42 protein-coding genes and 1 riboswitch are annotated in these 44870 nt (G+C 71.7%); of the genes, 17 read left to right on the top strand and 25 right to left on the bottom strand.

The genetic code is table 11. The annotated features are described in order from the left end of the window. Nucleotides 1-567: 567 nt before the first annotated feature. The 11 genes from JL106_RS20130 to JL106_RS20080 form a co-directional block, all read right to left on the bottom strand. Nucleotides 568-2127 (bottom strand): MFS transporter, encoded by a 1560-nt coding sequence (locus JL106_RS20130; RefSeq protein ID WP_205262565.1) that lies wholly within the window; start codon nt 2125-2127, stop codon nt 568-570. 6 nt (nt 2128-2133) lie between these two features. Then, nucleotides 2134-3291, bottom strand: a complete 1158-nt coding sequence (locus tag JL106_RS20125) for an ABC transporter substrate-binding protein (protein ID WP_205262564.1) — start codon at nt 3289-3291, stop codon at nt 2134-2136. Nucleotides 3292-3385: 94 nt separating this feature from the next. Next, nucleotides 3386-4675 (bottom strand): NtaA/DmoA family FMN-dependent monooxygenase, encoded by a 1290-nt coding sequence (locus JL106_RS20120; protein WP_205262563.1) that lies wholly within the window; start codon nt 4673-4675, stop codon nt 3386-3388. Then, entirely contained in the window at nt 4662-5060 is a 399-nt protein-coding gene (locus JL106_RS20115; RefSeq protein WP_205262562.1) for a SidA/IucD/PvdA family monooxygenase, read from the bottom strand. Before JL106_RS20115 ends, JL106_RS20120 begins: the two co-directional genes overlap by 14 nt. After that, nucleotides 5057-6067 (bottom strand): LLM class flavin-dependent oxidoreductase, encoded by a 1011-nt coding sequence (locus tag JL106_RS20110; RefSeq protein WP_205262561.1) that lies wholly within the window; start codon nt 6065-6067, stop codon nt 5057-5059. Before JL106_RS20110 ends, JL106_RS20115 begins: the two co-directional genes overlap by 4 nt. Before the next feature lie 27 nt (nt 6068-6094). Beyond that, nucleotides 6095-7156: an LLM class flavin-dependent oxidoreductase gene (locus JL106_RS20105; protein ID WP_205262560.1), complete on the bottom strand. Its 1062-nt coding sequence runs from the start codon at nt 7154-7156 to the stop codon at nt 6095-6097. 3 nt (nt 7157-7159) lie between these two features. Further along, entirely contained in the window at nt 7160-8101 is a 942-nt protein-coding gene (locus JL106_RS20100; RefSeq protein WP_205262559.1) for an ABC transporter permease, read from the bottom strand. Next, nucleotides 8098-8973, bottom strand: a complete 876-nt coding sequence (locus JL106_RS20095) for an ABC transporter ATP-binding protein (protein ID WP_205262558.1) — start codon at nt 8971-8973, stop codon at nt 8098-8100. Before JL106_RS20095 ends, JL106_RS20100 begins: the two co-directional genes overlap by 4 nt. A gap of 31 nt (nt 8974-9004) precedes the next feature. Beyond that, entirely contained in the window at nt 9005-10123 is a 1119-nt protein-coding gene (locus tag JL106_RS20090; RefSeq protein ID WP_205262557.1) for an ABC transporter substrate-binding protein, read from the bottom strand. 77 nt (nt 10124-10200) lie between these two features. After that, nucleotides 10201-11055 carry a sulfurtransferase gene (locus JL106_RS20085; RefSeq protein ID WP_205262556.1) on the bottom strand — a complete coding sequence of 285 codons (855 nt, stop codon included), beginning with the start codon at nt 11053-11055 and terminating at the stop codon, nt 10201-10203. Between the two features lie 791 nt (nt 11056-11846). Beyond that, nucleotides 11847-13586 (bottom strand): NtaA/DmoA family FMN-dependent monooxygenase, encoded by a 1740-nt coding sequence (locus JL106_RS20080; protein WP_205262555.1) that lies wholly within the window; start codon nt 13584-13586, stop codon nt 11847-11849. A 504-nt stretch (nt 13587-14090) separates the two neighbouring features. Between JL106_RS20080 and JL106_RS20075 the strand changes: the two genes are divergently transcribed. Beyond that, on the top strand, nt 14091-14699 hold the full coding sequence (locus JL106_RS20075) for a DsbA family oxidoreductase (protein ID WP_205262554.1): 609 nt from the start codon (nt 14091-14093) through the stop codon (nt 14697-14699). A 46-nt stretch (nt 14700-14745) separates the two neighbouring features. On the opposite strand, the gene thiE is transcribed toward JL106_RS20075, so the two are convergent. Then, nucleotides 14746-15429 carry a thiamine phosphate synthase gene (gene thiE, locus JL106_RS20070; protein ID WP_205262553.1) on the bottom strand — a complete coding sequence of 228 codons (684 nt, stop codon included), beginning with the start codon at nt 15427-15429 and terminating at the stop codon, nt 14746-14748. A 162-nt stretch (nt 15430-15591) separates the two neighbouring features. Next, nucleotides 15592-15701: riboswitch (TPP riboswitch) on the top strand. A gap of 14 nt (nt 15702-15715) precedes the next feature. Between thiE and thiO the strand changes: the two genes are divergently transcribed. The 3 genes from thiO (at nt 15716) to thiG (ending at nt 17890) form a co-directional block, all read left to right on the top strand. Continuing rightward, on the top strand, nt 15716-16834 hold the full coding sequence (thiO, locus tag JL106_RS20065) for a glycine oxidase ThiO (RefSeq protein WP_205262552.1): 1119 nt from the start codon (nt 15716-15718) through the stop codon (nt 16832-16834). Continuing rightward, nucleotides 16831-17031, top strand: a complete 201-nt coding sequence (gene thiS / locus JL106_RS20060) for a sulfur carrier protein ThiS (protein ID WP_205262551.1) — start codon at nt 16831-16833, stop codon at nt 17029-17031. The genes thiO and thiS overlap by 4 nt, the downstream gene beginning before the upstream one ends. 91 nt (nt 17032-17122) lie before the next feature. Beyond that, the gene (gene thiG, locus JL106_RS20055) at nt 17123-17890 is read left to right on the top strand and encodes a thiazole synthase (RefSeq protein ID WP_407940218.1); all 768 of its coding nucleotides are present in this window, start codon (nt 17123-17125) and stop codon (nt 17888-17890) included. A 112-nt stretch (nt 17891-18002) separates the two neighbouring features. Here the strand turns inward: thiG and JL106_RS20050 are convergent, their stop codons facing one another. Beyond that, the gene (locus JL106_RS20050) at nt 18003-18518 is read right to left on the bottom strand and encodes an RrF2 family transcriptional regulator (RefSeq protein ID WP_205262549.1); all 516 of its coding nucleotides are present in this window, start codon (nt 18516-18518) and stop codon (nt 18003-18005) included. 836 nt (nt 18519-19354) lie between these two features. Here JL106_RS20050 and JL106_RS20045 point away from each other — a divergent pair. Beyond that, nucleotides 19355-20293, top strand: coding sequence for an NAD(P)H-binding protein (locus tag JL106_RS20045; RefSeq protein WP_205262548.1), 939 nt, complete (start codon nt 19355-19357; stop codon nt 20291-20293). Nucleotides 20294-20300: 7 nt separating this feature from the next. Continuing rightward, nucleotides 20301-21074 carry a CPBP family intramembrane glutamic endopeptidase gene (locus JL106_RS20040; protein ID WP_205262547.1) on the top strand — a complete coding sequence of 258 codons (774 nt, stop codon included), beginning with the start codon at nt 20301-20303 and terminating at the stop codon, nt 21072-21074. A gap of 12 nt (nt 21075-21086) precedes the next feature. Here JL106_RS20040 and JL106_RS20035 read toward each other — a convergent pair whose 3' ends face one another. Beyond that, the gene (locus JL106_RS20035; RefSeq protein ID WP_205262546.1) at nt 21087-22001 is read right to left on the bottom strand and encodes an NADP-dependent oxidoreductase; all 915 of its coding nucleotides are present in this window, start codon (nt 21999-22001) and stop codon (nt 21087-21089) included. Between the two features lie 126 nt (nt 22002-22127). On the opposite strand from JL106_RS20035, the gene JL106_RS20030 reads away from it, so the two are divergent. Both JL106_RS20030 and JL106_RS20025 read left to right on the top strand, forming a co-directional pair. Next, nucleotides 22128-23378 (top strand): CinA family nicotinamide mononucleotide deamidase-related protein, encoded by a 1251-nt coding sequence (locus tag JL106_RS20030; RefSeq protein WP_205262545.1) that lies wholly within the window; start codon nt 22128-22130, stop codon nt 23376-23378. Continuing rightward, entirely contained in the window at nt 23375-23902 is a 528-nt protein-coding gene (locus JL106_RS20025) for a DinB family protein (protein ID WP_205262544.1), read from the top strand. The genes JL106_RS20030 and JL106_RS20025 overlap by 4 nt, the downstream gene beginning before the upstream one ends. Nucleotides 23903-23924: 22 nt before the next feature. Here JL106_RS20025 and JL106_RS20020 read toward each other — a convergent pair whose 3' ends face one another. From JL106_RS20020 to JL106_RS20000, 5 genes are all read right to left on the bottom strand, one after another. Then, entirely contained in the window at nt 23925-25328 is a 1404-nt protein-coding gene (locus JL106_RS20020; RefSeq protein ID WP_205262543.1) for an NtaA/DmoA family FMN-dependent monooxygenase, read from the bottom strand. 91 nt (nt 25329-25419) lie between these two features. Continuing rightward, nucleotides 25420-26493, bottom strand: coding sequence for an ABC transporter substrate-binding protein (locus JL106_RS20015; protein WP_205262542.1), 1074 nt, complete (start codon nt 26491-26493; stop codon nt 25420-25422). Between the two features lie 70 nt (nt 26494-26563). Beyond that, entirely contained in the window at nt 26564-27436 is an 873-nt protein-coding gene (locus JL106_RS22290; RefSeq protein WP_205262541.1) for an ABC transporter permease, read from the bottom strand. Beyond that, on the bottom strand, nt 27433-28182 hold the full coding sequence (locus JL106_RS20005) for an ABC transporter permease (protein ID WP_205262540.1): 750 nt from the start codon (nt 28180-28182) through the stop codon (nt 27433-27435). The genes JL106_RS22290 and JL106_RS20005 overlap by 4 nt, the downstream gene beginning before the upstream one ends. A 6-nt stretch (nt 28183-28188) precedes the next feature. Beyond that, entirely contained in the window at nt 28189-29007 is an 819-nt protein-coding gene (locus tag JL106_RS20000) for an ABC transporter ATP-binding protein (protein ID WP_205262539.1), read from the bottom strand. 173 nt (nt 29008-29180) lie between these two features. Between JL106_RS20000 and JL106_RS19995 the strand changes: the two genes are divergently transcribed. The 3 genes from JL106_RS19995 (at nt 29181) to JL106_RS19985 (ending at nt 32638) form a co-directional block, all read left to right on the top strand. Next, nucleotides 29181-29762: a TetR/AcrR family transcriptional regulator gene (locus tag JL106_RS19995; RefSeq protein WP_205262538.1), complete on the top strand. Its 582-nt coding sequence runs from the start codon at nt 29181-29183 to the stop codon at nt 29760-29762. Between the two features lie 112 nt (nt 29763-29874). After that, nucleotides 29875-31233: an NtaA/DmoA family FMN-dependent monooxygenase gene (locus JL106_RS19990; protein ID WP_205262537.1), complete on the top strand. Its 1359-nt coding sequence runs from the start codon at nt 29875-29877 to the stop codon at nt 31231-31233. Between the two features lie 40 nt (nt 31234-31273). Further along, entirely contained in the window at nt 31274-32638 is a 1365-nt protein-coding gene (locus JL106_RS19985; RefSeq protein ID WP_205262536.1) for an NtaA/DmoA family FMN-dependent monooxygenase, read from the top strand. Between the two features lie 247 nt (nt 32639-32885). On the opposite strand, the gene JL106_RS19980 is transcribed toward JL106_RS19985, so the two are convergent. Further along, on the bottom strand, nt 32886-33839 hold the full coding sequence (locus JL106_RS19980) for a peptidoglycan-binding protein (protein WP_205262535.1): 954 nt from the start codon (nt 33837-33839) through the stop codon (nt 32886-32888). Between the two features lie 622 nt (nt 33840-34461). On the opposite strand from JL106_RS19980, the gene JL106_RS19975 reads away from it, so the two are divergent. From JL106_RS19975 to JL106_RS19965, 3 genes are read left to right on the top strand one after another with little or no spacing between them, the layout of a single operon-like run. Further along, on the top strand, nt 34462-35529 hold the full coding sequence (locus JL106_RS19975) for a 3-oxoacyl-ACP synthase III (RefSeq protein WP_205262534.1): 1068 nt from the start codon (nt 34462-34464) through the stop codon (nt 35527-35529). After that, entirely contained in the window at nt 35526-38213 is a 2688-nt protein-coding gene (locus JL106_RS19970; RefSeq protein ID WP_328842607.1) for an alpha/beta fold hydrolase, read from the top strand. The genes JL106_RS19975 and JL106_RS19970 overlap by 4 nt, the downstream gene beginning before the upstream one ends. Then, complete coding sequence (locus JL106_RS19965; RefSeq protein ID WP_205262533.1) at nt 38210-39184, top strand: NAD-dependent epimerase/dehydratase family protein; 975 nt, start codon at nt 38210-38212, stop codon at nt 39182-39184. Before JL106_RS19970 ends, JL106_RS19965 begins: the two co-directional genes overlap by 4 nt. Nucleotides 39185-39197: 13 nt before the next feature. On the opposite strand, the gene JL106_RS19960 is transcribed toward JL106_RS19965, so the two are convergent. Together JL106_RS19960 and fbaA are read right to left on the bottom strand one after the other, a co-directional pair. Continuing rightward, nucleotides 39198-40028, bottom strand: coding sequence for an HpcH/HpaI aldolase family protein (locus JL106_RS19960; RefSeq protein ID WP_205262532.1), 831 nt, complete (start codon nt 40026-40028; stop codon nt 39198-39200). Between the two features lie 132 nt (nt 40029-40160). Then, complete coding sequence (gene fbaA / locus JL106_RS19955) at nt 40161-41192, bottom strand: class II fructose-bisphosphate aldolase (protein WP_205262531.1); 1032 nt, start codon at nt 41190-41192, stop codon at nt 40161-40163. Nucleotides 41193-41562: 370 nt separating this feature from the next. On the opposite strand from fbaA, the gene JL106_RS19950 reads away from it, so the two are divergent. From JL106_RS19950 to JL106_RS19940, 3 genes are all read left to right on the top strand, one after another. Next, complete coding sequence (locus JL106_RS19950) at nt 41563-42093, top strand: SigE family RNA polymerase sigma factor (protein ID WP_407940217.1); 531 nt, start codon at nt 41563-41565, stop codon at nt 42091-42093. Next, a complete protein-coding gene (locus JL106_RS19945) occupies nt 42090-42356 on the top strand; it encodes a hypothetical protein (RefSeq protein WP_205262529.1) in 267 nt (88 codons plus the stop codon). Before JL106_RS19950 ends, JL106_RS19945 begins: the two co-directional genes overlap by 4 nt. 86 nt (nt 42357-42442) lie before the next feature. Further along, complete coding sequence (locus JL106_RS19940; protein ID WP_205262528.1) at nt 42443-43156, top strand: DedA family protein; 714 nt, start codon at nt 42443-42445, stop codon at nt 43154-43156. Nucleotides 43157-43162: 6 nt separating this feature from the next. Here the strand turns inward: JL106_RS19940 and JL106_RS19935 are convergent, their stop codons facing one another. The 3 genes from JL106_RS19935 to pyrE are packed head-to-tail and all read right to left on the bottom strand — an operon-like array spanning nt 43163 to nt 44724. Further along, entirely contained in the window at nt 43163-43441 is a 279-nt protein-coding gene (locus JL106_RS19935; protein ID WP_205262527.1) for a hypothetical protein, read from the bottom strand. A gap of 37 nt (nt 43442-43478) precedes the next feature. Then, on the bottom strand, nt 43479-44135 hold the full coding sequence (locus JL106_RS19930) for a TrmH family RNA methyltransferase (RefSeq protein WP_205262566.1): 657 nt from the start codon (nt 44133-44135) through the stop codon (nt 43479-43481). 16 nt (nt 44136-44151) lie between these two features. Then, nucleotides 44152-44724: an orotate phosphoribosyltransferase gene (gene pyrE / locus JL106_RS19925; RefSeq protein WP_205262526.1), complete on the bottom strand. Its 573-nt coding sequence runs from the start codon at nt 44722-44724 to the stop codon at nt 44152-44154. Between the last annotated feature and the right edge of the window lie 146 nt (nt 44725-44870).

Below are 44870 nucleotides of genomic sequence, written 5' to 3'. Positions count from 1 at the left end.
GCACGCCCTCGGCCCGATGCAACCGACGGATCTCCGCCCAGTCCTCCACGTTCAGCACCTCCCCAGCGTCGGGAGGGGGTCAACGTTCCCGGAACCCCAGAGGGTCAGGATTCAAGATCCGGCGACAATGGGTGTGCCAGATCAGGAGCGCACGATCAGCTGAACCATCCGGGCGATGATGTCGGGGTCGACGGCGGCTTTCCCAGATCAGCCAGGGCACGGTTGAGAGCCTGGCGCCAATCGCTCCCGACGATGATCCGCGGCGAGAACGACCGCATGGCGATGAGGGTGACCCTCCGGATCGAGCGAGATCGGCGAGTTCAGCGTCGATCGCGGCGAAGTCGACCCGAATCAGCGTGTTGTGGAGGTCGATGAGGCAACTCTGAGTCTGCATCCCAGTGCTTCCTCCTGTTGACGTCGATCGTTCAGCGAGTGATCAACGGCCGCGCTGGACGCCGGTTCGAAGGTGTGCGCAGTGCGCCCGAGCCGGGAGCGAGGCTGATGCAGTGACCGAAGGCGCAGCGAATTCTTTGAGCGCCGCCAGTCCGCCGGTCGGCCAGCTCGTCGTCAGGTCAAATCATGCCGTGGGCGGCCGAGGTCGGCCTGATTGATCGCCGATTCGGCCTCTTTCCCGCCTGGAGCCGCCACGCGCCGCCAGTCGAGAACTGCTGCAACGATCCCAATGCCGACCAAGGTTACTGCGACGCCGCTGGCAGCGATGAGTGCGCGGTGGTACGTGGCTGGTGAGGCCCCGGTCAGATCGCCGTTGGCACGGTAGATGATCGCGTAGAACACCGCCGAGGTGGCGGCAACACCGACGGCGTTGCCGATCCGTTGGCTGAGATGCCCGATCGAGCTGGCGAAGCTGCCCTTGTCCGCGGGCACCTCCGACAGCATCAGGACGTGGTTCGGCGACAGGGTCATCCCGCTCCCGATGCCGTTGACCAGTTGGATGGCCGCGATCACCCAAGGTGCGACGCCGATCGGCAGGGTCACCGCGGCCAGCACGGTGAGGACGACGGCGACTCCGGAAATGGTGAATCCGCCCACGGTGATCACCCGGCCGAGCGTCAGGATCCGTCGAGCCGCCCAGCGAGCGCTGACGGCCGACCCGAGTGAACTCGGGACCGACACCAGGGCAGCCAGCAGCGGGGACAGATCCAGACCCACCTGGAGGTACACGATGAGGGCCAACTGGATCCCGGGAAGCCAGGCCACACACAGGGTCCCGACGAGCACACCGTAGGCGTAGGACGGCGTCCTCAGCAGCGCGCGGTCGAGCAGCGGCTGGCGGCCGGTCCGGGCGTAGCGCTGCTCCCAGCACCAGAAGCCGACGACCACGACGGCGGCCGGGAGCAGTGTCCACCAACGTCGGGGATCGTCCCCCGGCCGGCCCGTGGTGTACAGCAGCGGGAACAGGATCAGGACGATGGCCGCGCCGAGCAGGACGGTGCCGACCGCGTCCAGTCCGGGCCGCTGCTCGCCGACCGGTTGCGTCCGGGGCAGCCACGCCCGGCCGGCCACGAGCAGGACGAGCCCGGTGGGGACGTACAGCAGGAACACCCACCGCCAACCCTCGATCGGGCCGCCCAGCGTCACCAGCAGTCCGGCGACGGTTGGTGCCAGCGCGAGCGCCACGGCCATCGTCACGCCGTAGGTGCCGAACGCACGGCCACGCTCCGGGCCTTGGAACAGTTGCTGGATCACCCCGATCGCCTGCGGCATGAGCATGCCGGCAGAGACGCCGGCGCTCACCCGGCCGAGGATGAGCATCCATGCGTCGACCGCGCAGGCGCACAGGACGTTCGCCGCGATGAGCAGGAGCAGCCCTCCGCTGATCAGGGCGCGGCGATGTCCTCGATCACCCAGACGCCCGAACGGCACGATCACCAGTCCGAACGCGACCACGTAGCCGGCCGAGATGAGTTGCAGGGTGGTCGGTCCGATGGCCAGCGACGCGGCGATGGCGGGCAGGGCGACGTTCGCGTCGGAGATGGCGAACAGCAGGAGCCCGGCGAGCAGCGACACCAGCAGCAAGCTGCGCTGCCGGGCCCGGTCGGTCACCGGCCCGTCTCCCATCGGGACATCGGCCGCTGCGCCGCTGCTGCCGGACTCCTTCAGGGTCACGTCCGGTCAGTCGTTCGGCTCGGGTTGCCTGGCCGAGTCGAAGACGTGTGATTGCCACTCGACGCCGGCGGTGATCTTGTCGGGCGCGTAGTCCAAGCCGAGCTGGTACCAGGTCTGGGTGGCCTCGAGATCGATCGGCCCCGACTGGAAGGCCGTGCTGGACACCAGGTTGGTCAGCTTCTCCTGGTCATCGCCGACGATCGCCCGGTAGTCCAGGTCCTGGTACTTCTTGACCAGGTCCACCTTGTCGTCCGTGGGCAGGTCGTTCCACCACTTGCGGTACGAGTGCAGTGCATTGGTGAGTGCGGCCGCGACCTCAGGGTTCGCCTCGGCGTACTCGCCGGTCGCCCAGAACGCCGCCGTGGTGGCGTCCGGCTGCGTCCACGCCTTGCTGGAGGGATCGCCGATGGTGGCGAAGTCGTACCCGTCGGAGCCGTCGTTCTGGTAGACCTGCGTCCACGACGCGCCGCCCAGGGCGTCGTAGTCCCCTCGTTCCAGGCCGGGAATGGCACCGTTCGGATCCGTGATCACCGCGATCTCGACGGAGTCCGGGTCGACCCCGTTGGCCTTGAGGAAACCGCGGGCGTTCACGGTGATCTGCGGGACCGGCGCAACGCCGACCTTCTTGCCGGCCAGGTCGGCGACGTCGGCGACGGCGCCGTCCTTGACCAGGAAGTTGAAGTTGACACCGTTGCCGTTGTTGTTCGAGATCAGCCGGACGTCGAACCCGTTGGCAATGGCGTTGATCCCGGCGAAGAAGTCGGCGTAGCCGAACTCGATGCTGCCGCCTTGGAGGGCGGCGAGGACGTTGACACCGCTGTTCAGGCTGGAGAGTTCCGGTTCCAGACCGTATCTGGCGAAGAATCCCTCTCCCTTGGCCAGCTCGAGCAGGTTGGTGTTCGCCGCGTCGGCGATGCGGATCTTGACCGGGTCGGCCGGGTCGAGGCCTCCCGGGAGTGCACCTGCGGACTGCGGGCTGCTGCTCCCGGCGGTCGAGGTCGTCGTGGCCTGGTCATCGGCGGAGCCTGCCGGGCCACCGGCCGCGGCGGGACCGGAGCTGTCGCCGCAACCGGCCAGGACCATGGAGGCCGCGACCGCGACCGCGGCGACCGTGAGGAATCGGGAGCGTCGCCGGGAGCGCAGCCGTGGCAATGACGAGAACATGATTGTTCCTCGGGTGTCGTTGATGTGGATACGGTGGTTGAGATGGCAGGGCGGTCCGCGCGCAGGGGAGCGGTGGCCGCAGGGTCAGCTCTGCTCAGGGATCGGCAGTCCGTAGTGGCCGCGCAGGGTGGTGCTCGTGTACTCGGAGCGGAAGATGCCCCGCTGCTGCAGGAGCGGCAGGACGTGGTCGATGAAGTCGGTGACGGATCGCTTGCCGTACGGGGGCCCGGTAGTTGAAGCCGTCGGCAGCGCCGGTACGGAACCACAGTTCGATGTCGTCGGCGACCTGCTCGGGGGTCCCCACGACGATGTGATGGCCGAACGCGGCGGTGGCACGCAGGATCACCTGCCGCGCCGTCAGCCGCTTGGCGGCGGCCTCGGCCTGGATGACCGCGGCCCGGCTGGTGAAGCTGGCTCCGGCCGCGGCCCAGGCCGACTCCGCGACCGGCGCATCGAGCTCGGCGGCGGTGAGGTCGAGTCCGATCTGGACAGCGAGTCGCGCGGCGGCACGGTCGAGGTCGATGTGGTCGGTGAATTCGTCGAACTGGGCTTGGGCCTCGGCCTCGGAGCCGCCGAGGGCCACGAACAGGCCGGGAAGCACCCGCGTGTGGTCCGGGTTGCGCCCGTTGCTGGCGACTCGGCGTTTGAAGTCCGCGTAGAAGGCCCGGGCCACGTCGACGTCGGGCTGAGCCGTGAAGATCGCGTCGGCGTGCCGGGCGCCCTGGGCTCGGCCGACGGCCGAGGATCCGGCGTGGAACAGAACCGGACGCCCCTGCGGGGACCGGGGCACGTTGAAGACCGCGTCGACCTGGAAGTGCCGGCCCTGGTGCCGGACCGGACGAATGCGGCTGCGGTCGAACGTGGGCAGGGCGCCGTCGCCGCCGAGCCAGGCGTCCGGGGCCCAGCTGTCCCAGAGCGCGGTGACGATCTCGATGAACTCCTCACCGCGCTCGTAGCGGACCGCGTGATCGGGATGGTCCACCGACCCGAAGTTCCCGGCCACCGACGGCTGTGAACCGGTCGCCGCGTTCCAACCGGCGCGGCCGCCGGTGTACTGATCCAGGGTGGCGATCTGCCGGGCCACCGTGTACGGCTCGTCGTACGTGGTGAGCAGGGTGGGCGCCAATCCCAGGTGGGTGGTGCGCCCGGCCAGGATCGAGAGCACCGTGAACGGATCCGGAGCGGTGTACCCCTCTCCCAGTCCGGGACTGTCGGCCAGGAAGATGGCGTCGAACAGGCCGCGTTCGGCGTCCTGGGCGAGTTGGACGAGCGCGTCGATGCTCCAGGCGCGGTCGGTGTCCACGCCGGACCGTCGCCAGGACTCCGCGTTGGGGCTGAACAGGTTGAGGACCAGCTGCCGGCGCGGCGGATCATCGACCAACATCGACGGCCTCCGCTTCCGTGGCGGCGCCGTGCTCGAGCGCCGTGGCGGGGGCGTCCAGCGCCGAGGTCGACGCGCCGAAGATGTCGATCCGCCGGCCCGCCGGGCCGTCGAAGTCGATGGCGTGCCCGGTGTGGGCCCACCGGTGTACCGGTACGGCGTCGAAGTCGGCCGGCACGAAGGGGCCACCGGTGCCTTCGACGCCGGTGGCGAGCACGATCTTGCGGGCTGTGATGATGGCCGGGACACCGTTCTCGACCAGATGCAGCCGGAAGGCGCCGTCGGCGCGCTCGAGATCGGTCACGTGGGTGCGGAACCGGAGCGGGACGTCGACCTGCTGGTGGGACCACTCCAAGTACTCGACCCAGTCGACCCGGGGGTTCGTCACGAGTAGGCCTTGCGCAGTTCGGGCACGACGTGCTCGCCGATGAGTTCGATCTGCTCGATGGATCGGTCGATGTCGCCACCGCGCCCGTCGATGGAGAACAACTGCCGACGGTACCCGCCGTAGGCCTCCTGGAACGTCGCGATCTTGTCCAGCACCTGCGCGGGACTGCCGACCGTCAGGGCACTCTCGCGGACCGCGTGCTCCAACGAGTCATACTTCGTCGGCCAGGTCGACAGGTCGATGCCCCGGTCTCGGTACTCGCGCAGTGCATCCTGCGAGTTGCGCCGGACGTAGACCGCGGCGCCTGAGCCGACCGGCGCATCGCCGGCCGCTCCGTGTCCGTGCGCCTCGAACCGCTCCCGGAAGTAGTGCACGTGCGGAGCGGCCTGCGCCGCGCTGAAGTGGACGTAGTTGGCGAAGAACCCGTCAGCGTCACGCGCGGTCTGCTCGACGAGTTCTTTGGTACGGATGGAGGTCTGCCAGATCTCGGGGAGCTCCGCGGTGAGCGGCTGCGGGGTCAACGTGAAGTCCTCCAGCGGCGCGCGGTACTTGCCGCTCCAGTGCAGCTTGCGCTCGGTCCACAGCCGGCGGAACAACTCATTCTTCTCCGCCGCGATGGCCACCGTGTCCTCGCCGGCGAGGCCCCACCACCGGTAGATGTCGGTGCTGATGCCGCGCCCGAACATGATCGAGAGCCGCCCGTCGGACAGGTGCTGCACCGTCGAGAAGTCCTCGGCCAGCTTGACCGGGTCGTTCACGGTGATGAGCGAGACCGACGTCGTCAAGCGCAGGGTCGTGGTCACGGCGGCGATGGCGCCCAGCACCACCGCCGGCGAGCTCAGCACGAACGGCGGATGGTGGTACTCACCGAGCGCGAACGTGTCGAAGCCCGCCTGCTCCGCCCGTCGGGCCAGGGTGACCAGTCCCTTGACCCGGTCGTTGACGACGTGTCGATCCAGATCCTCGGCCTCGGCGTATCCGAGGCTGAAGATGCCGATCTCAAGCATGGTGATCTCCGTCCTGCCCGCGCGTGCTCATGCGGCGGGCGTCCATCCGAGCAGCGGGGCGGTGTCACGAGCGATCCGCTCGAGCCCGCGCAGAGCGACGTCGACCGTGTGTTTGGCTCCGTGTCCGACCTCGACCTGCTCCAGGACGCCGGTCACCGCGATGACGTAGTCCGCATCGGGCAGCAACGCGACGTCGTCGCGGATCGCGGCCGCGGTCTCTGCCGGGGTGCCGGTCTTGAGGTTCATCTGCCGGAGTACCTGCTCGGCGTCGACCGCGTCGGCGTTGATGCCGCTCACCGCGGCGAGTCGGCGGCGGGAGCTGTCGATGAAGCGAGTCAGCTCGTCGATCGCCTCGGGGCGGGAGTTCGCCGGGTGGATCATGCGGATCCCGCCCAGCCGGGGCCGGACCAGCGGGCGGAACTCCGGCGGCGCCTGGATGGGGCCGACGGACCTCCACTCGTCGAGGTAGGCGTCGATGATCGGACGCTGCTGGGTCCTGGCGTCGAGGGTCGCGGTGCCGAACAGGACACCCAATCCGCTGCGCGCCGCCTGCCGCGCGGTCTCCACCCGCCCGGGGCTGCGCCACAGCCGCTGGGCCAGACCCGTTCCATCGGTGTGGATGCGGTCGCTGCTGCCGCGGATGGGATGGCCCGCGAGCGTGTCCAGGAAGACCTCGAGGTGCTCGTCGAATGCCCGCGCCGGGTCGGCATCGCTGACTCCGTACGCCGCGTACCGAGCGATGTTGGCGTTCCCGGTGCCCAGGCCCAGGTGCAGCCGTCCCCGGGCGATGCCGTCGAGGGTCAGGGCGTCCTGGACGAGCTGGACCGGGTCGGTGACCGGCAGGGTGACCACCGACACCCCGATGTCGATGCGGTCGGTGGCGACCGCGACCGGTCCCAACGAGACCAGTGGTGACGGCGCCGACCCCTCCTCGGCGTCGACGAGCAGGTGCTGGGCGAGGAACCCGATGTCGTACCCGAGTTCCTCGGCTCCGACGAAGAGCCGGACGAGTTCCTCGTTGGCTTCGGCGGGCGCCGACGTGGTGTTGGCGTGGGTGAAGAACCCGAGCCGGAACGGCCTGGCGGTCATGGCTCAGCCCTCGCCGATCGAGGTGCGACGCCAGCGGCTGATGCGTCGCTCGGCCAGCAGGAACAGAGCGTTGAGCAGATACCCGATGAGGGCCACCGTGAGGACGGCGGCCAGCAGGCGGTTGATGTTGAACTCCTGTTGCGCGAGCAGGATGTAGTAGCCGATGCCCGAGTTGCCGGCGAGCATGCCGATCACCACCGCCAGGACCAGCGAGATGCCCAGCGCCTGGCGGGCGCCGACCAGGATGTACGGCATCGCCGACGGCAGCGCCACCTCCCGCTGGGTCTGCCACCACGACAGGCGGTACGTCTGGGCGGTCTGGGACAGGACCTTGGAGACCGACCGCGCCCCCGCGTACGAGTTGATGATCAACGGGAACAGCCCGGCGGTGAGGAACACCGCGACCTGCATCTCCTGCTCGATGCCCAGGAACAGGATGAAGATGGGCAGGATGGCCGACACCGGGGTCAGTCGGATGATCTCCACGCTCGGCTCGAGCAGTCCCCAGACGATGCGGGACCGGCCCATCAGGAACCCGATGGTGATGCCGATCGGGATGGCGAGCACGAACCCGATCGCCATCGTCTCGAGTGTCCGCCCCAACTGGGGCAGCAGTTGCCCCTCGGTGATCTCCCGCCACCACGTCCTGGCGATCCGGTCCGGTGAAGAGATCGTGGGCTCGAAGTGGATGAACGAGGAGACCTGCCAGACGATCACCACCAGGACCACCAGGGTCCAGCCGGTGCCACGGCTGCGGACGAACCGCCGGAACGGACTGCGCCGGACCACGGCGGGCGCCGGTCCGCCGGCGACTGCCAGGGGCACCGGTGGCGTCTCGTCGGACGGCGGGAGCGAGACCAGCAGGTCGGCGGCGTCGTCGGCACCGGGCCTGGGGCCGGGCACCGTGCCGCGTGCGACGGGCGGGGTGTTCGCGAGCTCGGTCATGACGCCTCTCGTTCCACCTGCAGGACGAGTCCGAGCACGTCGCGCCGCAGCGCGAGATAGCGTTCGTCCTCGCGAAAGTCGACCTGGTCACGCGGGTACGGGATGTCCACCGCGGCGTCCCGCTGAACGCCGGCGCCCTGCGGTCGCAGCACGATCACCCGCTGGGAGAGGAACAGCGCCTCTTCGATGTCGTGCGTCACGAAGAGCACCGTGAGACCGCGTTCCTGCCAGATACGCAGGATCAGTTCCTGCAGCGTGCCGCGGCTGAGCGCGTCGACCGCGCTGAACGGCTCGTCGAGCAGCAACACGTCGGGCGAGGCGGCCAGGGCTCGGGCGATGGCGACCCGCTGCTGCATCCCACCGGACAGTTCCCCTGGGTACCGGCTGAAGGTGCCGTGCAGTCCCACCTCGGCGAGATGCTGCTCGATGAGCTGGTCCTCGGCCGTGCGCCCGTGGGCGCGGCGGGGTCCGTGGCCGTGCCGCAGCCCGAACCGGACGTTGTCCCCCACCGTGCGCCACGGCAGCAGCGATTCGCCGTAGTTCTGGAAGACGTAGCGGACGCTGTCCGGCGGACCGGAGACCCGCTCCGCGCCGATGGTGATCGAGCCGGTGGTGAGGTCCTCGAGTCCGGCGACGAGTCGCAGGAACGTCGACTTGCCGCAGCCGGACCGGCCGACGACCGAGACGAAGGCACCCTTCTCGATCGACAGCGACACCGGCTGCAGGCCGTGGACGACGTGCCCGTCCAGGGCGACGTAGTCCTTGCCGACGGAGTCGACCACGATGTGGCCGTCGGTGACCGGTACTGAGCCGGTCGGTGTCGGTGTCGGTGTCGGTGTCGGTGCGGTGGCGGGTGCTGCGGGCGCGGTCATGTCGGACTCCCTGCGTTCCGGGATGGCTGAATCACGTGGTCGGGCCGGGCTGCCGGGCGGAGTCGGCGACGTGCGCCTGCCAGTCGACGTCCGCGGCGATCTTGTCCGGCGCGTACTCGAGGCCGAGCTCGTACCACTCCTGGGTTGCCGCGAGGTCGATCGGGCCGGTCTGCCAGGCCACGAAGTCCAGGAGTCGCTCCAGGACCGCCGGATCGTCGCCGGCGATCGCCGCGTAGTCGACGTCGTAGTACTGCTCGACGAGCTCGGCCCGCCGGTCCGTGTCCTGCTCGTACCACCACAGGCGGAACTCACGCACCGCATCGGCGAAGGCCGATGCCACCGCGGGGTTCTCCCGCGCGTACTCGCCGGTGCTCCACCATCCAGCGGTGGTCGCCGCCGGGTCGGTCCACTCCGAGCTGCTCGGGTCACCGACGACCTGGAAGTCGTAGCCGACCGTGCCGGTGTTGGTGTACACCCCTGTCCAGCTGGCGACCCAGGCGCCGTAGTCACCACGCTCGAGCGCCTGGGGCGCGCCGTTCGCGTCCTGGATGCTGATCAGTTCGACGTCGGCGGGGTCGACGCCATTGGCCTTGAGGAACCCGCGGACGTTGACGGTGTACTGCGGCACAGGAGCGAGACCGATGGTCGTCCCGGCGAGGTCGGCCACGTCCTCGACATCGCCCCCGACCTTGACCACCACCGGGAGCGTGTCCAGGTTGGCGTTGTTGTTGAGCAGGAGCGAGACGTCGAAGCCGTTGGAGATGGCGTTGATGCCGGCGTAGAGATCGGCGTACCCGATGTCCAGGCTGCCGCCCTGGACGGCCGCCAGGGTCGCCACGCCGCTGTTGGTCTGGGACAGGACTGGGTCGAGCCCGTTGCGTTCGAAGAAGCCCTCGGCCTCGGCGATGGCCAGCAGATTGGACACCCCGGCGTCGGCGACCCGGATGGTCACCGGATCGTCGGGGTCCAGGGCCGGAAACTGCTGCGCATCGGCGGAGCTGCTCGTCGCGGCGGTCACATCCGTGCGGCCGGACGACGACGCCTCGGACGAGCTCCCGCCACCGGCGCCGGCACTTCCGCAGGCGGTCAGCGCCGTCAACGCGATCACGGCGAACCCCGTCACGGCGACGCGAGTACCCAGGCTGTGCATGGTGGGACGTCCTTTCGCCGCTCGTGCGGCGGTTCGATGGATGGAGCTCGGAGGGCGGGCGGGCGTGGTTGCGGCAGTCAGCCGGGCTGGCTGCCGGTGGCGATCGGACGAGCGGCGTCAGCGCTCCACTGACTCCACGAACCCGGGTAGAGGGCGGCGGGGATCCCCAGCCGCGCCAGCGCCAGGACGCCGAAGGTGGCACCGACACCACCGCCGCAATACAGGCCGATCGGCCGCTCGCCGTCGGCCCCGACGGCCGCATAGACGGCGCGAATCGCCTGATCGTCACCGAGCAGGCCGGTTCCGCCCTGCAGCGCGATCGAGAACGGGGCGCTCAGGGCACCGGGAATGTGCCCGGTCAGTGGCTGATCGGGCGAGCCGAAATAGTCGGTGGCGGGACGCGCGTCGAGCAGTACGCCGTCACGAGCGAGTTCCGCGGCCTGGTCGGCCGTCAGCACGGGCAGGGAGCCGGTGGTGACGCGGAACGAGCCGTGGCCCTCCGGCGGGACTTCGGTGTCGAGTTCACCACCGGCCTCCACCCACGCCGCGAGACCGCCGTCCAGGTACCGGACATCGGGCACGCCGGCCCACTTCAGCACCCACCATCCGCGGGTGGCGGTCGGCCCGCCGACGTCGCTGGAGACGACCACGGTGCTGCCGGCGTTGATCCCCCACGCCGTGACGGCCGCCTGGATCGTCTCGTCGTCGGGCAGCGGATTGCGCCCGGCAGCCGCCGATGGAGGTCCGGACAGCTGGGTGAAGTGGTTCGCGAAGCGCGCCCCCGGGATGTGCCCGGCGCGGTACTCGGCCTCCAGCGGCTCGTTGGTGCTCCGGCGGACGTCGAGCACCACGACGTCCGCCCCGGAGGCCAGCAGCTCCTTGAGTTCGGTCGCGGAGATCACGACATCGGTGCGGTGCTCGGCCACGGTCATGATCGACCTCCTGTTCCTGTCGGTGCGAGTGAGGATGCGGTGGTGGTGGTTGTCGGCGTCGGGACGGACGGTGCGGCCGACCCGGCCGGGGACGATGCGGAGGCGAACAGCCGACGGGCGGTCCCGGAGCGAACGAGGGATCGCTCTGCGACATCGAGACCAGCTGCCAGCAGTACGGTCTCGATCGAATCGAAGGACACGGTGCCACCCGGCCAGTCGGTGCCGACGACGATGCGCTCCACGCCGATGGTGTCGCGGTAGTAGCGCACCAACGCCGGACTCGGCCGCATCGTGTCGAAGTACAGGTTGGGTGCCGCACCGTGCGCTCGGCGGTGATCGGCGATCGCGTCGGCCGCGAACACCCGGGTCGAGGGCGCTCAGGGACCGGGCACCCCGAACGGAGTCCAGCACGATGCCGTGCAGGCCGAGCGTCTCGACCGCGGTTCGGACCTGCTCGGCACCGGCCTCCCCGGCGTACGCGTCCACCGTGGCCAGGCCCACGAAGGATCCGGGATGTTCCCGGAACACCAGGTCGGCCAGGTACTCGTTGACGGCCGTGACCTCCGCCGTGGCGATCGTCCCGGTCGGGCCCCAGATCTGCTCCGGCGACGGACTGATCGCTCGCCGTCGGACGCCGTCGGCGGCGCTCCTGCGGGTCAGACCGGACAGCCCACCGACGGATTCGAAGCGCTCGGCCGGGATTCCGATGGGCGAGCGATCCTGCGGGAGCAGCTCGGCCGGGACCGGGTAGTGCGCATGGAGGTCGATGACGCCGCGGTCCTCCGGCGCACTCACGGCGAGGTCACGGCATCGGCCACGACCGATCGGATGGCCTGGTACCCGCCGTCGACGTGGGAGACCTGGCTCCACCCCGCGGCGCTGAGCGCATCGGCGGCCGGCCCCGATCCGGCGATCGACCCGCAGTAGACGACGACCGGCTGGTGGCGCGCGATGCCCGCCTCGGCGACCGCTCGGACCAGGGCGTCCTTGGCCACTGGGACGGCGCCGTCGACGGGGTCGGTCGGGGTGTTCCGCACGTCGAACAGCGCCGCCCCGGCGGCCACTCGACGGACCGCTTCGGCCGCGTCCACGAGCTCGGGAGTGACGACCGGCGTTGCCGGGCGACTGACCGTGCGACCGGAGCGGCCGGACAGTCGCTCACGGAATGTGGTGCCCTCGTAGGAGGTGCGGAACAGACCGCGCCGCTGCAGCTCCGGCACGACCAGGTCGACGAAGGCGTCGAGCGCTCCCGGCTGGAACGGCGGGAAGACGACCACCCCGTCCAGCTTGCGGTCCAGGAACTGCTCTTCGATCCAGTCGGCCACTTCCGTGCCCGAGCCGACCACCGGCACCTGGTTGAACGGCATGTTGGCCACGAAGTGATCGAGGTCGGCCAACGTGATGTGCTCGTCGCCGAACCCGTGGATGGCCCGGTGCACCACCCAAGCGGCATCCGGGATGGCCGCCAGGTCGACGACGTCCAGCACCCGGTCGGTCTGGGCGAACGGCGTCAGGTCGTAACCGAGCACCGCTCCCAACGCCGACGCACTGTACACCGGCGTCGCCAGGTCCTGGACCTCCCGGAACCGGGCATGCGCGCCGGTGGAGGTCTCGTCGACGTAGAACGTGATACCCGGCAGCAAGAAGTAGTCGTCGGGATTCCGCCCATAACCCGCGGCGAGATCCTTCTGCGTCCGGTAGTACTCGGCCTGTCGGTCGGCGAACGGGATGAAGCGCACATCCGCGTACTTGGCCCCGAACTCGAACGACCGCTGCGAGGCGCCGGCGACGATCAGAGGAATCCGGCGCTGCGGGGACGGCGGGATGTTGATCGGTCCGGCCACGTCGAAGAAGCGACCGTGGAAGTCACTGGATCGGATGCGATCCGGGTCGATGTAGACCCCGCCGGCCTTGTCGTTGATCAGCCAGCCGTCCTCCCAGCCGTCCCACAGCGACCAGAGGATCTTGATGAACTCCTCGGCCCGTTCCCAGCGGTCATCGGTGTCGGGCTGCTGCGGCAGGCCGTAGTTCCGAGCGGCATCGTCGGCCCGCCCGGTGACGATGTTGATCGCGGCGCGACCGCCGGACAGGTGATCGAGCGTCGCCGCCTGCCGGGCGATCGTGTACGGGTGGTGGTAGGTGGTGTTGAACGTCGCTGCCAGTCCGATGTTTCGACTCAGCGCCGCCACGAAGGAGGTGGCGGTGAAGCTCTCGAGTTTGATGAGCTGGTTGGGCGTCCAGTAGTGATCGGCCCCGGGGCCGCCCGATCCGCCGATACCGCGGGCCCCATCCGCGGCTCGGAATCCCCCGCCCTCGGCCGTCTGCGCCTGGCGCGCCGGCAGTCGCGCCGACTCCGAGCTGCCCAGGAAGAAGTAGTCGAACAGTCCGCGTTCCGCGGTCTGCACGCTGTCGCGGTAGAACTGGGGGTCGCCCTCGAGCAACCGGTGCACACGGGGGAGCCGCCAGGCGGACCCGTGCCGACCCAACGGCCACAGGGAGTGCCCGATCCTCAATTGGCGCTTGTCAGCCATGACTCTTCGATTCCTGTTCACGGACGGGGCACGGGCGCCACCTGGGCAGTACCGGGGGTTGCGGCGTGCGGGGCGATCGGCCGCACCGAGTGGGACGGGGGCCGGGCGGGACGGGAGGGATGCGCGTCGCGCGGGGATGCGTCAGGGACGCTGCGTCGAGGGACAACAGGCCCGCGACATGACGTCGTTCATGTCGGACCCCTCTCCTCGACCGGGCGCACCCAAGCGATGCGCGGACTTCAGGCGGCGCACCGCGGCGGTGGCGCCCTGGCGCGACCCGATGCGTTCGGCGCCATCACTACTGTACATACTGGACCGGAAAAGTAAACAACTGCGGAGCTCGGCCCTCGCCGGCCCGCCTCGCGCCGAGGATGACTGCTCTGGAGGCGCTCTCGCATCCGATCGGGTCTGGAGTCCACCGGTGACCCGCTGGCGGGCGCCCCTCGCCCGGCTCGACGAGCCCCGAATCCCGTTTCGCACCACCAACTACGGAAGGACCCACCCATGACCGCCGAGTTCACCGTCACCTGGGACTACCGCTGCCCGTTCGCGCGGAACGCGCACGAACACATCCTGACCGGCCTGGCCGCCGGGGCCGACTGGACGGTGCACTTCGCACCGTTCTCGCTCGGTCAGGCCCACGTCGAGGAGGGTCAGCCGGACGTGTGGGACCACCCGCATGACGACCGAGGCATCCTGGCCCTGCAGGTGGGGGTGACCGTGCGCGACCACTTCCCCGAGCAGTTCCCCGCCGTGCACCGCGCCCTGTTCGCCGTCCGGCACGACCAGGGCCGGCACCTGGAGGACCCGGCGGTGCTTCGGGGGGTGCTCACCGAGCACGGGGTGGACCCTGAGGACGTGTTCGCGCGGATCGACAATGGGACCGCGCTGGACACCGTGCGGGCCGATCACGAGCGGTACGTCGGCTCTCACTCCGTGTGGGGGGTGCCCACATTCATCGCGGGCGATCAAGCGGTGTTCGTCCGACTGATGAGCCGATCGGCCGCCGACGCCGACCCCAGCGGCTCGCTGGCCACCATCGGACGGGTGGTCGACCTGCTCATCGGGTGGCCGGATCTCAACGAGTTCAAGCACACCACGCTGCCGCGATGACGGGGATCCGGGCGCAGCGGTCTGGTCCCCGTCCCCGTGATCCGGCTCAGTCGGTGAGGGCGGCGCGCAGGGCGCGGGCCGCCGCCGCCGGAGCCTTCGCCTCGGTGACGGCCCGGACGACCACGATGCGGGTGGCGCCGGCCTGTCGGACCTCGGCGACTCGGTCGAGGTCGATGCCGCCGATGGCGAACCACGGTCTGCCGGGCCAACGGGCCGCGGTGGTTCGGACCAGGTCCAGCCCCGGCGCCCGGCGACCTGGTTTGGTCGGCGTGGGCCAGCAGGGACCGGTGCAGAAGTAGTCCACGCCGGGCTGGGCCGCCGCCGCGTCGGCCTGGCTCTGGTCGTGGGTGGAGCGGCCGATCAGCACGTCGGGTCCCACGACGCGCTTCGCCTGCGAGACCGGCAAGTCGTCCTGGCCGAGGTGCAGCACGTCCGCCCCAGCGGCCAGGGCGAGATCGGCACGGTCGTTCACCGCCAGCAGCGCCCCGTGGCGCCGGGCCGCGGCACCCAGCACCTGCAGCGCGGCCAGTTCCTCTCGAGCCTCCAGCGGGCCGAATCGCCGCTCGCCTTGAGAGCCCTTGTCGCGCAGCTGAATGACGTCCACGCCGCCGAACAGGGCCGCCTCAGCGAATTCGGCCAGGTCGCCGCGCTCGCGGCGGGCGTCGGTGCACAGGTACAGCCTGGACGTGGCCAACCGCGCGCGACGGTCCGTCGCACCGGCGGTGATCATGAGCAGCGCCCGAGGCCTGCACAGGGATCGGCGCAGGAATCAGCGCAGGGATCGGCACGGCGGCGGGACGCGGGACACATGCGGCGAACGCTACTCCAGACGGTCTCGCCGACACCGGATGTCGACCGACCTTCCGGACACTGCCCTGTCGTGAGTATGGTGGCCCGGAACCACGGGAGTCCCGGAGCAGCGGGACTGAGAGGGGGCACGCAGCCCCGACCGTCGAACCTGATCCGGGTCATGCCGGCGAAGGAAGGGGCTCAGCGTCGTGTCGCCTGCTGCAACCGTGCCGGCAGTCCCGCCGTCGGTCGACCGGCCGGGCGGACGCCTGGTCGTGCTGGGTGGCGGCGTGATCGGCTGGTCGGTGGCCTGGCGCGCGGCGCTCGCCGGCTGGTCGGTCGACGTCGTCGATTCCCGTCCCGGCCGCGGATCGTCCTGGGTCGCGGGCGGCATGCTGGCGCCCCTGACGGAAGGACACCCGGGCGAGGAGGCGCTCCTCGAGCTGGGCAGCGAGTCACTGCGCCGGTGGCCTTCCTTCGCCGGCGACCTCGAAGCCGCGGCCGGGCAACCGTGCGGGCTGAGTGCGGAGGGCACCGTCGTGGTCGGCCTGGACTCGGGGGACCGCGCGGAGCTGGCCCGCACCGTCGAGTACCTGATCGCGCAGGGCCGGTGCGTCGAGATCCTGGATGACGACGAAGTGCACCGCCTGGAACCAGGTCTCGCGCCGACCCTGACCTCCGGCCTGTCGATTTCGCAGGAGCGGTCGGTGGACAACCGGGCGCTGCTCGCGGCACTGCGATCGGCCACGTACCGAGCCGGTGTCCGCACCGTCGAGCGGGCCGTGGCCGGCCTCGACGACGCGCTCGTCGGCGATGCCGATCAGGTCGTGGTCGCCGCCGGCATCGGGAGTCCGGAGCTGCTCGGCGCGTCGTGGTCCGGCGCCGGTGCGCTGCTGGTACGCCCGGTCAAGGGTGAGATCCTGCGTCTACGACACCGATCCGGCGCGATACCCGTTCCTCGCCACACGATCCGGGCGCTGGTCCACGGCCGCTCGGTGTACCTGGTGCCCCGGTCGGACGGGGTGGTGGTCGGGGCCACCCAGCACGAGGCCGGGACCGACACCACCGTCACCGTCGGCGGTGTCCGGGATCTGCTGGCCGACGCCGCCGCGGTGCTGCCGGGTCTGGCCGAGTTCGAGCTGGTCGAGCACGCCGCCGGGCTGCGCCCGACGAGTCCCGACGGTGTCCCGTTCATCGGCAGGCTCGACGACCGGGTGGTGCTGGCCACCGGGCACGGCCGCAATGGCGTCCTGCTCGCCCCGCTCACCGCAGACGCCGTCGTCGCCGAACTTGCCGGCACGCCGGTCGCGGCGGCGAAGCCCGCTGACCCATGGAGGTTCTCATGATCATCGTCGCTGTCAACGGCGAGACGCATCGGGTCACCGCAGGCGTCACGGTGGCCGGTCTGCTGGCCGCGCTCCAGGTGCCGACCGAGGGCGTGGCGGTGGCGGTGGATGCGGCGGTGGTCCCGCGGACCTCGTGGGACCGGGTCGTCGTCGACGGCGACGAGATCGAGGTGCTGTGTGCCGTCCCGGGCGGCTGACCCGCGGGAGCCACCGCCGCTCGACGAGGACGCCCCACCCAGGAGGGACCACCATGGCCGAACGCATCACCGCCGGACACACGACGTGACGATCGGCGCAGCCACCGACGACCTGGTCATCGCCGGGCGGACGCTGCGTTCCCGCCTCATCATGGGCACTGGTGGCGCCCCCAACCAGACCGTGCTGGAGGCAGCGCTGCTGGCTTCCGGCACCGAGTTGACCACGGTGGCCATGCGCCGGGTCGACGCCGGCGGCGGCACCGGCGTGCTGGAGGTGGTGCGGCGGCACGGCATCTCGGTGCTGCCGAACACGGCCGGGTGCCACACGGCGGCCGAGGCGGTGCTCACCGCACAGTTGGCCCGGGAGGCGCTGCACACCGACTGGGTGAAGCTCGAGGTGGTGGCCGATGACCGGACGCTGCTGCCCGACGCGGTGGAACTGCTGCGGGCCGCGCAGCGCCTGGTCGACGACGGGTTCGTCGTCCTGCCCTACACCACCGACGACCCGATCGTCGCCCGTCGTCTGGAGGACGTCGGCTGCGCCGCCGTCATGCCGCTCGGCGCGCCGATCGGCTCCGGGCTGGGCATCTGCAACCCGCATGCGTTGGAGATGATCGTGGCCCAGGCCGGCGTGCCGGTGATCTGTGATGCCGGGCTGGGCACCGCCAGTGATGCCGCTCAGGCCATGGAACTCGGGTGCGACGCGGTCCTGCTGGCGTCTGCGGTGACCCGGGCCGATGATCCGGTCCGCATGGCACGGGCCATGGCGGCGGCCGTCTCGGCGGGCCGGGACGCTCGGTTGGCCGGCCGTATCCCGAAACGCTTCTGGGCCCAGGCGTCCTCACCGCCCCGGTGCTGACCATCCCCGATCCACCCGCGTGACGGCACCGCGCTGATCGGCGGACTGCCGGGTCCAGGACCGGCGCGCCCCGTGGCCGAGGCCGGGCGACGTCCGGAAGCAGTCGGCGCTGTCACGGAGCGGAGCCGTCCAGGGCAGCGGCCGGCGACGTCAGCGCTGCGGGCAGCCGGGGCCGGCTGACCCAGGCGCCGTCCTGCGCCAGCAGCGTGGTCACCTCGGCCGGCAGCGCCCGGCCGGCCACATCGGCCAGCGTCGTCTGCTCCAACACGGACCGCATCGCGACCCGCAGGGCCACCCAGACGTCCTTGAGTCGTTCGGTCGACCCGGTGTACCGCACGTCCTCGGGCGCGACGCCGACGATGTTGGCCAGCGGTCCCTCGATCACCCGGATGATGTCCGCGACACTGAGCTGCTCCGGATCCAGCCCCAGGCGATACCCACCGTCCGGTCCGCGCTTGGTGACCACCAGACCGGCGATGCGCAGCGTGTTGAAGATGCTGACCAGGAACGGCAACGCGATGTCTTGCGCTTCGGCGACGACCTCGGCCTTGACGAACCCGTCGGCCCGACGCGCCGACAGCTCGATCATGGCTCGCAGGGCGTAGTCCGTCTTCGCAGAGATGCGCACCCGTCGAGTATGGCGCGTGAGATGCCGCTCGGGACTGACGGCGGGCGCCGCTGCGGCGGAGGTCGTCGTCGTGACCAGACGATGTCGCCGAGGGCGATGTCGTGGTCGAACAGCGACATCGAGTCGACCACCAGGACCGACACCGCGCCGTCGTCGCCGATCACGGTGACATGGGCGTCACTTGCGTTCGTCGCGATGGCGGTGATCAGGCACTGGCAGCCGTACTCAAGCCGTTCGTGACGCAATTCGTGGCGTATTGGGGCCACGATGGCCTGTCGCAGGTCAGGATCCCGACGATGGCTGCTCACCGCGCGGCGGATCGGGAGCCGAAGGACACGGCCGGCACGACAGCCGGCCGGTCACCGCCCGACCATGGGCGCAGGATGACAGACATGGAGGGTCCTCAGGGATCGACGGAACGCTCCCGTCAGGAGCATCGAGGTCAGCGATCCAGAGGGCAACAGGCAGCACTGCATGAACGCATCAGGTCGATGTGTTCACGAGCGAAGAGCACGGCGTCCGCCACGCGTGCGAGTGTCGCACCGACCCGACGGTCGGCGGAACGAATTCCTGAACTGGCCGGCTGTTCGTGACGCAGGTCACCGGGACCAGGTGGTGCACCAGCCCCGATGTCGCGGCTCGGCGGATCCTCTGGCTCGGCAGCGATCACGGGGGCGGGACCTTCCAGAAACGGGTGCCGGTCCGGCTGTGGACCACGTCACCCGTGCTGTTGAGGGCGTCCGAGATCGGGTACTTCCGGCATCCGAGGACCGCGCGAGTGCCGTAGCTAGTGTGGTCCGCAGCAGTCCACCGACCCGTTCCTGGAGGACTCAGACATGTCCGCGCGCGTCCTGGTCACCGGGGCCACCGGCTTCATCGGCTCCCATCTGGTTCCGGCCCTCGTCGAGGCCGGCCACGAGGTGCTCGCCATGACGCGGCGCCCCGACTCCTACGGCGGCCCCGGCCAGGCGGTCGGCGCGGACGTCGACGACCCGGACAGCCTGCGCCGAGCGCTGGACGGCGTCGAGATCGCCTACTACCTGGTGCACTCGCTGGACACCGAGAACTTCGAGGCCAAGGACGCCGCGGCGGCCCGCGCGTTCGGCCGGGCGGCCAAGGACGGCGGGGTCCGGCAGATCATCTACCTGGGTGGACTGGGCGACGACGCCGAGGACCTGTCCGCGCACCTGCGGTCCCGGCGCGAGGTCGAGGACCTGCTCGGCGAGGCCGGCGTCCCGGTGACCGTGCTGCGCGCGGCCATCGTCATCGGGCACGGCGGCATCTCCTGGGAGATCACCCGCCAGCTCGTCGAGCACCTGCCGGCCATGATCGCCCCCAAGTGGGTGGAGACGAAGACCCAGCCCATCGCGCTGCCCGACGTCATCCGCTACCTGGTCGGCGTCTTCGACCGTCCCGAGGCGTTCGGCCGGGTGTACGAGATCGGCGGCCCGGAGGTGCTCAGCTACCGGGACATGCTCAAGCGGGCCGCCCGGCTGCAGAAGCACCGGGACGTGCCGATCATTCCGGTACCGCTGCTCACCCCGCGGTTGTCGTCCGGGTGGCTGGCGCTCATCACCGACGTCGACACGCAGACCGGCCGCAACCTCATCGACTCGATGAGCAACGAGGTGGTCGTGCACGACCGCTCCATCGAGCAGCTGGTCCCCGGTGAGCCGCTCGACTACGACGAGGCCGTGCGGCTGGCCCTGGCCGACCGGGCCGCCGCCGGGGCGGCCGACCAGGAGCCGGCCCGGAGCACGGGCCCGCAGGGCTGAGCCGCCGATGAGCGCCGATCCCGCCGCCCGACCCGATCCGGCGCCCGCCGGCCGCTTCCGGCGCCTGGTGGACCGGATCGGCCGCGTCATCGGACCGGCGCTGATCGACCGCATCGACCGCGACCACCGGCAGACCGCCCGGGCGTTCCTGCGCCGGCGGCTCGTCGCCGGCGCCACCCTGGTCGTCGGCGCGGTGCTGCTCGGCGTCTCGCTGAACGTCCCCCCGGACGCCCCCGCGTTCTACCCGCTCACCATCGCCCTGGCCCTGACCTGGGCGGTGGGCGGCATCCTGAGCGGTCCCCTGCACCTGGGCTGGACGACGGACCGGTCCGGCGAGCGCCGCCGGCCGGTGGTGCCGCCGATCCTGCTCGGCCTCGGCATCGGGCTGGTCTTCGTGGCCGGGGCGCTCGTCGTCCGCGAGGTCGAGCCGCTGCGCGCCGCGACCGAGGGCATCCTCGAGCAGGCCCGGGAACGGCCCCTCGCGGCGGTCGCCGTGGTCACCGCGGTGAACGGCATCGCCGAGGAGATGTTCTTCCGCGGCGCGCTGTACGCGGCCGTCGGCGTGCGCCACGCGGTGCTCGTCTCGACGGTGATCTACACGCTGACCACGGTGGCCACCGGCAACTTCATGCTGGTCTTCGCGGCCGCGGTGCTGGGGCTGGTGGTGGGGCTGCAGCGCCGGGCCAGCGGCGGCATCCTCGGGCCGATCCTGACCCACGTCACCTGGTCGATGACCATGCTGTTCGTGCTGCCGCCGCTGTTCTCCGCCGCCGGCGGCTGACGCCGGGACCGGTCAGGGCACCGTGATGACGATCTTGCCGCGCACGTGCCCGGTCTCGGAGAACCGCTGCGCCTCGGCCGTGCCCACCAGCGGGAAGGTCTTGATCACCGGTACCTCGACCGTGCCGGTGGCCACCGCCGCGACCGCCTCGACCAGTGCGCGCTCGAACCCCGCCTCGGACCCGTCGGAGTACACGGCGCCGGCCGCGGTGGCGCCGGCATCGGCCAGGCTGACCACCCGGCCGCCGGGCTTGACCAGTCCGAGCGAGCCGTCGATGACTCCCGTGCCGGCCACGTCGACCACCGCGTCGACGCCGGTGATCGCGACCTCGCGCACCCGCTCCTCCCACCCCTCGCCGTAGGCGACCGCGGTGGCACCCAGCGAGCGCAGGAAATCGGCATTGGCGTCGCTGGTGGTGCCGACGACGGTGACGCCGTCGGCCACCGCCAGCTGGGTCAGGAAGCTGCCGACCCCGCCGGTGGCCGCGTGCACGAGCAGGGTGTCGCCCCGCTGCACGCCGGACAACCGGAGCGCCCGGATGGCCGCCTCCCCGGCCACCGGGATGGCCGCCGCGGTGATCAGGTCGACCTGGTCCGGCACCACGACGAGGGCCCCGGGGTCGATGGTGACGTACTCGGCGGCCGCGCCGGTCGGGCTCTGCCCGACCACCCGCTCGCCGCCGGTGAAGCCGTCGACCTGCCCGCCGAACGCGTCGATCGTGCCGGCGAAGTCGATGCCGGTGATGCGTGGCTCCGTCGGTGGCTCACCGCCGAGCAGGCCGCGCCGCAGCTTCCAGTCGGCCGGGTTGACCCCCGTGGCGGCCACCTTGACCCGTACCTGCCCGGGTTCGGGCTCCGGGACGGGCACCTCGGTGACGGTGAGCACGTCCGGGTCGCCGAAGCGGTCGTAGGTGATGGCGATCGGCATCGGGAGCCTCCTGTGGCGGACAGCGGACGAGCGGCGAGCACGCGGTCGTGACCACCGTAGGCGGACGCATCCGACCGACGTGGTTGCATCCCTGCAGCACCCCCACCCCGGACTGTGAGGTCACCCATGCGCGTTGACGTCGTCGCCGTCGGCACCGAGCTGCTGCTCGGGCAGATCGTGGACACCAATTCCTCGTGGATCGGCGAGCAGCTGGCCGCCCACGGCTTCGACTCGCTGCTGCAGACCAAGGTCGGCGACAACTTGGACCGGGTGGTGACCGCGTTCCGCCGGGCGCTGGCCGAGGCCGACGCCGTCATCGTCTGCGGCGGGCTCGGTCCCACCCACGACGACCTGACCAGGCAGGCCATCGCCGCGGTGATGGGCGTCGATCTGGCCCTGGACGACGAGATCGCCGACCGCATCCGGGAGCTGTTCGCCGCGCGCGGACGTCCCATGCCCGAGAACAACCTGACCCAGGCGATGGTCCCGGCCGGGGCGTCGGTCATCCCGCAGACCCGGGGCACCGCACCGGGACTCATCTGCCCGGTGACCCTCGACGGGGCCGCCAAGGTGCTGTACGCGGTGCCCGGCGTCCCGCACGAGATGAAGGACATGCTGGAACGGGCGGTGCTGCCCGACCTGCACGCGCGGAGCGGCGAGGCGGCGGTCATCGTGAGCCGCACCCTGCGCACCTGGGGTGACAGCGAGAGCGGCCTGGCCGAGCGGCTGGCGCCGCTCATCGACGAGCTCGACCGGGTCGGCAACCCGACCCTGGCCTTCCTGGCCAGCGGGTGGGAGGGCATCAAGGTCCGCCTGACGGCCAAGGCCGCCGACAGTGCCACCGCCGCGGACCTGTTGTCGCAGTGGTCCACACGGGTCGAGGACCTGGTGGCGGGCAACCTCTTCGGCTACGACGACGACACCATGGAGTCCGTGGTGCTGGACCGGCTGCGGGACCGTGGGCTGACCCTGGGCCTGGCCGAATCGGCCACCGGCGGGCTGCTGGCGGCCCGCCTCACCGCGGTCGCTGGCGCCGACGACGTACTGCGCGGCAGCATCGTGTCGCACGAGACCGGACTGAGGCAGCGGCTCCTCGGGGCCGGTGCGACGGTAGGGGTCGAGGACGAGCAGACGGCCGGCGCGATGGCGGTCGGGGCCCGCCGCGCCCTGGACAGCTCGGTCGGGCTGGCGGTCACCGGCGGCAGCGTGCCGGCCGACCAGACGGGGGCGGCGGTCAGCGCGGTCTGCATCGGCCTGGCCCTCGGCGATGCGGTGGTGACCACCCGGCTGCTGCTGCCCGGCCAGCACGACCAGATCCGGCAGCGCAGCGTCATCGGCGCGCTGGACTTCCTGCGGCGGCAGCTGCTCCGGCCATGACGCTCCCGGTCCCGCCGCCGGACGACAAGGATTGGACCTGGGTCATCTCCGCGCCGTGCCGGGAGTGCGGATTCGACCCGGCGACGGTCGGGCCGGCGACGCTGGCCGACCGGCTGGCGCGGGCTGCGGCGCGCTGGCCGGCGGTGCTGACCCGGCCGGACGTGGCGCAGCGGCCGTCCTCCCTCGTGTGGTCGCCGCTGGAGTACGCCGCCCATGTGCGGGACGTCTACGAGCTGTTCGGGCGGCGGGCCGCGCTGATGCTGGAGCAGGACGACCCGCAGTTCGACAACTGGGACCAGGACGCCACCGCGCTGGAGCGGGACTACGCGGTGAGCGACCCGGCCACCGTCGCCGCGGAGATCGCCGCTACGGCGGCCGGGACGGTGCCGGTGTTCTCGGCCGTCACCAGCGACGCGTGGGAACGCACCGGGCGCCGATCGAACGGATCCCGATTCACCGTCGCGACGCTCGGCGTGTACTTCCTGCACGACGTCGAGCACCACCTGCACGACGTCGGGGCGTGAACCCCGCGCACCGATCGCCCGGTCACACCAGCTGCCGCTGCTCCTCCCGCAGTCGCGAGGCGTAGTGGTCGGGCGAGAGGTGCCGGCCCCTGCCGATCAGCCGTTCCCGCAACGTGGTGCCCTCGGGGGCGGGCCCCAGTCGCCCACGTCGGCGCAGTTCCGGCACGACCAGCTCGATGAAGTCCCGCATCGAGGCCTGGTTGAACACCGCCTCGAGCATGAAGCCGTCCAGCCCGGTCAGGTCGACCAGTCGCTCCAACTGGTCGGCCACCTCGACCGGATCCCCGGTGATCGGGAAGCCGCGGGTGCCCTTGCCCTTGAGGTCGTCGAGGATCTCCCGCACCGTCGGCGTGCTGCCGTCGGGCCGGGTGTAGAAGCGCTCGATGTTGCTGACGCCCATCTGCCCGGCCATGCCGTCGTCCGGCAGCTGGTCCTTGAGCGGCCGGTCGAGGTCGTACTCCAGCAGGTTCAACCCGGTGTTGCCCGAGTAGTAGTGCGCGGCCAGCTCATCGGTCTGCAGCGCCTCGAACTCGGCTCGCAGCCGGTGCGCCTCGGCGCTGGTCGGTGCGGTGATCACGGTGACGCCGACGATGAGCTTGATGTCCTGCGGGTCGCGGCCCTGCTCGGCCGTCCGGCGCCGGATGTCGGCCACGTTGGCGGCGGTCTGCTCCAGGGTGGTGCCCTGGACGAACACCGCCTCGGCGTGCCGGGCGGCGAACGCGCGTCCCACCGCGGAGGTCCCGGCCTGGAAGAGCACCGGTGATCGCTGCGGCGACGGCGGCTGGGTGTGGTAGCCGTGCGAGCGGTAGTAGGTGCCGTCGTGGTCGACCCGGTGGATCTTCTCCGGGTCCGCGAAGACGTTGCGCTCCCGGTCCAGGACGATGACGTCGTCCTCGTTGCCGGCCTCCCAGAACTTCAGGGCCAGTTCGACGTACTCGGCTGCGGCCTCGTACCGCTGGTCGTGCGGCACCATCTCGGTGTGGCCCAGCATCTGGGCCATGGTGTTCTGCGAGGCGCCGGTGACGATGTTCCAGCCGATGCGGCCCTTGGTGATGTGGTCGAGCGTCGAGTACTTGCGCACCGTGTGCACCGGGTGGTCCGAGCCGGTCGTGGTGGTGACCACGAACCCGAGCCGCTGCGTGGCTGCGGCCAGCGCCGGGATCAGGTACCCGCCGTCCAGGCCGAACATCATGCCCGCGCGGACCAGCACGTCGGACAGTTCGCCCTTGAGCGAGGCGTACCCGAACGAGCCACCGGCGAAGAAGAGGAAGTCGAAGCCCGCGTCGTCCAGCATGCGGGCCATCTCGATCCAGTACTCGATGTCCCGGTAGTCGCCGTTCTGGCTGCGCGGGTGGGACCAGCTGGTGGTGCCGCCGATCTGCTGGGTGCCGGCCTCGAACACCCCCATGACCATGCGCTTGCTCATCCGTCGTCCTGTCCTCGTCTCGATCAGCGCTGCGGCGTGCGGGAACCACCGGCGACGGCGGGCATCCGGGCCCACCGCCGCCGGCGGGGCTTCACTTCGCGTCGATCTCGTCCAGCAGGGTGAGATCGACCGCCTCGCTCACCGGCGGCAGATCGGTGACACCCGACGCCTCCAGCGCCGGGTACATCTCGGTCTCCAGCCGGTCGACATCCATGTAGAGCAGCCCGTGCTCGGCGGTGACGTCGCTCTCCATCAGCCCGGCGAACGCCTCGGCGGACCTGGTCTGCTGCTCGAGATCCAGGCCCAGATCCACCCCGTACTCGTCCACCGCCAGCGCGGCCCCGGCCGCCGGGTCGGCCAGGAAGTCCTGCCAGCCCTTCTGCGACGCACGGAGGAACTTGACGTAGTTCTCCCGGTCCGCCTCGATCGCGCTCGCCTTGGCGAAGATGGACGAGGCGTACATGGGCAGGCCCATGTCACCGGTGAGCGTGCACCCGAAGTCCGTGCCCATCTCCAACCCGAACTCCAGCTCCATGGTGATCGGCTGGTTGGTGATGTAGGCGGTGTAGACGTCCCCGTCGCCGTTGACCAGCGGGGCCGGGTCGAACCCGGTGGGCAGGATCGTGACCTGGTCGGCGGGGATGTCGTTGACGGCGAGCGTGGCCAGGACCGAGGTCTCGGTCTGAGCCAGGATCGTCTTGCCGATCAGGTCCTGGGCCGTCTCCACCTTGTTGTCGGCCAGCCACAGGTAGCAGCCCGGGTTGTCCTGGAACACCGACCCGATCACGGTGAAGTCGTCGTCGGCCATCGCGGCGAACGCAGTGTTCATGGTCGCGGTGATGCCGGCGTCCGCCGCATCCGCGGCGACCTGCGACTCGGCGGTCGGGGCATCCGGGCCGCCGGGCAGCCACTCGACGTCGAGGCCCTCGGCCTCGTAGTAGCCCTTGTCCATGGCCAGCCAGAAGCCGCCGTACTCGGTGTTGGAGATCCACGCCTGGGCGACCCGGAACGGCACGAGCTCGGCCGGGGCGGCGGAGGTTCCGTCCCCGGCCGCGGTGTCGGAGTCGCCCCCGCCACATCCGGCGAGGACGAGCGCCGCCACCGTGCTCACGGTGGTCGCCGCCAGGATGCGCGCACGCCGGCGCGCGGAGGTACGGAGCTGCATGTGAGGACCCACGATCTTGTCAGTGCTGCAGGAGGGGTGTTGGAGATGCAGGTGCGGTGGGCGCGGGACGTCAGGTCACGCGGTCGACGACCCTGCGCTCCGCGGTGCGGGCGAGCCCGAAGCAGATGACGGACAGCACGGTGGCCACGAGCGCGGCCGCCCACTCGCGCTCGTACTCCAGGCGTTCGCCGGCGGTACGCAGCAGGTCGCCGAGACCGACACCGGAGAGCAGGTACTCGGCCAGCAGCACCCCGAGGATCCCGACCGGCGCGCTGATCCGCAGCGCCAGCATGATGCTCGGGATGGCGGCGGGCAGGTGCAGCCGGAAGACCCGCGCGGCCAGCCCTGACCCGAGCACGGCGAACAGGTCCCGGCTGGACTGCGACACCGAGGACATGCCCGAGACGGTGAGCGAGAAGGCCGGGAAGAACACCAGGATCACCACCATCACCACGACGGTGCCCGAGCCGTAGCCGAAGAGGGCGGCCAGGATCGGGATCATCGCAGTGACCGGGACGACGCGCAGGATCAACGCACTGGGCAGCAGCAGTCCGGACACCAGCGGCGACATCCAGACCAGCACGCCGAGCACGATGCCGACCAGCATGCCGAGCAGCAGCCCGCCGATCGCGAACAGCGCGGTCCACAGCACCGGCAGCAGGTACACGTCGGGGTGCTGCACCAGATCGGTGGCCACGTCGAGCGGACCCGGCGCGACGGCGCGGCTGTACCCGTTGGCCCACAACCAGACCGGCCAGGCGATGAGCATCGCGATGATCGGCCAGTACCGGACGACGATCGCCGCCAGGATCCGGCCGACCACCTGCAGCGGGTTGCGGCGCCGGGCGGCCGGGGTCTCGGTGGCGGCCGGCCCGGGACGCTCGAGCAGCTCCTCGGCCGCCTGGTCGACGACCGCCCGCTCCGTGGTGATGGACTCGGTCACGCGAACCTCCGGACGACGGCACGCTGCGCGAGCAGCGCGGCGCCGTAGACGATGAGCGAGCACAGCACAGCCAGGACGGCGGCGGACCACAGGAGCTCGATGCGGTAGTTCTGCATGGCGCTGACGAACAGCACGCCCAGACCGCGGCGGGCGCCGAACCACTCACCGATGGTCGCGCCGAGGATCATGGCCGGCGCGGCCAGTGTGAGCCCGTCGAACAGCTTGGGCAGCGCGGCGGGGACGTCGACCCGGCCCAGCCGGACGGCTCGGCGCGCGCCGAGCACCGAGAACAGGTCCCGGTAGGGGCGTCCCGCGCTGTCCAGACCGGAGCTGGTCGAGATGTAGATGATGAAGGTGACCGACAGCGCCACGATGATCACCGGCGTGCCCTCGCGCCCGAAGACCAGGATCAGGAAGGGCGCCAGCGCGATGGCCGGCACCGCGTCGATGAGCGCGGCGAACCGGTCCAGGCCCGGGGCGAGCAGCGGCAGCAGCGCGGCGATGAGGGCGAATCCGATGCCCGCCACGATGCCGATGAGCCCGCCGAGGGCGGCCTCCGACACCGTCGCGGCCAGCGCGTTGCCCAGCAGCCGGTGGTTGGACGGGTCGAACAGGAAGGCGGCGACCTCCGTGATGGGCGGCCAGGTCGGGCCGAGCAGACCGGTGGTGCCGATGATCTGGGCGATCACCAGCAGCACCACCACACCGGCGACCCCGTAGACGGCGGTCCTGAGACGGGACGACATCGGCGCTCAGGCGGCCTTCGTCGTCTCGAGCATGCCGGTGAGACGGTCGACGATCTCGTGGAACTCGGGCGAGCGGGTCAGTTCGGTGTGTTCGCGCAGCGGCAGGTCGATGCCCTCGATGTGGCGGATCCGGCCCGGGCGGCCAGTCATCACCACGACCCGGTCGGCCAGCAGCACCGCCTCGTCCACGTCGTGCGTGACCAGCAGTGTGGTGATGCGCAGTTCGGCCCAGATCCGGGCCAGCTCCTTGTTCATCCGCCGCCGGGTCACCGCGTCGAGCGCCCCGAACGGCTCGTCCAGCAGCAGCACGTCGGGATCGAGCACCAGCGCCCGCGCGATGGAGGCGCGCTGCCGCATGCCGCCGGACAGGTGCTTGGGCCGCGCGTCCTCGAAGCCGCCCAGCCCGACCAGGTCGATGAGCTCCCGCACGTGGGCGGTGTCGACCGGGCGACCGGCCACCTTGTACGGGAGAGTGATGTTCTGCCGGACGGTCAGCCAGGGCAGCAGCGAGTGCTCCTGGAAGGCGACGCCCAGCCGATGCGCCTTCGACAATGCTTGCGGCGACGCGCCTCCCACCGACACCGTGCCGGTGGACGGCTGCTCCAGCCCGGCCACGATGCGCAGCACGGTGGACTTGCCGCAGCCGGATGGCCCGAGCAGCGCGACGAACTCGCCGTCGGCGATCTCCAGGTCGATGCCGGCGAGCGCGGTGACCGAGGCGCCGCGCTTGAGCGGGTACGTCTTGGCCACACCCGTCAGGGCGATCTCCCGCGTCGACCCGGTCGACGGAGCGGTCACGCTGGCCTGCTGCAGGACGGAACTCACGGGTCCCCGCTCTCCCGGCCGGACCGGCCGTGGACGACTGCTCACGGGCAGACGATGAACTGTTCGTTTCACCGTAGGAGCGCATTGTTTCGCCGAGATGGCCGTCGCTTTTCCGTCTCCGCAGCGTTGCCGCACGGCCGGTCGACGGGTCGGTGGCCGGTTACTGTCGCCCCATGTCTGCGCCGCCCTCCCGGGAACGCCACCGGCTGCTCGCACTCGTCGCGGACCACATCCTGCAGCGCGGGGTCAACGACCTGAGCCTCAGTTCGCTGGCCCGGGCCGTCGGGTCCAACAACCGGATGCTGCTCTACTACTTCGGGTCCAAGGAGGAGTTGCTCGACGAGGCCTCGCTCGTCGCCCTCGAGCGCTTCCCCGGCATCGACCACCTGATGGGCGAGCTCGACGACGACGGCCCGCCCGGGCCACTGCTGGAGCGGGCCTGGCTGCGCATCGCCGACCGGCGGAACCGCCCGTTCCTGCGGCTGTTCTTCGAACTCTTCTCCCTGCACACCTGGCACCCGGACCGCAACGCCGGCTACTTCCGGCGCATCGCCACCCAGTGGCCCGAAGGGGTGGCCCGACTGCTGGTCCGCGAGGGGTACGACGAGACCACCGCCCAGGAGTGCGCGGTCGCGATCGTCGCGCTGTGGCGGGGCCTGCAGATCTCGCTGCTCGCCGGCGCCGACCCGGAGGACCTGCGAGCCGCACACCGCCGGTCGCTCGCCTCCATCCTGGGTCTGCAGACCATCTCCTGACGCACCCACGGGCGGTCGGATGATCGTCACGCCGGAGTGACATCGGTGAAACAACCGCGCCCTACGGTCTGAACCGTTCAGTTCAGACAGAGCGTGCGACGAAGGCGGTCAGATGTCGGTTCCGTGGTCGGTCGGGATGTTCCAGACGGCGGGCATCATGGGCGCCTGGCAGTTACCGGAGAACACCTCGACGGACTTCCTGGACCTGCAGCACTGGATCGACATGGCCCGTTCGCTCGATGCGGCCGGGGTCGACTTCCTGTTCTTCGCCGACGACTACGGCTACCCGCTCATCGACGGTCGGCTGCCGGCGCAGGCGTTGCGCAGCGGCCTGAACTTCCCCCGGGCCGACCCGATGGCCATCATCCCGGCGCTGGCCGCGGTGACCGAGCGGCTCGGGCTGGTCGTCACGCTGTCGACCACGGTCGAGAAGCCCCCGATGATCGCCCGCCGGATGGCCACGCTCGACCACCTGACCAAGGGCCGGATCGGCTGGAACATCGTCACCGGCGCCGGCCAGATCGCCTCTGCCCGGCTGTTCGGGGACCAGCTGGTGCCGCACGACGAGCGCTACGCCATCGCCGACGAGCACGTCGCGCTGACCCTGCGGCTGTGGCAGGAGTGCTGGGACGACGACGGCCTGGTCGTCGACCGGGCCCGCAACCTCTACGCCGACCCGGACCGGGTCCGCGAGATCCACCATCACGGATCGCATTTCCGCGCGGACGGCATCCTGACCACGCCGCCCGGGCCGCAGCGGACGCCGGTGCTGTTCCAGGCCGGGGCGTCCGCCCCCGGCCGGGAGCTCGCGGCCAAGTACGCCGAGGGTGTGTTCATCGCGGCCGAGGTGCCGGCCATGCGCGCCCAGATCGCGGACATCCGCCGGCGGGCCGAGGCGTACGGCCGCGACCCGCAGTCGATCAAGTGCCTGGTCGCCGGCACCTTCCGGGTCGGCGAGTCCGAGCAGGCGGCGCGAGTGCTGCAGCAACGCACCGAGGCGGTCCGCACCCTGGCCGACGCAGCCGCCCAGTACGCCTTCTTCACCGGCCTGGACCTGTCGCGCATGGACCCGGACCGGCCGCTGGACGCCACCGCCAACCTCACCGACGCCGGCCGGACCAACGTGGAGCGGTTCCTCGGCCCGGGCGCGCCGACGGTGCGGCAGATCCTCGAGGAGTTCCAGCGCAACAGCGTCATGGGCTCCCCGCTGATCGGCGACCCGGCCCAGGTGGTCGACCAGGCCGAGGAGGTCATCGGCGAGACCGGCGCGGACGGCTTCCTGGTGCAGCCGGACGCCTTCGGCACCTTCACGGATTTCACCACCATGGTGCTGCCCGAGATGCACCGGCGGGGGCTGGTCCGAGCGGCCCTGCCCGGCACCACCTTGCGCGAACGCTTCAGCGGCCGGCCCCGTCTCGCGGCCGACCACCCCGGGGTGACGGCCCACACCACGGTCCCCGCGCTCGTCTGACCCGACCCCGCCCCACAGGCACCCAGTCCCGGAGGACCCCATGACCAAGCAACTCGCCATCGGCATGTTCCAGGGCGGTCGGGTGCGCGACACCTGGAAGATCCCCGGCCGGGAGCACGAGCCCAACTTCACCGATCTGGACTACTGGCTCGATCTGGCCCGCAAGTGCGAGGCGGCCGGGGTCGACTTCCTGTTCTTCGCCGACTCCTATGGTTACCCGACGATGGACTCGTCGATCATCCCGACGGCCATCGAGCGGAACGTCCAGTTCACCACCGTCGACCCGCACACCCTCATCTCCGCCCTCGCCGCGGTCACCACGAAACTGGGCCTGGTCACGACCACCTCGACGATGGTGGAGGCGCCACCGGCGGTGACCCGGCAGTACCGGTCGCTGGACCACTTCTCCAAGGGCCGGGTCGGCTGGAACATCGTCACCGGCTCGGCCCAGGCCGCGTCCGCACTGCTGTTCGGCGAACCGCTGATGCCGCACGACGACCGCTACGCCAAGGCCGCCGAGCACGTCGACCTCTCGCTGCGGTTCTGGGAGGGCTGCTGGGAATCCGACGCGCTGGTCAAGGACGCCGCCGCCGGGGTGTGGGCGGACCCGAACAAGGTGCACGAGATCGAGTACGAGGGCACGTACTTCTCGACCAAGGGGGTGCTGGTCACCCCGCCGAGCCCGCAGGTCACCCCGGTGCTGTTCCAGGCCGGCGCCTCCGCGCCCGGCCGGGAGCTGGCCGCCCGGTACGCCGAGGCCGTCTTCCTGGCCGCGGAGTCCACCGCGCTGGCCGCGCAGATCGCCGACATCCGGCGGCAGGCGGTCGAGTTCGGCCGCGGCTCGGACGCGGTGAAGTGCCTCATCGCCGGCACCTTCCGGGTCGCCGACTCGATGGCCGAGGCGCAGGCACAGCACCAGGCGGCGATCGACCGCATCTCGCTCGAGCAGGCGGCCACCCTCTACGCGTACTTCACCGGGCTGGACCTGCTCTCGTTCGACCTGGACCGGCCCATCCCGGCCAGTGCGGCCAACGGCGACAACGGCCGGACCAACATCGAGCGCTTCCTCGGCCCGGACGCACCGACCGTGCGGGAGGTGCTCGAGGAGTTCCGGGCCAACGGCGTCATGGGCAAGCCGTTCCTGGGCACACCGGAGGAGATCGCGAACCAGGCCGAGGCGATGATCGCCGCCACCGACGCCGACGGGTTCCTGGTGCAGCCGGAGGCCGACGGCAGCCACGACGCGTTCTTCACCCGGGTCATGCCGGAGCTGCGCCGCCGCGGCCTGCTCAAGGACGACCTGCCCGGCGACACCCTGCGCGAGCACCTGTTCGGCGAGGGCGCGGTGCACCTGCCCGAGTCGCACCCGGGGGCCGCCTACCGCCGCACCCCGTCGCTGGTCTGAGCGCTGCCGATCTGGGCGCTGCGAGCCGGCTCCGGGCCCCGGACATGCGCCGAGGCCCGGAGCGGCGTGCTCCGGGCCTCGGCAGTACCGGTGGACGCGGGCGTCGCGTCACCGGGCTCGGGAAGAACCGAACGGCGGCTGGCCGTTCTGACTGAGGTGTCGCAGATCACCGCGGCGTCATTACATGTCTCCCGACATTTTGCTCAACCGTGACGCAACGGTGCTGCGGACCCTCCGTTCGGGTCGATCAGCCGACCCAGGCGGCCTCCCAGGTCTTCGGTCCGATGATCCCGGACGGATTGATGCCACGGCTGCGTTGGAAGTCGACGACCGCTGACTCGGTGGCCGACCCGTAGAACCCGGTGCCGGACAACGCGTAGCCCCGGGCGGCCAGCGCCCGCTGGAAGCACTGCAGGTTGCGATCGGTGTCGCCGCGGACGTACTGCTCACCCGGCCAGGCCGGAGCCGCCCCGGTCCCGATGCCGCACGACTCGTTCGAGGCGGGGACGTACGCCGTGGCCGTCGGTGCGGCCGGCGCCGGCGCCGACGCGCTGGTCGACCAGGCCGCCGCCCACGTCTTCGGCCCGATGTACCCGACCACGTTCAGCCCGGCCTCCTGCTGCAGCTTGCGGACCGCCGCCTCGGTGTTCGGCCCGAAGAAGCCGGTGCCGGTCAGGCCGTAGCCCCGTGCGCCCATCTGCCGCTGCCAGGCCTTGAGGTCCTCGCTGGAGTCGCCCGGGTGGAACTGCCGGCCGGGCCAGGCCGGGCCATCGGATGCCGCTGCGGGCGCGCCCGTGTCCTCGGCGGCTCCCGAGGCACCCTGGTTGCCGGCGACCGGCGGCGCCACACCGGAGCGGGCGTCACCGTCCTCGGACAGACCCACCAGCGCGGCGCACACCCACGGGCTCCAGCCGCGCTGCCGGTACAGCGCCAGCGCCCGCTGGTCCTGCTCCGCCGGAGACGCCTGGTTCGGATATCCGGAGCCGCCCACCGAGCGCCAGGTGGGCAGATCGAACTGGTAGGCGCCGTAGTAGCCGTTGCCCGTGTTGATGTCGTACCGGTTCGTCGACTCGCACATCCGCAGCTGGTACCAGTCATCGGCCGACGGATCAGCCGAGGCGGACCCCCCGCCCAGCACCAGCAACGACGCGACGACGGCGCCGACGAAGCCGGCCGCCCCCGCCTTGGTGATGCCGCGCATCCGTGTCCCCGCCTCGGGCCGCCGGTCGGCGTACCCGGCCGGGCAGGTCGACCGATGGCGATCGACCCGCCGGCCGGGCTCGTCCGGTGTCTTCCCCTTGCTCACCGGCCGAGCTGCCGCCCCGTTCGGCCCTGCGTTCCGTCGGCGTCGGTGCTCCCGGACGGGAGACGACGGGACCGGCGGACGGAACGGGGGGCCGCGGCCGGTGCGAGCTCCGCTCGCCGTTCCGACCCCTTCGTCGCCGCCGCGACCGCCCGGCCGTGACGACACAGAGTGAAGAAACGACTACGTACAGCACCACTCGCGCTCTCAAGTTAGAACAATCGTCACAGCAATCACAAGAGCCCCACTAACACACTCCCGCCCCACCACCCACTCGACACGCCCGGAACCGGGCGAACCGGACGTTCGGCCGTCGCTTCCGTTGGCCGATGACGGTGGCGAGGTGGCAGGCTGCGCGATGGTGCGTTCGGCCACTCCCCATCGCCGTGGACGGTTCGCCGATCCGCAGCGCGGATACCTTGGTCACCGGGTGTCCGGCTCCGGCTCCGAGCGGACGAGCCGCGCCGTCGCACCGACCTCGCGATGGGGCGCACCCGATCGGAATGCCGGAAGGAACTGCATGCTGCGCACTGCTCCTGATCTCGACTCGGCGGCCAGAGCCCCGCGGGGGAACACCGTGCACCGGTTCGGCACCACGTCGGTGCTCGCGGTCTGCGCCATCGATGCGCCGCGGATCGTCACCTCGGCCGAGATGGACGAGCGACTGGCGGACGTCTACCAGCGGGTGGGCCTGCGCGCCGGGATGATGCAGCGGCTGGCCGGCATCGGGGAGCGGCGCTGGTGGGAGGACGGCACCACCTACGTCGACGGCGCCATCATGGCCGGTGCCAAGGCGCTGGCCGAGGCCGGCGTGCACCCCCGCGACGTCGGGCTGATGATCAACACCTCGGTGAGCCGGGCGCACCTGGAACCGTCCAGTGCGGTGGCCGTGCACCACGGGCTGGGTCTGCCGAGCTCGTGCCAGAACTTCGACGTCACCAACGCCTGCCTCGGCTTCGTGAACGGCATGCAGCTGGCCGCCGCGATGATCGAGTCCGGTCAGATCGAGTACGCCCTCATCGTCAACGGTGAGGACGCCCGCGAGATCCATGAGTCGACCATCCGCCGGCTGCAGGCCAGTGACGGCAGCGCCCACGACGTGTACGCCCAGTTCGCCTCACTGACCCTGGGCTCGGGGGCCGCCGCCATGGTCCTCGGTCGGGCCGACCGACACCCGGAGGGCCACCGCTACCTGGGCGGCGCCACCCGGGCCGGCACCGAACACCACCTGCTGTGCGTCGGCGACATGGACGACATGCGCACCGACAGCACCGGCCTGATGAACGCCGGCATGGCCCTGTCGCTGGCCCTCTGGGAGGAGTCGGCCGCCGAGTTCGACTGGCACGCCGACATGAGCCGGTACGTCATGCACCAGGTGAGCACGGTGCACACCCGGGCCATCGTGGGCGCACTCGGCCTGGACATGGCCCGGGTCCCGCTGACCTTCCCGACCCGCGGCAACATGGGGCCGGCGGCCATCCCGTTCACCCTGGCCGGCGTGGCCGACGAGCTGTCCGCCGGTGACCGGGTGCTGCTGATGGGGATCGGCTCCGGTCTGAACGCTTCGTTCACCGAGATCGTCTGGTGACCCGGGTCCGACCCGCGTCCCTGCCTCCCGCCGGTCTGCCCGGACTGGAGCGCGCCTGGTCCCGGCTGGTGCGCGTGCCGGGCCCGGACGGCGACCGCACGTTCCACGTCCTGGACAGCTGGCACGGTCGCGAGACCGAGGACGAGCGGCCCACGGTCACCCTGCTCTGTGTGCACGGCAACCCGACCTGGTCGTACCTGTGGCGGCGGCTGCTGGCCGCCGCCCCGGCCGACTGGCGGGTCATCGCGCCCGACCACCTGGGCATGGGCTTCTCCGAGCGGCCGGACCGCGCGCGGGTGCTGGCCGAGCGGGTCGACGACCTGGACCGGCTGACCGCGGCGCTGGGCGTCACCGGTCCGGTGGTCACCGTCGCGCACGACTGGGGCGGCATCATCTCCATGGGCTGGGCCCACCGGCACCGCGACGAGCTGGCCGGGCTGGTGCTGACCAACACCGCCGTGCACCAGCCCGAGCACGTGCCGGGACCGATCCTGATCCGGCTGGCCCACCAGAAGATGGTCAACCGGCTCACCTGCCGCTGGACGCCGACATTCGTCCGGGCCACCACGGCGCTGAGCCGGCCGGCGCTGCCCCGCGCGGTGCGGTCGGCGTTCGCGCTGCCCTACCGCGGCGTGGACGCCCGGGCCGCGGTGGCCGAGTTCGTGGCCGACGTGCCGTTCGCCGCCGACCACCCGAGCCGACCCACCCTGGACGAGATCTCCGGCGCCATGCCACGTCTCGACGTGCCCGCGCTGCTGCTGTGGGGGCCGCGCGACCCGGTGTTCGGGGAGGTGCACCTGCGCGACCTGCTGGGCCGGCTACCGGGCGCCGACCTGCACCGGTACGAACTGGCGAGTCACCTGCTGGCCGAGGACGCGCCCGAGTACGCGGCCGCCGTCGTCGACTGGGTCACCGACCGGGTGCTGACCGCAGCACCGACCGCCGGGGCACCAGCGCCGGCCGGACCGGTCTCGACCTCGGCGCCGGACCTGGCAGGCGTCTTCGACGCGCTGGACCGCCGCCGCGCCGATCCGTCGGTCGCCGTCGTGCAGCTCACCGACGATCCCGAGCAGCCCCGGTCCATCAGCTGGGCCGAGCTGGCCGCGCGGGTGGACCGACTGGCCGCCGGTCTGCGCCGGGCCGGCGTCCGGGACGGCGACCGGGTGGCCATGCTGGTGCCGCCGTCCATCGAGCTGACCGTCGCGCTGTACGCGGTGTGGCGGGCCGGCGGTGCCGTGGTCGTGGCCGACAAGGGCCTGGGGTTGCGCGGCATGGGCCGGGCACTGCGCGGCTCCCGCATCGACCACCTCGTCGCCGACGTCGCGGGGCTGGCCGCCGCCGGTCCGATGCGAGTGCCCGGGACCCGGTTCGCGGTGCGGGACCTCCCGACTCCCGTCCGTCGGGCGGTGAGGGTGGCGCACACCTTCGCCGAGCTGGAGACGGCCGATCCGGCCACGCTGCCCGACCGTCGCGAGGTCACCGATCCGGATCGCGAGGCGGCCGTGCTGTTCACCTCGGGCGCGACCGGCCCCGCCAAGGGCGTGCGGTACCGGCACCGGCAGCTGGGTGCCCAGCTGGCGCTGATCCGCGATGGCTACCGGCTCACCGAGGACGACCGGATGGTCGCCGCGTTCGCTCCGTTCGCGCTGTACGGACCGGCGCTGGGCGTGCCGTCGGCCGTGCCGGCCACCGACGTGACCAAGCCGGCCACCCTCACCGCGGCCGCCCTCGGCGACGCGGCGGCAGCGTTCGGCGACCGCCCGGCCACGGTGGTGTTCGCGTCGCCGGCCGCGCTGCGCACCGTGCTGGCCACCCAGTCCGCGGTGGACAGCCGGCAGCGGCAGGCGCTCGCCTCGGTCCGGCTGCTGCTGAGCGCGGGTGCGCCCGTGCCGGCCAGCACGCTGCACGCGCTGCGCGACCTGCTGCCGGCGGCCGAGGCGCACACCCCGTACGGGATGACCGAATCGCTGCCCGCCACCGACATCGACCTGGCCGGCATCGACCGGGCCACCGAGGACCGGGCGGCGCTCGCCGGCACCGACGGGTCGCTGGACGGCGTCTGCGTCGGGCGGCCGCTGCCCGGGGTCGAGGTGGCCGTGGCCCCACTGGACCCGGCCGGGACGCCCGCCGCCGACCTGGTCACCGACCCGGACCGGGTCGGGGAGCTGTGGATCCGGGCCCGGCACATCCGCGACCGCTACGACGGCCGCTGGGTCGTCGACCACGCCGCCGCCGCCCATCCGGGCTGGCACCGGACCGGTGACGTCGGCCGCCTGGACGGCGACGGCCGGGTGTGGGTGCAGGGCCGGATGGTGCACGTGCTGACCACTCCGGGGGGGCCCGTCACCCCGGTCGGCGCCGAGCAGCGGGTGCAGGACGCGTGGGCCGAGGGCCGGTTGCCCGGGCTGGACCGCTGGTCCCCCGGCTCGGTGGCCGTCGTCGGTGTCGGACCGGCGGGGACGCAGCAGGTCGTCGTGGTGGTGGGCACGCCCGGTGTCCGGCGGTCCGGCGTGCGCGCCGACACCGAGACCGTGGACGCGGTGCGGGCCCTGCTGGCCGACCTGCCGGTGCCGGTGGCCGCCGTGCTCCGGCACCCGGGGCTGCCGGTCGACGTCCGGCACAACTCGAAGATCGACCGGGTCGCGGTGGCCGGGTGGGCCGCGCGGGCGCTGGCCGGCGGATGAGGGTCCTGCTCACCGGGGCCAGCGGCATGCTGGGCCGGGCCACCGCCGCGGCCCTGATCGCCCGGGGCGACGCGGTCACCGTGCTGCAGCGGCGACCGGCCGGCGTTCCCGGCGCGGACGAGGTGCTGGGCGACGTCGCCGACGCGTCCCGGGTGGCCGACGCCGCGGCCGGGGCGGACGTGGTGCTGCACCTGGCGGCCAAGGTCGACGTGGTCGGGCCGGAGCCCGAGTACCGCCGGGTCAACGTGGACGGCACGCGGGCCGTGCTGGACGCCTGCCGGGCCGCCGGCGTCGGCCGGCTGGTGTTCGTCTCGTCCCCGTCGGTGGCGCACGCGGGCGATCCGCTGATGGGCGTCGGGGCCGGACCCGCCGACCCGGCCGCCGCCCGCGGTGCCTACTCCCGGACCAAGGCCGAGGCCGAGCGGCTGGCGCTGGCCGCCGACGGGCCCGACCTGGCCGTGCTCGCCGTCCGGCCGCATCTGGTCTGGGGGCCGGGCGACACCCAGCTCATCGGCCGCATCGTGCAGCGGGCCCGGGCCGGCCGGCTGGTCCTGGTCGGCACCGGGGCCGCGTTGATCGACACCACCTACGTGGACAACGCGGCCGACGCGCTGGTCGCCGCGGCCGACGCCGTGGCGCCGGACCGGGTGCACGGTGAGGCGCTGGTGGTCTCGAACGGCGAACCGCGACCGGTCGGTGAGGTGCTGGACCGGGTGTGCCGGGCGGCCGGGGTGCCGCGGCCCACCCGTCAGGTCCCGCTGCCGGTGGCCGCGGCCGCCGGCACCGTGGCCCAGACGGCCTGGGCGCTGCTGCGCCGGCGGGACACCCCGCCGCTCACCCGGTTCCTGGCCGAGCAGCTGGGCACCGCGCACTGGTTCGACCAGCGGCGCACCCGCGAGGCGCTGCGCTGGCAGCCGCGGGTGTCGCTGGACGAGGGATTCGACCGGCTGGCCGCGGCGCTGCGCGGGTGACCCCGGTCGACGTTCAGTAGACCGAACCGGCCGGCGGCGCGGGGGCGATCGCGACGCCGTCGGTGCCGTCCGGACCGGCGGTCCCGGTGACCTGCCGTCCGTGCTCCAGCACCCGGCGGGCGCCCTGCTGGACCAGCATGTGCTCCATCCCGACCGAGATGAAGTCCATGCCCCACTCGACGGCCAGCTCCGGGTCGCCGGGGCCCAGGGCGAGCATCCCGGCCTTCTTGCCGGCGGCGTGGGCCGCCTCGACGATGCGCCGGTGCCGCTGCGCGACGGCCGGGTCCGCGTAGTCCATGACGGGCTCCCCGCCGTAGGAGACGGACAGGTCGGTGGGGCCGACGAACAATGCGTCCAGCCCTGGGGTGGCCGCGATCGCGTCCAGGTTGTCCATCGCCTCGATGGTCTCGATCTGGGCGAAGGTGACCAGGTCCTGGTTCGCCCGGCGGAAGTAGGTGAGCGGGTCGGTCTCCGCGCGGAACACCCCGGCGCTGCGGTAGCCGAGCGGGGGGAACCGGGCCGCGCCGACGAAGGCGGCCGCCTGCTCCGAGGTGTTCACCATCGGGCACATCACGCCGTCCGCGCCGGCGTCGAGCACCCGCTGGATCGTGGCCGGGTCGTTCCACGGCACCCGGACCAGGGCGGTCGTGCCGGAGCCGCTGACGGCCATGAGACCGGCCACCACGTCGCGGATCTCGGCCATGGTGTGCTGCATGTCGATGAGCACGGAGTCGAAGCCCATCCGGCCGATCGACTCGGCGGTGAGCACGGACGAGCCGGCCAGCCAGCAGTCGACCGCGGTCTGCCCGGCGGCCCAGCGGGCCCGGAGCCGGTCTGCGGACATCGGTGTCCACCCTTCGTCGGATCGGATCGGGACCCGGTCGTCGGTGTCGCGCGCCGGGGACGTGCGGGCACGGGAGGCGGAGCCCACGTCGTTGCGCGGGCCCCGCCTCCCGTCCGGGGTGCTGCGGGTGGGTCAGCCCTGCGACTTGCCGGCCGAGCCGAGCTGCTCGCAGGCCTCGACCACGCGGGTGGCCATGCCGGCCTCGGCGGCCTTGAGGTACGAGCGCGGGTCGTAGACCTTCTTGTTGCCGACCTCGCCGTCCACCTTGAGCACGCCGTCGTAGTTGGCGAACATGTGGCCGACGATCGGTCGGGTGAACGCGTACTGGGTGTCGGTGTCGATGTTCATCTTGATGACGCCGAACGACACGGCCTCGGCGATCTCCTCGGCGGTCGAGCCCGATCCGCCGTGGAAGACCAGCGCCAGCGGCTTGCTGCCGGCGGCCAGACCCAGCTTCTCGACCAAGGCGTCCTGCCCGTCGCGCAACACCTGCGGACGCAGCTTGACGTTGCCCGGCTTGTAGACGCCGTGCACGTTGCCGAAGGTGGCGGCGACGATGTAGTTGTTCGCCTCCGGCACCCCGAGGGCGTCCACCGTGGCCACGAAGTCGGCCGGCGTCGTGTACAGCTTGTCGTTGATCTCGTGGGCGACGCCGTCCTCCTCGCCGCCGACGACGCCGATCTCGATCTCCAGCACGATCTTGGCCGGGACGGTCAGCTTCAGCAGGTCCTGTGCGATCTGCAGGTTCTCCTCCAGCGGCACCGCCGACCCGTCCCACATGTGCGACTGGAACAGCGGGTTGCCGCCGCTGCGGACCCGCTCGGCGCTGATCGCGATCAGCGGCTTGACGTAGGTGTCGAGCTTGTCCTTGGGGCAGTGGTCGGTGTGCAGCGCGATGGTCACGTCGTACTTGTCCGCGACGACCTTGGCGAACTCCGCCAGCGCGACCGCGCCGGTGACCATGTCCTTGACCTTGGCACCGGAGGCGAACTCGGCGCCACCGGTCGAGACCTGGATGATGCCGTCGCTGCCGGCCTCGGCGAAGCCGCGGATGGCGCCGTTGATGGTCTCGGACGAGGTGATGTTGATGGCCGGGTAGGCGAATCCGCCGTCCTTGGCCCGGTCCAGCATGGCGGCATAGGTCTCGGGAGTGGCGAGGGGCATCTTCGGTCCTTCTCAGGTCGACGGCCCGGTGACGTGCCGGCGACGCAGCCGCGAGCCGTCGCCGGGATGGGCCGTGAACGGATTCGTCGCGGGCCAGTATTCCGCATCCGTCGCCGTCGGCATCCGGTGGCCTCACCCGGACCTGGAACGGACCGTTCGGTGACGGACGGTGACGATCGCGCACCCTCGGGCCGCGGCTCTGCCAGGATCGAGGGCAACCGACACCCCCTCCGGCGCATCTGGCCAGAGACGGTGGTGATCGACGACGGGAGGACGCGTGGGACCGGACGAGGCGGGGTCGACCGCGGGCCCGACCGGCGACCCGGCGGCACCACCGCACGAGTCACCCGTCGAGCGCACGCTCGGCACGCTGGCCGCGCTCAACCCGGCTCCCGCGCCACCGCCGCCCGCCCCCGGCCCGGTCACCATCGACGACCTGTACCGCACCCACCGGATGAGCATGGTCCGGCTGGCCATCCTGCTGGTGGACGACCAGGCCAGTGCCGAGGACGTCGTGCAGGAGGCGTTCGCCGGGCTGTTCCGGAACTGGAGCAGCCTGCGCGACTCGGCCGCCGCCATCGGCTACCTGCGCACCGCTGTGGTGAACGGTTCCCGGTCGATGCTGCGCCGCCGTCGCACCGCGCGGGCCTACGTGCCGCCGGACCCGGGCACGGCGCGGTCGGCGGAGTCGCTGGCCATCATGTCGGCCGAGCACCGCGCGGTGGTGACGGCGCTGGCCGAACTGGCGCCGCGGCAACGCGAGGTGCTGGTGCTGCGCTACTACGGCGGGTTGTCGGAGGCGGAGATCGCCGAGGCCACCGGCCTGTCCAAGGGCACGGTCAAGTCGACGGCCAGCCGGGCGGTGGCCAAGCTGGGCGGCATGATCCGGGACCGCACGTGACCGGTGCCGGCCGCTCGCCCGACCGTCCCGGACCACCGGCCCGGGACGACCGGGTGGTGCCGGCGGACGCCGAGCAGCTGCTGTCCCAGGCGCTGCGGGCCCGGGTCGGTGGTCCGAGGGCGCCCGGCGCCCGCACGTCGGCAGCCCGCGACACGCCCGGCCGGTCGACGCCGTTGACCCCGGTGCAGATCCTGCTCATCGGCGCCCTCATCGGCATGGTGGTGGGCGTCGCCGCGGGGCTGCTCACGCTGGTGGTGGGCTGAGCGCCGGCCGTGCGCGGGTCGTTCCGATGGGGTGAGCGTCACGATCGACCTGGTGTCCGGCGGGGAAGCCCATACCCTGGACAACCGTGACCGCTGACCTCGCCCTGCTGCCGGGCTGGCTGAGCCCGGAGACCCTGATCTCCAACCTCGGCTCCTGGGCCGTCCTCGGCATCCTGCTGATCATCTTCGCGGAGTGCGGGATCCTGATCGGCTTCTTCCTGCCCGGCGACACCCTGCTGTTCGTGGCCGGACTGCTGGTCGCGTCCGGCGCCCTGGACATCAACCTGGCGCTGTTCGTCGGCCTGCTGGCGGTGGCCGCCTTCGTCGGCAACATGGTCGGCTACGGGATCGGCTACAAGGTCGGGCCGGCCGTCTTCAAACGGTCGGACGCCAAGTTCCTCAAGCCCGAGTACATCGAGAAGTCGTCCCAGTTCTTCGCCCGCTACGGCAAGATCACCATCGTCATGGCCCGGTTCGTGCCGATCGTCCGCACCGTGGCCACCGTGATGGCCGGCGCCTCCCGGATGGACGTACGGATCTACACCGTGTTCTCGGCCATCGGCGGCATCGTCTGGGTCGGCCTGGTCACCGTGGCCGGCTACTTCCTCGGCCAGATCGAGTTCATCCGCGAGAACGTCGACGCGATCGTGGTGCTGGCGGTCGTCGTGGTGGTGCTGGCCAGCGCGGTGCCCGCAGGCGTGCACTGGGTGCAGAAGCGCCGCGCCGGGCGCCGCGGACCCGGTCCGAGTGGTCCGGCCCCGGCGCCCCGCAGCGAACCGGACAGCGCCCCCCAGGCCTGACCGGCCTCAGGCGGCGGTGCGGTCGCACCACCCGTCGGGCAGCTGCACGGTGATGCCGAGGAACTCCGGCTGCTGCGCGCAGGCCTGACCTCGCAGGTCGTCGGCCACGTCGATGACGTGCTGGCGCTGCTGCCAGCCGAAGAAGATCACGGCTGCCGCCAGGACCAGCACGATGATCCGGCCGATGATCTTCTTGATCACCAGGGCGACCAGCACGGCGATGACGGCGATGCCGACCAGGGTCCACAGCACGGCGTCGGAGACGGTGTCCAGACTGAGCTCCACCGCCGGCAATCTACCGGCGGGAGCTGTCCGCTCCCGCTCACCAGGCCCGGTCGAGGTCCGCGTGCTGGCGGATCCAGGCGTGCATGGCGATGCCCGCGGCCACCCCGGCGTTGATCGAGCGGGTGGAGCCGAACTGGGCGATCGAGACGGTGAACGCCGCGCCCTCGCGGGCCGCGTCGGTCACCCCGATCGATTCCTGCCCGAACAGCAGCAGCGTCCGGCGCGGTAGCGCCACCGTCTCCAGCGGCCGGGCGCCGGGCAGGTTGTCCACCGCCACCACGACCAGGTCATGCTCGGCCGCCGCGGTGAGCAGGGCCGGGACGTGCGGGTGGTGGTGCAGGTGCTGGTACCGGTCGGTGACCATGGCGCCCCGGCGGTTCCAGCGGCGGCGGCCGACGATGTGCACGGCCTGCGCAGCGAAGGCGTTCGCCGTCCGCACCACCGTACCGATGTTGGCGTCGTGCGCGAAGTTCTCGATGGCCACGTGGAACGGGTGCCGGCGGGCGTCCAGGTCGGCGACGATCGCGTCCCGTCGCCAGTAGCGGTAGGCGTCGACCACGTTGCGGGCGTCGCCCACCTCCAGCAGGGCCGGGTCCAGCCGCGGGTCGTCCGGCCAGGGACGCGGGTGCGGACCGACGCCGACCAGGTCGGCGGCGTGCGGCGGTCCGGTGCGCCACTCCGTCGGACCGGGCAGGTCGGTCACCGGCGCCTCACTGGGCGCGCAGGCCCAGGTCGTCCAGACCCAGCAGGTACCGGTACGGCAGGCCGCGGGCGGCGACGGCCTCCCCGGCCCCGGTGTCCCGGTCGATGACGGTGGCCACGCCGACCACGATCGCGCCGGCCTCCTGCAACACGTCGACCGCCTGCAGCACCGAGCCGCCGGTGGTGGAGGTGTCCTCGACGGCCAGGACCCGGCGGCCGGCCACGTCCGGGCCCTCGATGCGGCGCTGCATGCCGTGCGCCTTGGTCTCCTTGCGGACCACGAACGCGTCCAACGGCCGGCCGGGCGCGTGCAGCATCGCCAGCGCCACCGGGTCGGCGCCCAGGGTGAGACCGCCGACGGCGTCGAACTCCCAGTCCGCGGTGAGCTCGCGCAACAGCGCGCCGATGAGCGGCGCCGCCTCGTGGTGCAGCGTGGGCCGGCGGGCGTCGACGTAGTAGTCGGCCTCGCGACCGGAGGACAGGACGACCTTGCCGTGCACCACGGCCAGGTCGCGCACCAGCGCGGCCAGTCGGGCGGTGGCCTCGGGGTCGGTGCCGGGGCGGTCGGTCAGCTCATCCATGGGCGTCAGCCTGACACACCGCTAGTAACTGCCTGAGTGGTTGAAGACCAAGACATCCCCCTGTGTGGTCGACGGGCTTGGTGTCCCAACCAGACAGGAGGATGTCCGTGTCCAACGGTAGAGGGCTTTCCCGGGGTGACAAGCGG

Origin of the sequence: Nakamurella leprariae, from assembly GCF_016918035.1 — a bacterium.
Taxonomy (GTDB): Bacteria; Actinomycetota; Actinomycetes; order Mycobacteriales; family Nakamurellaceae; genus Nakamurella; species Nakamurella leprariae.
This window is presented reverse-complemented; position numbering and strand designations above follow the sequence as displayed.

What these genes read in the sequence shown, in the direction of transcription:
- JL106_RS20015 (WP_205262542.1), bottom strand. Translation starts at nt 26,493, where the DNA reads ATGCAGCTCCGTACCTCCGCGCGCCGGCGTGCGCGCATCCTGGCGGCG.
- JL106_RS20045 (WP_205262548.1), top strand. Translation starts at nt 19,355, where the DNA reads ATGTCCGCGCGCGTCCTGGTCACCGGGGCCACCGGCTTCATCGGCTCC.
- JL106_RS20105 (WP_205262560.1), bottom strand. Translation starts at nt 7,156, where the DNA reads ATGACCGCCAGGCCGTTCCGGCTCGGGTTCTTCACCCACGCCAACACC.
- thiS (WP_205262551.1), top strand. Translation starts at nt 16,831, where the DNA reads ATGATCATCGTCGCTGTCAACGGCGAGACGCATCGGGTCACCGCAGGC.
- JL106_RS20025 (WP_205262544.1), top strand. Translation starts at nt 23,375, where the DNA reads ATGACGCTCCCGGTCCCGCCGCCGGACGACAAGGATTGGACCTGGGTC.
- JL106_RS19985 (WP_205262536.1), top strand. Translation starts at nt 31,274, where the DNA reads ATGACCAAGCAACTCGCCATCGGCATGTTCCAGGGCGGTCGGGTGCGC.
- JL106_RS20035 (WP_205262546.1), bottom strand. Translation starts at nt 22,001, where the DNA reads ATGCCGATCGCCATCACCTACGACCGCTTCGGCGACCCGGACGTGCTC.
- JL106_RS20075 (WP_205262554.1), top strand. Translation starts at nt 14,091, where the DNA reads ATGACCGCCGAGTTCACCGTCACCTGGGACTACCGCTGCCCGTTCGCG.
- JL106_RS20100 (WP_205262559.1), bottom strand. Translation starts at nt 8,101, where the DNA reads ATGACCGAGCTCGCGAACACCCCGCCCGTCGCACGCGGCACGGTGCCC.
- JL106_RS20120 (WP_205262563.1), bottom strand. Translation starts at nt 4,675, where the DNA reads ATGTTGGTCGATGATCCGCCGCGCCGGCAGCTGGTCCTCAACCTGTTC.
- JL106_RS20085 (WP_205262556.1), bottom strand. Translation starts at nt 11,055, where the DNA reads ATGACCGTGGCCGAGCACCGCACCGATGTCGTGATCTCCGCGACCGAA.
- JL106_RS19975 (WP_205262534.1), top strand. Translation starts at nt 34,462, where the DNA reads ATGCTGCGCACTGCTCCTGATCTCGACTCGGCGGCCAGAGCCCCGCGG.
- JL106_RS19990 (WP_205262537.1), top strand. Translation starts at nt 29,875, where the DNA reads ATGTCGGTTCCGTGGTCGGTCGGGATGTTCCAGACGGCGGGCATCATG.
- thiE (WP_205262553.1), bottom strand. Translation starts at nt 15,429, where the DNA reads ATGATCACCGCCGGTGCGACGGACCGTCGCGCGCGGTTGGCCACGTCC.
- JL106_RS19965 (WP_205262533.1), top strand. Translation starts at nt 38,210, where the DNA reads ATGAGGGTCCTGCTCACCGGGGCCAGCGGCATGCTGGGCCGGGCCACC.
- JL106_RS19980 (WP_205262535.1), bottom strand. Translation starts at nt 33,839, where the DNA reads ATGCGCGGCATCACCAAGGCGGGGGCGGCCGGCTTCGTCGGCGCCGTC.
- JL106_RS20040 (WP_205262547.1), top strand. Translation starts at nt 20,301, where the DNA reads ATGAGCGCCGATCCCGCCGCCCGACCCGATCCGGCGCCCGCCGGCCGC.
- JL106_RS20005 (WP_205262540.1), bottom strand. Translation starts at nt 28,182, where the DNA reads ATGTCGTCCCGTCTCAGGACCGCCGTCTACGGGGTCGCCGGTGTGGTG.
- JL106_RS20030 (WP_205262545.1), top strand. Translation starts at nt 22,128, where the DNA reads ATGCGCGTTGACGTCGTCGCCGTCGGCACCGAGCTGCTGCTCGGGCAG.
- pyrE (WP_205262526.1), bottom strand. Translation starts at nt 44,724, where the DNA reads ATGGATGAGCTGACCGACCGCCCCGGCACCGACCCCGAGGCCACCGCC.
- JL106_RS19995 (WP_205262538.1), top strand. Translation starts at nt 29,181, where the DNA reads ATGTCTGCGCCGCCCTCCCGGGAACGCCACCGGCTGCTCGCACTCGTC.
- JL106_RS20095 (WP_205262558.1), bottom strand. Translation starts at nt 8,973, where the DNA reads ATGACCGCGCCCGCAGCACCCGCCACCGCACCGACACCGACACCGACA.
- JL106_RS19960 (WP_205262532.1), bottom strand. Translation starts at nt 40,028, where the DNA reads ATGTCCGCAGACCGGCTCCGGGCCCGCTGGGCCGCCGGGCAGACCGCG.
- JL106_RS20020 (WP_205262543.1), bottom strand. Translation starts at nt 25,328, where the DNA reads ATGAGCAAGCGCATGGTCATGGGGGTGTTCGAGGCCGGCACCCAGCAG.
- JL106_RS20090 (WP_205262557.1), bottom strand. Translation starts at nt 10,123, where the DNA reads ATGCACAGCCTGGGTACTCGCGTCGCCGTGACGGGGTTCGCCGTGATC.
- JL106_RS20080 (WP_205262555.1), bottom strand. Translation starts at nt 13,586, where the DNA reads ATGGCTGACAAGCGCCAATTGAGGATCGGGCACTCCCTGTGGCCGTTG.
- JL106_RS20110 (WP_205262561.1), bottom strand. Translation starts at nt 6,067, where the DNA reads ATGCTTGAGATCGGCATCTTCAGCCTCGGATACGCCGAGGCCGAGGAT.
- JL106_RS20125 (WP_205262564.1), bottom strand. Translation starts at nt 3,291, where the DNA reads ATGTTCTCGTCATTGCCACGGCTGCGCTCCCGGCGACGCTCCCGATTC.
- fbaA (WP_205262531.1), bottom strand. Translation starts at nt 41,192, where the DNA reads ATGCCCCTCGCCACTCCCGAGACCTATGCCGCCATGCTGGACCGGGCC.